Source organism: Aquipuribacter aurantiacus, assembly GCF_051216895.1.
Classification (GTDB): Bacteria; Actinomycetota; Actinomycetes; order Actinomycetales; family JBBAYJ01; genus Aquipuribacter.
The window spans coordinates 47335-105005 of sequence record NZ_JBPKAO010000009.1; the positions used below are offsets into that span (position 1 = coordinate 47335).

Here is a 57671-nt window from a genome sequence, read left to right on the forward strand (position 1 = left end):
CAGGGCCCTTCCACGTCCGGGCCGCTCGCTCCCGGCCGCTTGCTCAGGGTCGCTCGAAGCCGGGCAGCCAGTCCTCGAGCACGTCCAGCACGGGGACGGACCCGCCGACCTGGCACAGCACGCCGATCCCGCCGAGCCAGACGCGGTGGATGAGCAGGTACTCCGGCGGCAGGTTGAGCTTGAGCCCCACCGACCACGTCGGGCGGCGGGGGTCGTTGATGTGGGCGACCAGGTCGCGCAACCACTGCCGGCTGAACTGGAACGACTCCTCGCGCGCCGGGGCCAGGAACGGCTCGAGGTACTCCAGCAACGAGTCCGGCTCGATCTCGATCTCGTCCTTGATGAACCCCGCCCCGCGCAGCCCGGCGACCACGCCCTCGCCGTCGCCGCGCAGGGCCGCGTTGAGCAGCACCGGCACCTCCGCGGGCATGCCGTCCGGCAGCTGCTTGACCGCCCCGAAGTCCAGCACCCCGAACCGGCCGTCCGGCATGAGCAGGAAGTTGCCCGGGTGCGGGTCCGCGTGCAGCAGGCCGGCCAGGTGCGGCCCGGCCAGCAGCAGCTCCGCGTAGTGGCGGGCGGCGGTGTCCCGCTCCTCCTGCGTGCCCGAGGCGATGACGGTCGACAGCGCGACACCGTCCAGCCACTCGCTGACGATGACCTTCTCCCCGCCGGCCAGCACCTGCGGGACCGCGAACACCTCGTCCCCGTCGAACGCCTCGGCGAACGTCTGTTGCGAGGCCGCCTCCAGCGTGTAGTCGAGCTCCTCGGCCATCCGCGCGCGCAGCTCGGCCAGGATCGGGTTGATGTCCAGGCCGGGGATCCACGACGCGCCGAGCCGACCGGCCCGGGTGACCTGGTCCAGGTCGGAGATCAGCGCCTCGCCCGCGCCGGGGTACTGCACCTTCACCGCGACGGTGCGCCCGTCGTGCCACACGGCCTTGTGGACCTGCCCGATGGACGCCGCCGCGGTCGGTCGGTCGTCGAAGTCGGCGAAGCTCGAACGCCACTGCTCGCCGAGCTCGGCCGCCAGCACCTTGTGCACCGTGCTGGACGGCATCGGCGGCGCCGCGTTCTGCAGCTTGGTCAGGGTGGCCCGGTAGGGCGCGGCCAGCTCCTCCGGCAGCCCGGCCTCGAAGATGCTCATGGCCTGCCCGAACTTCATCGCCCCGCCCTTGAGCTCGCCCAGGGTGCGGAAGATCTGCTCGGCGGTCCGGGTCTGCATCTCGGCGGCGACCGCCTCGGCCGACCGACCACCGACTCTCTTGCCGATCCCGAGGGCGGCACGGCCGGCGATGCCCAGGGGCAGGGCGGCCAGACGAGCACTGCGGGCCACGGTCCGGCGGGGGAGGTCGCTCACGCCGCCATCGTCGCACCGGTGCCGCCGGGCGGCGCGGGAGGGTCCTCCGGACGCAGGTCCGACGGGTGGGCCGACCCGACCGGGTCCGGGTCCGGCCAGCCGACGCAGCCGCACCCGGGGTGGGCGGACCACCGCCGCCACCGGGTGGCCCCGGAGTCCTCGACGTGCACCTCCACCCCGGCCCTGCTCGAGGCCTGCGGGGCCCCGGCCACGACCAGCACCAGCCCGGCGACCACGGCCGTGGCCGCCGGCCCGGGCTGCCGCACCCGCCCGGAGTCCCGTCGCAGGAGCCGGACCGCCTCGGCCCACCCCGGGTCCAGGTCGCGGTGGTGCAGGTCCAGGCAGTGCAGGCAGGCGCCCCGTCCGGGCACCACGAGCGGGCCCACGACCACCTCGTCGGGACGGACGACCACGGGCAGGTGCACCGTCCCCCGCTGCACCAGCGGGATGCCGGCCGGGGCGTCGGGGACGTGCGGGCTGAGCAGCACCACCAGGTCGGGGTCGGTCGGGCACGCGGTCCGGACGTCGGGACGGAGCCGGTGCACCGCCTCGGCCGCGACGTGCGCGGCACGTCGCCCGACGTCGCCGTGCTGGGCCCCGCCCGGCAGGACGTCCGCCTGCCCCACGGACGCGTCGTCCACCAGGGCGCTGCGGGAGGCGCCGGCCGCGGCGAGGGCCACCGTCAGCACGATGCCCAGCCCGCCCCCACCCACCACCGCCACCTGGGCGCCGGCCAGCGACGGGCGCAGCTGCTCGCGAGCCCGCACCCCCACGGCGCCGCAGAGGGCGCCGACCCGGGCGAGCACGTCGAGCAGCCGTTCGCAGCGCGCGGCGGGGATGCCGAGGGCGGCCACGGCGTCGTCCAGCTCGGGTCGGGACCGGGCCCGGTCCAGCAGCGCCAGCAGCCGCCAGTCCGCCGCCGTCAGCCCCTCCAGGACCACCGCGTCCGACCCCGAGCCCAGCTGCAGGCTGCGCGGGCCCCGCACGGTGCGCGCCAGCCCGACCCGCCACCTGACCGGGACGTCGTCCTCGCCGCGACGCCGGCGGCCCTGCCGCTCGCCTCGCGCGGTTGACCGCGTCGGGTCCACCAGCCGCGTCGGGTCTGCCTGCCGCGTCTCGTCGTGATGCCCCGCCTGGTCCGACTGCTCCGTGTCCCCGGTCCTCACCGCGCGAGCGTGCCAGCGCGACGGGGACCGCCGCGGCGACGATCCACAGGCAGCTGCCGGTCGGTACCCCCGGGGGCACGCGCTGCGCCATCCTCGGGTCATGGACGTCATCGAGGACCTGTCGCCGCTGCCTCACCTGGACGTCCGCCGGGACGACGTGGACCCCGCCGTCCTGGTCGTCACCCTCGACGACCCGCAGCGGCGCAACGTCATGTCCGCGGGGATGACCGCGTCCTGGGTCCGGTTCACCGGGGCGCTCGCCCAGGTCAGCGACGTCCGGGCGGTCGTGCTCACCGGGGCGGGCACGGCGTTCAGCTCCGGCGGGGAGCTGTCCTGGCTGGACGACGGCACGGGGGAGGGGGCGCCGGTCGACGACCTGCGCCGACGGATGTCCCGCTACTACGAGGACTGGCTGTCGCTGCGCGCGGCCGGCGTGCCCGTGGTGGTGGCCGTCAACGGTCCCGCGGTCGGGGCCGGTCTCGGGCTGGCCCTGGCGGGCGACGTCAGGCTCGTGGCGGACACCGCCCACCTGTCGGTCCCCTTCACCGCGCTGGGGCTGCACCCCGGCATGGGGGTCACCCACACCCTCGTCGCGACCGTCGGGCGCGCGGTGGCGACCGAGCTGTTGCTGACCGGGCGTCGTGTCGGGGCCGAGGAGGCCGTCGCGCTGGGGCTGGCGTCTGCGGTCCACCCCGCGGCCGGGCTGCTCGAGGCCGCGCTCACCACGGCCCGGCAGATCGCCTCCCGGGCCCCGGTGGCGACCCGGCTCGTGCTGCAGGCCCTCGCCGCGGGCGGGCACCCGGACCTGGCCGCCGCGCTGCGCTGGGAGTCGCTGGCCCAGGCGGTCACGCTGGCCTCGTCGGACCTGGCCGAGGGCCTGGCTGCGCAGCGGGAGCGCCGCGCGCCGCGCTTCACCGGCCGGTGACGGACGGCTAGCGTCGGGTCATGGCTGGGACGGGGCCGTCGTCCGGGCAGGCAGCAGGTGCCGCCCGGACCTCGGACGAGCCCGTCGTCGAGGTCCGCCGCTCCGCGCGGCGACGTCGCACGGTCAGCGCCCACCGCGAGGGCGACCGGTTCGTCGTCCTGGTGCCGGCCCGCCTGAGCGCCTCCGAGGAGCGTCGCTGGGTGCAGCGGATGGTGGAGCGGCTGACCGAGTCCGAGGCCCGACGGCGGCCCTCCGACGACGAGCTGCTGCGGCGGGCGACCACGTTGTCGGAACGGCACCTGGGCGGGCGGGCCGTCCCGTCCGGCGTGCGCTGGTCGACGAACCAGCAGCACCGGTGGGGCTCGTGCACCCCGGCCGACGGGACGATCCGGATCTCCGACCGGGCCAAGGGCCTGCCCGGGTGGGTGCTGGACTACGTGGTGCTGCACGAGCTGGCGCACCTGCTCGAGCCGTCGCACGGGGACGAGTTCTGGGCCCTGCTCACCGACTACCCCCGCACCGAGCGGGCACGGGGGTTCCTCGAGGGCTTCGACACGGCCTCCCGCGCCCTGGGCGGTCCCACGACCGAGCAGGGCGACGAGGGCCACGTCGACTAGCGAGGGGCGTCCGGTCCGTCCGCCGGCCCGCTCCCCGGCCCGTCGCCGCCGGGCGTCCCGCCCCCGGGCTCGCTGCTGCCGTCCCCGCTGCCCTCGACGAGGCGGCGCAGCTCGTCGTCCAGGGAGTCGGTCGACCCCTCGCCGGCGCCGGCGCCCGGACCCGGCCCGTCCCCGGGCCCACCGGCCTCGACGTCGTCCAGGTCCGGCAGCAGGTCGGGGTGCTCCCACGCCTGGTCGCGGACCGTCACGTCGCCACCGCGCGAGACCCACCAGGCGGCGGCCTCCCGCATCCGGCGCGGCCTCAGCTCCAGGCCGACGAGGGCCGCGAAGGTCTGCTCGGCCGGCCCGCCCGCCGCCCGACGACGGCGGACCGCCTCGCGCAGCTGCTCGACCCGGCTCAGCCGTCCCGTGGCCGCCTGCGCCACGACCGTGTCCACCCAGCCCTCCACCAGGGCCAGCAGGTCCTCCAGCTGCGACTTGGCCGTCAGCTGGGCCGGCGTCTCCGCCGGCTGCAGCAGACCCGACCCCAGGGCGTCCTGCAGGGCGGCGGGGTTGCTGGGGTCGATCCCCGAGAGCATCTCCTGGATGCGCTCGACGTCGACGTCGATCCCCGCGGCGTAGGCCTCCACGGCCCCCAGCAGCCGCGGCGCGAGCCACGGCACGTGCGCGAACAGCCGGGCGTGGGCGGCCTCGCGCAGGAGCAGGAACAACCGGACCTCGTCGGGCTCGATGCCCAGCCCCTGCGACAGCACCGTGACGTTCGTCGGCACCAGGGCCATCCCGCCGGGGTGCAGCGGCAGCCCGACGTCGGTGGCGGAGACCGCCTCGGCGGCGAGCCGGCCGACGGCCTGGCCGATCTGCATGCCGAGCATGCCGCCCCCGAGCCGCTGCATCATCGGCCCCGCGTTGGCCAGCAGGCCGGCCATCTCCGGGGGCAGGCCGGGCGGGAGCTCCCCGGTGCCCCCGGTCAGCGCGCCGCCCATGCTCGCCGACATCTTCTCCGCGACCGGGGTGACCAGGGTGCGCCAGGTCGGCAGGGTCGCCTCGACCCACTGGGCCCGGGACCAGGCCTCGCACGAGGCGCCGGTGGGGGCCAGCGCCGTCACCGGGTCGAGCCACAGCTCGGCCAGGCGGCCGGCCTGCTCGACCGCGGACCGCTCGCCCCAGGACGGGCTGGGGTCGTCGCCCGCCACGGCCTGCCGCGCCGCGTCGCGGGCCAGGTCCCAGTTGACGGGTCCGTCACCGCCGGTGGTGAACATCTTCTGCAGCTGGCCGAGCACCGCCCCCATCGCCGCGGGGTCACCGAACATGGACGGGTCGAACCCGCCCGGGCCGAAACCCGAGCCACCCGAGCCGCCCGAGCCACCGGAACCGCCCGAGCCGCTCGAACCGCCCGAGCCACCGGGACCGCCCGAGCCTCCCGTGCCGTTGGGTCCGAACCCGATCCGTCGGTCGTCATCACCAGCCATGCCACCAGCCTCCTCGTCTGGACAGGGAACCACCACCGCCGCCGCACAGTTCCCTCCTGCGGGTCGACGTTCGCCCAGCGCGGAGCCGGACCCGCCGCAGCACCCGGTGTCCGGTGACCGACCAGCCGGGCCGCCGACCTACGCTGGTGGCACGGGGCGTCCGTCCCGATGCCGGACCACGAGCCGACCACGGAGCCACGGATGACCACCGCACCCCCCACCGCCGAGACCCTCGGCGGTCCTCGGCCGGACGCCGGCCGGCGGCCGTCCCCGCGGACCCTCGTGCTGCTGGTGGCCGGGACCACCGCCGTGGTGCTGGCCGCCGTGGTCGCCGCGCTGCCCGTCCCGTACGTCATCTTCTCGCCCGGCCCGGTGCGCGACACCCTGGGCGCGTCCGCGGACGGCGAGGCGCTGATCGTCATCGACGGCACGGAGACGTTCCCGACCGAGGGCCAGCTCGACCTCACCACCATCCGGGTGGCGGGCGGCCCGCTGGGGCGGGTGACGGTCCTGGACGCCGTGCAGGCCTACGTCGACAGCACGCGCTCGCTGCGGCCGGTCGAGACCGTGTACCCGCCGGAGGAGACCCGGGAGGAGGCCCGCGAGGCCTCCAGCGCCCAGATGACCTCGGCGCAGCAGAGCGCCGCGGTGTCCGCGCTCAAGGCGCTGGGCGAGGACGTCCCCTCGCGGCTGGTGGTGTCCGGGTTCGCCGGCAACCCGGCGTCGGAGGCCGTGCTGGCGGAGCAGGACGTCGTCACGGCGCTGGACGGGACCGCGCTGCGCAGCAGCACCCAGCTGGTCGAGGCGCTGCAGGCCTACAGCCCCGGCGACGTGGTCGACATCACCGTCGACCGGGCCGGGGCGCCCGTCACCGAGCCCGTCGAGCTGGCCGAGTCCGACGAGGGCGCCGTCATCCTGGGCGTCCTCATCTCCCCGGCCTACGACCTGCCGTTCGAGGTGAGCTACGACGTCGGGGGCATCGGCGGGCCGAGCGCGGGCCTGATGTTCTCCCTCGGCATCTACGACAAGCTGACGCCGGGCCCGCTGACCGGTGGGGAGCACGTGGCCGGCACCGGGACCATGGACGACGACGGCGGCGTCGGGCCGATCGACGGGATCCAGCAGAAGATGGTCGGCGCCCGGGACGTCGGCGCCTCCTGGTTCCTCGCCCCGGCCGACAACTGCACCGACGTGGTCGGCGCGGTCCCGGCGGACATCGAGGTCGCGGCCGTGGCCACCCTCGCCGAGGCCGTCACCGCCGTCGAGGCCATCGCGGACGGCACCGCGACCGGCTCGCTCCCGACCTGCGAGGACGTGCTCGCGGCCCGCTGACCGGTCGGGGGTCAGTCCTCCAGCGTGGCCGCGAGGGCGCGGGTGAGGCCCGGCACCAGGTCGGGCCCCGACACCACGGTCTCCTCGGGGTCCTCCTGCGTGCCGCGGGTCCGCAGGACGCATGCGCGGCCCCCGTCCCGCAGCACCGCGGCGGCGATGCGGACGTCACGGCGACGCGGGTGCTCCGCCAGCCACCGGACGGCCTCGGCCGGCTCGGGCGGGGCCTGCGCCTCGACCTCCGGCGGGACCACCAGCCGCTCGACCGTCAGCGCGACGCCCTGCACCTCGTCCGGCCAGGCGAGCCGCGCCAGCATCCGCTCCAGGGCGTCGGCGTCGCCGTGCTCCCCGCCCGACCCCGGAGCGTCGCTCCGGCCCGCGGGCCCGTCCGGTGACCCGTCCGGGGTCGCCGCCAGCTCGTCGAGCTCGTCCTGCTCGACCAGCAGCAGGTGGTCGGGGTCGGCGGCGGCCGCCTCGGCGTCCTCGGCGGGCAGCCGGTCCAGCAGGTCGGGCTCGCGCTGCAGGGCCTCGGCGGTGCGGACGAGGGCGAACAGGCGGACGGGGGAGTCCCAGCCGTAGGACGCGACGTGCTCCTCGACCTCTCGGACGGCGCGCTGCAGGGCGGTGTCGGTGCTCATGACGCCATCATCCTGCAGGCGGCGAGGGCAGCGGTCCCAGGTTGCTGAGTTACGGTGAGTGATGTGAGTGCCCCGTTCCCACCTGGTCCGCCATCCTCCGACGCCCAGGGTCCGGGTGGTCCGCGCGGCCCCCAGGGCCCCCGCCGTCCCGGCCGCCGTCCGGGGGCCCTGGCGCCCACGCTGGCGATCCTGGGTGCGCTGGTCTTCCTGCTGGTGCTGTTCGCCGAGCTGTGGACCGAGGTCCTCTGGTTCCAGCAGCTGGGCTTCGTCGAGGTCCTCCGCACCCGGATCGTGACGCAGGCGATCCTGTTCGTCTCCGCCGCCGTGATCATGGGCGCCGCCGTGTGGGCGAGCCTCACGCTGGCCTTCCGGGCCCGCCCGGTCTACGCGCCCTCGACCCCCGGCCAGGAGGCGCTGGACCGCTACCGCGAGCAGCTCGAGCCGCTGCGCCGGCTCGTCGGCATCGCCGTGCCCGTCGTGCTCGGCCTGTTCGCCGGCTCCGCCGCGTCCGGGCAGTGGCAGACGGTCCAGCTGTGGCTGAACCGCACGCCCTTCGGCGAGACGGACCCCGAGTTCGGCCTCGACATCGGCTTCTACGTCTTCACGCTGCCCCTGCTGCAGTTCGTGACCGGCTTCGCCACCGCGGTCGTGCTGCTGGCGGGCCTGGCCGCGCTGCTCACGCACTACCTGTACGGCGGCCTCCGCCTCAGCGGCCCCGGTGAGCGGACCACGCCGCAGGCGCGCGTCCACCTGGGCATCCTGGGTGCGGCGTTCCTGCTGCTGCGCGCCCTGAGCTACTGGCTCGAGCGGTACGCCCTCATGACGGTCGAGAACAACGCGATCACCGGCCCGCTGTACACCGAGGTCAACGCCGTCATCCCGGCCCGCACCCTGCTGGCCGTGGTGTCGGTGCTGGTCGCCCTGACGTTCCTGTGGACCGTGATCCGGGGCAACTGGCGCGTGCCGGCGCTCGGTGTCGGGCTGCTGGTCCTGGTGGCCGTCGCCGCCGGCGGGATCTGGCCGCAGGTCATCCAGCGCTTCCAGGTCCAGCCCAACGAGCTGACCCTGCAGTCGCCGTTCATCGACCGGAACATCGAGGCCACCCGCGCGGCGTACGGCCTGGACGGGATCGAGGTCCAGGACTACGACGCCGAGCTGGAGGCCGAGGCCGGCCAGCTGGCCGAGGACGCCCGCACCATCCCCGGCATCCGGCTCATCGACCCCAACCTGGTGTCGCCCACGTTCCGTCAGCTGCAGCAGATCCGGCCGTTCTACGCCTTCCCGGACCAGCTGGACGTCGCGCGCTACGACATCGACGGCGAGACCCGCGACACGGTGCTGTCCGCCCGGGAGCTCGACCTGAACGGCCTGCCCCAGGGGCAGCGCAACTGGGTCAACGACCACACGGTCTACACCCACGGCTACGGCGTCGTCGCGGCGTTCGGCAACCAGCGCACGCAGGGCGGCGAGCCGGTGTTCTTCCAGTCCGGCATCGTGGCCCCGGCGGTGGAGGAGGAGGAGGTCGAGACCGTCTCCGACCTCGGCAACTTCGAGCAGCGCATCTACTTCGGCGAGTCCAGCCCGGACTACAGCATCGTCGGCGCCCCCGAGGGCTCGGCCCCGCAGGAGCTCGACTACCCGGACTCCACCGAGCCCTCCAACCAGCGCAACACCACCTACGCAGGCGACGGCGGCGTGGCCATGGGCGACTTCTTCTCGCGGCTGCTGTTCGCCATCAAGTTCCGCGCCGAGGAGATCCTGCTCTCGGACACCGTCAACCCGGAGTCCCGCGTGATGTTCGACCGCGAGCCGCGCGAGCGGGTCGAGAAGGTCGCGCCCTGGCTCGAGCTGGACGGCGACCCGTACCCGTCGGTCGTCGACGAGCGCGTGGTGTGGGTGGTGGACGGCTACACGACCACCAACCAGTACCCGTACTCGTTCTCCACGAGCCTCGACGAGGCCACGGCGACGTCGGTCACGGTCGGCGGCGCCGACAACATCACCACCCTGCTGCCGCAGCGGGTCAACTACGTGCGCAACTCGGTCAAGGCCACCGTGGACGCCTACGACGGCGCCGTGACGCTGTACGCCTGGGACACCGAGGACCCGATCCTGCAGGCCTGGTCCGGGGTGTTCCCCGACTCGGTGCAGCCGCTGGAGGAGATCAGCGGCGAGCTGATGAGCCAGGTCCGCTACCCCCAGGACCAGTTCAAGGTCCAGCGCGAGGTGCTGGAGCGCTACCACGTCACCGACGCGGCCTCGTTCTTCAACGGCACCGACTTCTGGTCCGTCCCCGAGGACCCGACCACGCCGGACCTGGCCGCGCTGCAGCCGCCGTACTACCTGTCGCTGCGGATGCCCGACCAGGACGCCCCCTCGTTCAGCCTCACCTCGACGTTCATCCCGACCACGGAGGGTGAGTCCGACGACCGCAACGTCCTGACCGGGTTCCTCACCGCGGACGCGGACGCCGGGAACGAGGCGGGGGTCCCCTCGGAGGGCTACGGGCAGCTGCGGCTGCTGCAGATCCGCAACGACGAGACCGTGCCCGGACCGGGCCAGGTGCAGAACGACTTCAACGCCGACCCGGCCATCAACCAGGAGCTGAACGTCCTGCGCCTGGGCGAGTCGAGCACCATCAACGGCAACCTGCTCACGCTGCCGATCGGTGGCGGTCTGCTGTACGTGCAGCCGGTGTACATCCAGTCCACCGGGTCGACTCAGTTCCCGCTGCTGCAGCGGGTGCTGGTCGCGTTCGGCAACGACCTCGGCTTCGGGGAGACCCTGGACGAGGCGCTGGACGACCTGTTCGACGGTGACGCCGGGGCCGACGCCCCTGACGCCGACGCGGAGGTCGTCGAGGACACCGGTGACGGCGAGGGCACGCCGGCCCTGGACAGCCCGACCCCGGAGCAGAGCGTCGAGCCCAGCCCCGAGGCCACCGACGGCACCGAGCCCGCGGCACCGACCGTGTCGCCCGTGGACCCGGCCACCGCCCAGGCCCAGCTGGACGCGGCGCTGCAGGACGCCCGTCAGGCGATCGAGGACTCGCAGGCGGCCCTGGCCGACAACGACTTCGCCGCCTACGGCGAGGCGCAGGAGCGGCTGACGGCCGCCATCGAGCAGGCCATCGCGGCCGAGGAGTCGCTCGGCGGGTGACGCGCACGCCGGGGGCCTGACCAGCCGATTTGGCTCCCGGCGGCACCTCGCGTAACGTTGCAGACGCGACGCGGGGTGGAGCAGCTCGGTAGCTCGCTGGGCTCATAACCCAGAGGTCGTAGGTTCAAATCCTACCCCCGCTACACAGAACGAAGGCCCGGACCTGATGGTCCGGGCCTTCGTCGTGTGCGCGAGGGGCCTGAGCGGTGCTAACCCGACGGGATGTCCCTGGGAGGGCGGGCGCGCAGGTGCTGCGTCCTCAGGCCTTCACGAGGGAGTCGAGGTAGCGCTCCACCTCGTCGGCGGGCATCGGGCGACCGAGCAGGTAGCCCTGAACCTTGTCGCAGCCGAGGCGGCGGACCGCGGCGAGTTGCCCGTCGGTCTCGACGCCTTCGGCCACGGTGCTCATGCCGAGCTGGTGCGCCAGGCCAACGACAGAGGCGATGACGGTCGCGTCGCCGCGGCCGGGCAGACCTGCCACGAAAGCCCGGTCGATCTTCAGCTCGTGGATGTCGAGCTGGGTGAGGTAGGCGAGGGAGGAGAACCCGGTCCCGAAGTCGTCGATGGACAGCCTGACCCCGCGTTCGCGCATGCGTGACACGAAACCGCGGGTGACCAGGTCCGAGCCGAGCACGGCTCCCTCGGTGATCTCCAGGGTGAGCGCACCCGGCGGGATGCCGTGGCGGTGCAGGGCGTCGCCGACTGCTGTCTCCAGTCGGGCGTCGCCCACCTGCACCGGGGCGACGTTGAGGGACAGGCCCAGGTCGTCGGCGGGCGCGAGGCGACGCCAGCGGGCCAGTGCAGCCAGGCCGACGTCGAGCGCCCACTCGGTGAGGGGTGCGATGAGCCCTGTGAGCTCCGCGACCGGGATGAACTCCGAGGGCGGGATCATCCCCCGGCCGGTGAGGGGCCAGCGGCAGAGCGCCTCGAAGCCGCGCAGCGATCCGGAGGCGTCCTGGATGGGCTGGTAGTGCAGGACCAGCTCCCCGCGCTCGAGTGCTGGGCGGAGGCCGGTCTCCACCTCGATGCGGCGCAGGCTGAGGGCACGCATCTCCGCGGTGAAGGACGCCGCGGCGTTGCGACCGTCGTTCTTGACCCGGTACATCGCGGTGTCGGCATCCCGGAGCAGCTCCGCCGGCGTGGTCCCGGATTCGGCCCGGGCCACGGCGACGCCGACGCTCGCCGTCACCGTGACGGCGTGGTCGTCGAGGCGGAACGGGTGCTGGAACGCCGCCACCACACGATCGGCGAGCTGGTGCGCCTGGCCCGCGGTGACTCCCTCGCACAGGACGACGAACTCGTCGCCGCCCAGTCGGGCGACGGTGTCCTCGCTCCTGGTGGTACCGCGCAGACGTTCCGCTGCCTGCAGCAAGACGGTGTCGCCGCCCACGTGGCCGAGGGAGTCGTTGACGAGCTTGAACCGGTCGAGGTCGACGAACAGGAGTGCGATGTGGCGGTTCCCTCCGGGCGGGTGGGCCAGGCACTGCGCAAGCCGGTCCATGAGCAGGCCCCGGTTGGGCAGACCCGTCAGGGGGTCGTGCAGCGCGAGGTGGGCGAGCTGGTCCCGGGCGCGTGCGAGCAGGAGCTCCGGCACGGCGTCGGCGAGGCTGTGGACGGCGTCGATCTCGGCCCTCAGCCAAGGTCGGCTGCGTCCGCGCACCTCGTCCGCCCACGCGGCGAACGACTGCCGCGGCCCGAGCGCCGTCAGCTCCGGGGCGCCGGGTACGGCCATGGGGGCGTCCCGCTCGGCCTCGCCCGGTCGGCCGCCCCAGGTGATGGTGTGCCGGTGCTCGCCGCGGAACCACACGACGTAGTCGCCCCAGCCGGGAGACAGCGGGACCGCCAGGACACCCGAGGCCTCGGGCGCACGGCCCGCCTGGACCGGGAGGAACGAGAGCGCGTCATCGCTCACCCACGCCATCGTGTCCGGCTGCCCTCGCACGAAGGCGACGATCGCATCGAGGACGGTCGGTGAGGGCACCGAGCCCGTCGCCGCAGACCGGCCGCCGATGTGCGCCAGCACGCCGTCGGCCGAGGCCAGGTCGAGCGGCGACGGCTCGCCGTCGACGAGGGCCGTTGCCGGGTTCTCGCCGGTGGCCATCCGCGCGACGAGCTGCAGCCTGCACTCCGCCAGCCGCGTGCGCAGGGCGGCATCCTCACGGTCGTCCTCCGCCACGACGTGCAAGGAGAAGAGCTGCCCGAGCAGTCGGCACGCCACCTGCAGCTGCGCACCCAGCTGCTTCGGGGAACCGTGGTGACAGACGATCATGCCCCACAGCTCTGTCCCGCTGAGCAGCGAGATCGTGAGGGTCGCGCGCACGCCCATGTTGCGCAGGTACGCCAGATGGAACGGCGAGACGCTGCGCAGGGTCGCATGGCTCAAGTCGAGCTCGGTCTCGTCACCGACCATCGGCACCGGCTCGTACGTCGCGTCGGCCACCACCCTCAGGTGGTTCAGCAGGTACAGCCGGCGAGCTTGCGCAGGGATGTCGGAGGCTGGGTAGTGCTGGCCGAGGAGCGGCTCCAGCGCGGCGTCGCGGGACTCGGCGACGACCTCGCCGTGCCCGTCGGGGTGGAACCGGTAGACCATGACGCGGTCGAATGCCGTGAGGCGGCGGACCTCCTCGCTCGCCCCGTCGCACAGCGCCTGCACCCCGTCGCTGGCCCGTAGCGCGTCCATCGCGTGCCGGACGTCGCGGAACAGCCTCGACACCGACGGGTTCGACTGGCTGTCCGAGGACTGCAGCTCGATGACCAGCAGACCGTCGCAGCGGTGCCACGTCAGCTCGAGGGGCCCGGCGGGCAGCTGCGCCGACAAGGGGTCCCCACCCCAGGCGCGAGGATCGGACAGCGTCGCCCGGAGGCGGGCGACGAGGTCGTCACCGAGGGCCCGGACCAGTGGCGCCCCGACCAGCGAACCGGGAGCGACGCCGAGGTGGCTTGCGCTGTTGGCGCTCACCTGCCTGATCACGAGCGAAGGCTCGTCCACTGCGAGCAGCACCCCGTGGGGCTGGATCGCCCCGGGGCGGTGGATCGGCTCGCGCTCGCAGTTGCTCAGCGTCACGGCTGCTCCGGGCAGCAGCAGACCACTCTCGTCGTGCCCGGGCGAGTGCACGGCCGTCATCGGGTAGGGACGGGGATCAGCAGCCGCACCTCGAAGAGTCGGAAGGACTCCTCGGCGGCCCCGACCGCACGGTCGACGGCGTCGAGGTGGCCCTGCGGCTCCAGCTCGTCCAGCCTTCGCTGGAGCGACCGCCAGCGTGTGGTCAGGTCAGGTAGTCCTGCGCCGGTGAAGAAGGCCACCGGTACGTCGGGGCCGAGCGCGGCCCGTGCGTGGCGGGCCACGAGCCGGCCACCCAGCGCAGAGCCCTCGAGGACGTACAGCCGACCCAGCGCCTCCGGGAGGCCCATGAGCGGCGCCGCGCCCACGGCGGTCGACAACCGGTCAGGAACAGCCTCGCCCCACCGCCCGAGCTGCACGAGGTCGGCGCCGAGCAGGTGCGCCCGGGACCGTAGGTCCATCCCGAGGCTCGGCGTGGTCGCCCCGGCGTCCCACGAGGCCAAGGCGTCCTCCATCGGTGCGTAGTACCCGTGAAGGCGCACGAGGAGATCGGTGTACGTGGCGCGGGTGGCGAGTCGCCGGTCGACGTCGAACGCCGCCTCCGCCCGTGCGTGCGCCTCTCGCGTGCGCTGCCGCAGCAGCTCGGAGGCAGTGCTGGTGCGGGTGGCCCGCCGGGCGCTCCCGAGCGGGCGCCGATGTGGGGTCACGGGCGCCACGCGCTCCTCGTCGACGATCCTGTGCACGACACCACCTCGGGACTCGCGGAGCACTGCTCCTGCGGGTCCTGGCAGGTCACGCCGACGGCGTTGTCGTTCAAACGTACTCTCTCGCCGCCGCCGACAACCGCACTGCAGTCCGTCAGCCGTCAGGTGCACGTCGGTGACTCCGAGACCGTCGCAGAGAGCGGCACGGACCTGAGGGGCGGGATGGTGTCAGACCGTCGTGCTCCGGGCCTTCGTCGTCCCGGCGGCGCACGTCGAGCGGGGCCGCGCTGGGCCGTCAGGGCAGACCGCGACGACATCCCCTCGTCGGCGCCCCGGAGCGAGCACCATGGGTCGGTGGCCCAGGTGCTGGCGGGACTGCTGGTCGTGGCGGGCGTGCTGCTCGCCGGTCTCGCGCTGTCCGTGGCCAGGACCCGCGGCGCCCAGGCGGGGCGACCGCTGGCGCTGCTGCTCGTCGCCGCGGCCTGGTGGGGGCTGGCGGGTGCGGTGGAGCTGTCGGTGGCCGACCCGGACGCGCGGGTCGACTGGGGCGACCTCAAGTACGTCGGCATCGTGCTGGTGCCGCCGGCCTGGTTGGTGTTCGTTCTGCTGTTCACGGGCCGGCGGGCCTGGGTCACCCCGATGACGACGACCGTCCTCGCCGTCGAGCCGGCGCTGGTGCTGGCGGCCCTCGCCGTCCCCACCACCCACGACCTGTTCCGCTACCTCCCCGAGTCGCAGGTGGGGGAGCCGCTGCCGGTGGTGGCGGTCGGCCCGCTGTTCTGGGTGCACGCGGTCTACGCCTACGTCCTGGTGCTCGTCGCGACGGTGATGTTCGTCCGGGCGCTGCTACGGGCCAGCCGCGCCTACCGCGGGCTGTCCGTCGTCCTGGTGGTGGCGGCCGTGCTGCCCTGGACCGCCAACCTGCTCTTCAACCTGGGGGTCGGGCCCTTCGCCCTGGTGGACCTGACCCCGTTCCTGTTCGTCCTCAGCGGGGCGTTCCTGGTGCACGGGCTGCTGCACGGGCGGCTGATGACGCTGGCCGGGGTGGCGCGCGACGTCGTCGTGGACAGCATGGCCGACGGCGTGCTCGTGGTGGACGCCTTCGACCGCGTCGTCGAGGCCAACCCGGCCGCCCGGGCCCTGCTGGCGCCCGGACGCCCCCCGCTGGGCGTGCCGCTGCCGGAGCTGCTGCCGGGCTACCCGGCCGAGGAGGTGACGGTCGGCGAGGCGGCGGCCGCCCGGACCGTGGAGGTGCGGCGGCAGCCGCTGCCCGACCGGTCGGGCGCCGACGCCGGGCAGCTGGTCCTGCTGCGCGACGTGACGGCGCGCCGGGCCGCCGAGGACCAGGTGGCCGTCCTGCTGCGAGAGCGCACGAGGATCGCCCTGGCCCTGGAGACGGCCCTGCGGCCCGCGGCCCTGCCCGCGGTGCCGGGGCTGGTCACCGCGGCGCTCTACCGCCCCGCCGGCCGCGGCGAGGAGATCGGCGGCGACTTCTACGAGGTCTTCCCGCTCGGTGACGGTCGCTGGTGCGCCGTGCTGGGCGACGTGGCGGGCAAGGGCGCCCAGGCCGCGGCCGTGACGGCCCGGGTGCGCTTCACCGTCCGTGCGCTCGCCCCCGGGGCCGGGCGACCGCACCGGATCGTGCGCCAGGTCAACGCCGCCATGACCGCGGAGGGGGAGGACGACGAGGCCTTCTGCACGTTGGCCCTGGTCGTCCTGCGGCCCCACGCCGGTGGCGTGCACGCCGAGATCGCCCTGGCGGGGCACCACCAGCCGCTGCTGCGTCGCGCCGACGGGCGGGTGGAGACCGTGGGTGAGCCGGGTACCGCCCTGGGCCTGCTGCCGGACCCCGTGGTGGTGTCCACCGCGGTGGAGCTGGCCGCCGGGGACGCGCTCTGCCTGTTCACCGACGGACTCGTCGAGGCCCGGGACGCGTGCGGCGAGGAGCTGGGCGCGGACCGGGTCGCCGACGTCCTCGCCGCGGTGGACGTCGCGGCCCCCGCGGGCGCCGACACCGTGCTGGACCTGCTGGACAGCTCGGCCCGGTCGTGGCACGGCGGTGAGCTGACCGACGACGTGGCCGTGCTGCTGCTCAAGGCCGACCCGGGACGGGGGGCCCCGTCCTGACCAATTCGGTCGGACGCGGGAACAAACCCGCTGCGGCGCCGGTTGCCCCGCTTCGGCGAGGCAGTCCTCGACCCGACGGTCTCCCGAGGCCGCGCCCGGCACGCTCTTTCGACAGGACAGACGACGTGACTCCACCCGTCCGCAGCAGCACCGCCGCCCACCTGGGCCAGGACCGGCACGACCAGGAGCCCGGGCACGAGGCCCCGTCGGTCGGGGCCCGCGAGGTCCCGCCCATGGCCCGCACCGCGCTCGTGCTGGGCGCGTTCGTGGCCGTCGGCCCGCTCACCATCGACATGTACCTGCCGGCCCTGCCGACCATCGCCAACGAGCTGCAGACCACCGAGGCCGCCGTCCAGCTCACGCTCACCGGCACCCTGGTGGGCCTGGCCCTCGGGCAGCTCGTCATCGGCCCGCTGTCCGACGCGCTGGGCCGGCGCGGCCCGCTGCTGGCGGGGACGGCGCTGCACGTGCTGGCCTCGCTGCTGATCATGGTCGCGCCGACCATCGAGGTCCTCGGCGCGCTGCGGGTGCTGCAGGGCGTCGGGACCGCGGCCGGCGCCGTCGTCGCGCTCGCCGTCGTCCGTGACCTGTTCGACGGTCGCGCGGCGGCCACGATGCTGTCGCGGCTGTTCCTCGTCATGGGTGCGGCCCCGGTCCTGGCGCCGACCGTCGGCGGCGAGGTGCTGCGCTTCACGTCCTGGCGCGGCATCTTCGGCCTGCTCGCCGGCTACGGCGTCCTGCTGATCGTCCTCGGCTACGTGGCGCTGCGGGAGACCCTGCCGAAGGAGGCGCGGCGCCCGCTGCGCCTCGGCGCGACCATGAGCACCTACCGGGAGCTGCTGCGCGACCGCAGCTACGTCGGCCTGGTGCTGGTGGCCGGGCTCACGATGGCGGGGCTGTTCAGCTACGTCGCGGGGTCGACCTTCGTCTACCAGGGCGAGTTCGGTCTGGACGAGCAGCAGTTCGGGCTGCTGTTCGGGGCCGGGGCGTTCTGGCTGATCGCGGCGACCCAGCTCAACCCGCTCCTCCTGCGCCGGTACTCCCCGGCCCAGGTGCTGCTCACCGGCACCATCACCGGCACGGTCTCCGGCGCCGGTCTGCTGCTGCTCGCGCTCACCGGGGCGGGCGGGCTGATCGGTGTCGTCGTCCCGCTCTGGGCGGTCCTGTTCTCGACCGGGCTGGCGCTGCCCAACGCACCCGCGCTGGCGCTGTCCCGCCACGGCGAGGCGGCCGGCGCGGCGGCGGCGCTGCTCGGCGCGGTCCAGTTCGGCATCGGCGCCGTCGTGTCCCCGCTGGTCGGTGTGCTGGGCAACGACGCCGTCGCGATGGGGATCTCGATCCTCGGCGCGCTGGTGCTGGCCACCGTCGTGCTGGTGGTCGTGGTGCGGCCGTGGCAGCTGCCCGACCCCGAGGGGGCCGAGGCCGTCGCGGCGGCGCACTGACGCCGAGGAGGCGACCGTCGGGCTACTCCTCGGCGGAGGCGAAGGCCGACGGGGCGCCGCGCCCGACCCGGCGGGAGCGCTTGTCCTCGAGCATGGCCAGGTCCGCGCGGGTCCAGGTGTCCGCGAGGTCCTCGCCGAGGCGGCGGTGGGCGAGGCCCAGCGAGGCCGGTACGTCCGAGTGCTGCAGGTGCAGCCGCAACCGGTCGCCCAGGTGCAGCAGGTCGTTCAGCCCGACGTCCACGGCGAGGACGGTGAACTCGTCCCCGCCGGGGCGGGCGATCACGTCGTCCGGGCGGCAGCCGGCCACCAGGGCGTGGGCCGCCTGCTGCAGCCGGGTGTCCCCGACGGCATGACCGTGGGTGTCGTTGAGGTGCTTCAGGCCGTCCAGGTCGACGGCGATCACGCCGGAGCGCCCGCTGCGTCGGGTCGCGACCGCGAGGGCGTCGTCCCAGGCGCGGCGGTTGCCCAGCCCCGTCAGCGCGTCGGTCCACGAGTGGCGCGCGGCCTCGGTGAGGGCGTCGTCGTGCCGGTCCGCGGCCCGTCCGGCGTCGGCCACCACCGACAGCAGCCGCCCCAGGACGACCGCGTCCGACGCGGCGGCGGTGATCGTGGGGTCGTCGTGGACGTCGCTGACGCCGCTCAGGCACGCGAGCAGGTCGTCGCCGCCGTCCAGGCACGACCCGGCGACGGGGACCCCGACGTAGCCCCGTACGCCGGCCCGCGGCTCCGTCGTCGCCGTCAGGTACCTCGGCACCCGCGAGATGTCCGGCGCCGTCGTGGGTCCGCCGGCCGCCATGGCGAGCGCGAGCGAGCCCAGCCACGGCAGCGTCGCCCCGGTCGGGAACCGTCCCGACCACGGCCCGGCGGACGTCACGACCCGCTGGTGCCCGCCGTCGACCTCGGTGACCAGCCAGAGCGCGAGCGGGTGGACCTCGTGCAGGTGCGCCACGGCGATCCGGGCGGCCTGCTCCAGAGTCGTGCTCACACCCATGGCTCGCTCCCAGGATCACCCGACGTCATGACGTCACCGGGTCCGGGGCGACACGGGCCATCGCGTGGACCGTGCTCGCGAGCCTAGCGCGGCGGCTCGCCCGTGCCGGCGCATGACGCCTCACCCAGGGCGGGGTCGTCCGCGGCGATCCGGTCGCGGTGGTGACCCGTGGACCGTTGCCCTGTCCGGTTCGTCCTGTCTAGGGTCGTCCGCACCACCCCTCCAGCGTCGGAGCCCACCGTGAAGCGATCCCCCCGTCCGGTCGTCACCGTCCTGCTCGCCGCCGTGCCGCTCGTGGTCGGGACCGTCGTCCTGGCCCCCGCCGCCACGGGTGCGCCCCGGGAACGGGCCAAGGTGCCGGTGGCCGTCGGCACCGGCGGAGCGGTGTCCACGGTCGACGCCGAGGCCACCCGGGTCGGCATCGGCGTGCTCCGGGCCGGCGGCAACGCCGTCGACGCGGCGGTCGCGTCGGCGGCCGCGCTCGGCGTGACCGAGCCGTACTCCGCCGGTATCGGCGGGGGCGGGTTCTTCGTCTACTACGAGGCCGCCACCGGGGAGGTGCACACCATCGACGGTCGGGAGACCGCGCCCCAGGCGATGCGCCCGGACTCCTTCGTGGAGGACGGCGTGCCCGTCCCGTTCGGCGAGGCGGTGTCCTCCGGGCTGTCCGTCGGTGTCCCGGGCACGCCCGAGACGTGGGACGTCGCCCTGCAGCGGTGGGGCACCCTGGACCTGGGGCAGGCGCTGCGGCCGGCGTCCCGGCTGGCCCGCAGCGGCTTCTACGTCGACCAGACCTTCCGCGACCAGACCGCGGCCAACGCGTCCCGCTTCGACGACTTCACCTCCACCGCCGAGCTGTTCCTGCCCGGCGGCGCGCCGCACCCGGTCGGGTCCTGGTTCCGCAACCGCGACCTGGCCGACACCTACGACCTGATGGCCCGCGAGGGCGTCGACGTGCTCTACCGCGGCGAGGTCGCGCAGGACGTGGTCGCGACCGTGCAGGACCCGCCCGTCGCCCCGGGCGTGACACGCACCGTCCGCAGCGGGCTGATGGAGCTGTCCGACCTGGCGGACTACACCGCGCCGCTGCGCGAGCCGACCGTCGTCGGCTACCGCGGTCTCGACGTGTACGGCATGGCTCCGCCGTCCTCGGGCGGGTCCACCGTGGGCCAGGCGCTCAACATCATGGAGGCGCTGCCGGCGACCGCGTCGAGGACCCAGGTGGAGCACCACTACCTGGAGGCGTCCGCGCTGGCCTTCGCCGACCGCAACCGCTACGTCGGGGACAGCGACGTCGTCGACGTGCCCCTGGCCGAGCTGCTCTCCGAGGGGTTCGCCGCGGAGCGGGCCTGCCTGGTGCGGCCCGACGCGGCCCTGGTGAAGCCCGTCGCGCCGGGGGTCCCGGACGGGGACTACTCCGGCTGCGGCCAGCGCGGTGCGGTCGGTCTCGACCAGCCGACCGGGCAGTCCACGACGCACCTGACCACGGCCGACGCCGACGGCAACGTCGTGGCGTACACGCTGACCATCGAGCAGACCGGCGGCTCGGGGATCGTGGTGCCGGGACGCGGGTTCCTGCTCAACAACGAGCTGACCGACTTCAACTTCACCGACACCCAGGGCGGCGTCGACCCCAACCTGCCCGGCCCGGGCAAGCGGCCCCGCAGCTCGATGGCGCCGACCATCGTCCTGGCCGACGGCGAACCGCTGATGGCGCTGGGCTCGCCCGGGGGCGCGACCATCATCACCACGGTGCTGCAGACGGTCGTCAACCGGGTCGACCTGGGGATGTCGCTGCCGGACGCGCTGGCCGCGCCGCGCGCCTCCCAGCGCAACACCGCGAGCGTGCAGGCCGAGCCGGGCTTCGACCGCACGGCCCTGGCGGGGCTCGGGCACATATTCACCAGCACGGCCGAGATCGGGGCGGCCACGGGCATCGAGCTGCTGCCCGACGGCCGGTTCCAGGCGGTGGCCGAACCCGTCCGGCGCGGCGGCGGCAGCGCGATGGTGGTGCAGGCCCGGCCCTGAGTGCCCTCGGCGGTCCCGGCCCCCGGTCGGCACCCAGGTGGATGGGCCAGGGTGGGTGCATGACGCCGGACGCGCTGCTCGACGACCTCGACCCCGCCCCGCCCGAGCCCCCCGCCGCACCGCCGACGCTCGACGAGCTGGTGCAGCTACGGGCGGACTTCGCCCGCTTCATGCTGCAGTACCAGTTCGGCATCCGGGAGATGACGACCAAGATCGAGATCCTCCGCGAGGAGTTCCTGCACCTGCACGAGCACAACCCGATCGAGCACGTCAGCGCCCGGCTCAAGACCCCCGAGTCGATCATCGACAAGGTGGCGCGCAAGGGCTGCGACCCGTCGTTCGACGCGATCCGGGAGAGCATCACCGACATCGCCGGGATGCGGGTCACCTGTGCGTTCGTGTCCGACGTCTACCGGATGGCCGACATGCTCGCCCGGCAGGGCGACCTGACGGTGCTGACGGTCAAGGACTACGTGGCCCACCCCAAGCCCAACGGCTACCGCAGCCTGCACCTGCTGGTCCAGGTCCCGGTGTTCCTGTCGGACGCGACCATCCCCGTGACGGTCGAGCTGCAGCTGCGGACCATCGCGATGGACTTCTGGGCCAGCCTGGAGCACAAGATCCACTACAAGTACGACCGCGAGGTGCCGGCCGACGTGCTCGACGGGTTGCGCCGCTCCGCCGGGACGGCGGCCGAGCTGGACACGCTGATGGAGGACCTGCACCACCGGGTGCACGGCGACCGGCCGACCGGCCCCCGGCGCGGCGACCCGATCGTGCCCTCCGACGTCGCGCTGGAGCACCTGCGCCGGATCCGGGACGCCGACCGCTGGGCCGCAGGGACGACTCCGCGGGGCGAGGACACCTCCGGCGGTCCGACGCCGTATGGTTGACCCCGGTCGGGGTCGAGCACCCCGGTCGAGGGTCGGTCCGGTCCGCGTGACGCGGGTCCCGACCCAGAGCGTCGCGCCGATTGCCCGTGCGTCCGGCAGCGGTCACGACCGCCCAGGTCCTGCCTCACGGCCCGCGTCCGCGGGCCGGGGGCACGGTCGCTCGAGCACCGCCGCGCAGGACAGACGCGCGGCACGTGCCGGGGTGATGCGAGGAGGAGGAGTCAGTGGCTCGACGAAGCCAGCGCGGGTCCGGCGGCACCGCCACCCGCGACGCGCGAGGTGGACGGACCGAGTCCCAGGGGTTGATCCCCGCCCTGGCGCGCGCCGTGCGCGACGTCGAGACCCGGGTCCGCCGTGGACCGCTGACCTCCTCCGGGCGGACCACGTTCCAGGTCGTGGCGCTGCTGGTGCGCGACGAGCGGGCCCGGGCCAAGGCCGACGACACCCTGGGTGAGGCCCGACGCAACGAGCTGCTGAAGCGTCTGGACGGCGTGGCCACCGCGCTGGCCCGGACCGCCGCCCGCGACACCACGCTGCTGTCGCTGCTGGCCGACGACGCCGAGGTGACCTTCGAGGCCCGCGAGCTCAAGCGCGAGATGATGCTGGCCGCCGGGATGGAGGCCCCGCCCGAGGAGCGAGCCGCCCCGTCGGCGGCGCAGCCGGACCCCACCGCCGAGCGCCGGGTGGTGCCGCGGTCGGTCATCTCCCGCCAGCTGTCCAACCCGTTCCTCGTCCCGGACTTCTCGACCCCCGTGACGCGTGAGCCCCGCCCCAGCCACCTCAGCGACTGGGAGCTCCTCAGCCCGCTGTTCCGCGCGTTCGAGGAGGGTGGGGCGTCCTCGTGCATGGACCTGCCGGAGCCCACCTCGTTGCAGGCGCCGGGCGGCCACGTGCTGATGCGCCACCAGGCCCAGCTGGTGGCGGCCGCGGCGGCGGGGCACCGGACGTTCCTGCTCGCCGACGAGCCGGGCCTGGGCAAGACGGCCCAGGCCCTGCTGGCCGCGCAGGCGGCCAAGGCCTACCCGCTGCTGGTGGTCGTGCCCAACGTGGTCAAGACCAACTGGGCCCGCGAGACCGAGATGTGGACGCCGGGCCACCCGGTCACCGTGGTCCACGGCGACGGCGACACCGTGGACGGCTTCGCCGACGTCGTGGTGGTCAACTACGAGATCCTCGACCGGCACGTGGGGTGGCTCGGTGACCTGGGCTTCCGCGGCATGGTCGTCGACGAGGCGCACTTCATCAAGAACAAGTCGTCCCAGCGCTCCCGCCACGTGCTCCAGGTGGCCGACCGCATCCGCAGCCGCACCGTCAACCCGCTGATGATGGCCCTGACGGGCACCCCGCTGATCAACGACATCGAGGACTTCCGGGCCATCTGGCAGCTGCTCGGCTGGATCGACGACAAGAAGCCGCGGGCGGACCTGATGCACGCCCTGGTCGAGACCGGCCTGACCCCGGTCGACCCCGGCTTCCGGCCCGCCGCGCGGGCCAGCGTGATCGACCTCGGCATCGTCCGTCGCCGCAAGGTCGACGTCGCCGCCGACATCCCCGCCCGCCGCGTCGCCGACCTGCCGGTCGAGCTCGACGGCGAGGCCGGTCGCTCGATCCGGGCGGCCGAGCGCGAGCTGGCGCGGCGGATGGTGCAGCGCTACGACACCGCGCTCGCGACCCGCAGCTCGGGCCCGCTCGTGGGCGCGGGCGCGGACAGCAGCGACGTGGCCGACGGCATCGACCACGACCTCGTCCGCCTGGTGGCGCGCTGGGAGCGGGACGAGGCCGCCAAGGCCGAGTCCGGCGAGAACGTGTTCAGCATGATGCGCCGCATCGGCCAGGCCAAGGCCGGGCTGGCCGCGGACTACACGGCCCAGCTGGCCCACAGCGTCGGCAAGGTCGTCTTCTTCGCCAAGCACGTCGACGTCATGGACATCGCCGAGCAGACCTTCGCCCAGCGCGGCATCCGCTACACCTCGATCCGGGGCGACCAGACCCGGACGGTGCGCCAGCGCAACGTCGACGCGTTCGTCTCCGACCCGGAGGTCGCCGTGGCCGTGTGCTCGCTGACCGCGGCGGGCGTCGGGCTCAACCTGCAGGTGGCCTCCGACGTCGTGCTGGCCGAGCTGTCCTGGACCGACGCCGAGCAGACCCAGGCCATCGACCGGGTGCACCGGATCGGCCAGGACCGTCCGGTGACCGCCTGGCGCGTCATCGCCGCACAGACGGTGGACGCGCGTATCGCCACGCTGATCGACGGCAAGGCCGGGCTCGCCGCACGCGCCCTGGACGGGTCGGACGAGGCGGTGTCGTCCTCGGCCGACGTGCAGCTGGACGCGCTCGCGCTGCTGCTCAGCGACGCCCTGCGGGCCCGCTGAGGGGTTCGGGGAGCGGCCGCGAGGGGTGGGCGGGGTCGCGTTCCGTCCGGTCGTCCGGGTGCGCCTCGCGCGCCCGGGGCAGCCGGACGTCGGCGGCGACGTGGCGACCTCTCCCGGAGACGTCGGACACGTCGGACGCCGCGAGCAGGCCGGCGGGCAGCACGAGGACGGGGCAGCGTGCGCCGGCGACCACGACGGGGACGGTCCCGGCGCCCTCGCCGTCGAGCATGCGTCGCAGCCCGCCGCCGAGGAGGATCCGTGAGGCGTCCTCGGCCGCCTGGAGCACCAGCCGCGCCGGGTCGCCGTAGCCGGTCACCGTCTCCACGGCGAGCCGGCTGCCCAGCCGTGCCCCCACCGGGGGCAGGCGTCGGGTGAGGTCGCGCAGCGCGGCGACGGCGCCGCGGGGGTCGTCGGCGGCGCGGACGCACCGCAGACCGCAGCCGTGCCGGCGGGCGGTCTCCGTCGCGGTCCTCAGCAGCTCGTCGTCCGCCCCCGGCGGGAGCCCGACGACCACCGGTCCGCGACGGGACCCGGTCCCTGCGGTGGTGTGGCGCGGGACCAGCAGCGTCGGGACCTCGCCGGCGCGCACCAGGGCGGCCAGCGGGTCCGCACGGCGGCGGTCACCGGAGAACGAGCTGCGCGGCTCCAGCACGAGCAGCGAGGTGCCCGACAGCACCGCCCCCACCGACTCGGCCCGGGACCCGTCCAGCACGGTCGCGGACACCTCCAGCCGGGGCCAGCGGGCGACCAGGGCCCGACGGGCCGCGCCGACCTGCATGCTGCAGCGCCGCAGCGACAGCTCCCGGAGCCGGCCGTCGTCCCCGCGCATGTCGCTGCGCCGGCGGCCGCGGGCGCCGCGGGGCAGACCGCGGAAGACGCCCAGGACCGCCAGCTCGGCGTCGGCGGCGAGCGCTTCCTGGGCGGCGACGTCGAGGACCAGGCGGCCCTGCTGGTCACCGACGTGGACGACCACGACCTTGCCGGTCACCGGGCACCCCCCTGGTCGGTCGTGCCGGCGCGCGGCAGCAGGGGCAGGGGGGCAGGTCGGGTCATCGGGGCCTCCGGGGTGGCCCTCGGACGGGACCACTCCCAGGGTCCGGCAGACCTGCCCGGACCACGTCACCCGCCGAGGGTGACGTGAGGGGGCCGACCTAGGGTGAGCCGACCGGTCCGTCGACCCCAGGAGCCCGAGATGCCCACCCCGCACCCCGCTCCGGCCGGACCAGGCGAGGGTGGCGCGGGTCGGTCCGGGGCCGCCCGCACGGTCGGGCGGCTCGCGCTCGGGGCGGCCCTCCTGCTCGCGGGGGTGAGCCACCTGACGGGTGCCCGTGAGGAGTTCCAGGCCCAGGTCCCGCCGTGGCTGCCGGTGGACCCGGACGTCGTGGTGCTGGTCTCCGGCGTCGTCGAGATCGCCCTCGGGGTCTCGCTGGTCCTGGTGGGGCGTCGACGCCGGGCTCTGCTGGGCTGGGTCGTGGCGGGCTTCTTCGTGGTCGTCCTCCCCGGCAACGTGTCCCAGCTCGTCACCCGGACCGACGCGTTCGGCCTGGACTCCGACGCCGCCCGGGCCGTGCGGCTGCTGTTCCAACCCGGGCTGGTCGCCTGGGCGCTGTGGTCGACCGGTGCCTGGCAGCAGTGGCGGCAGCCGCGGTCGAGGGGCGACATCGGTCATCCCGGACAACTCGGGCGGCGCAGCCCGTAGTCGTCGGACCCTGGTCATCTTTTGCTTGACCCTTGGCAAAAGGGGTCCTAGGTTCAGCGTCATGGTCAGAGTTGTCCGTGGTGAGGCGCGTTGTCGGCTCACCACGGAGCAGCTTCCGGCCGTCACCTCCCGGTCGGTCACGACCGGCGCCCCGCGGCGCAGACGCCGCCGGGACGCCCGTCGACGCCGCCCCCTCGCGTCGGTCCCACCGGGCTCCTGCCGCCGGTCGACCGACGTCGCCTCCTGGTCCCGACCGCCCCACCGCACCTGAGCCCAGGAGGGCACGCACCACGGACCACCAGCTCGGAGAAGAACCCCGTCACCGAGGGGCCTGCCGTTGGCGCGGCAGGTCGATGACGGGGCCCCCAGGCACCACGCCCTGACGAGAGGTAGTACCACCCATGAACGCTAGACGCAGGAAGCTCGCCCTGCTCGGACTGGCGGCGACGCTCGTCGTCGCCGGTCCGTTGCCGGGCGCAGCCGCCCAGGACGACACGTCCCAGGTGAGCGCGGAGGACGCGCTCGACTGGGACAACTACGAGAAGGTCACCCTCACCAAGGAGGTCGGCGAGCCCATCGACATGGCCGTGATGCCCGACCTCACGGTCCTGCACACGGCCCGCAACGGCGCGATCCGTCACACCGACCCGGCCACGGGCGTCACGAAGGTCGTCAACACGCTCGACGTGTACGCCAACTCCGAGGACGGCATGCAGACCGTCACGCTCGACCCGGAGTTCGAGACCAACCAGTGGGTCTACCTCTTCTACGCCCCCCGGGTGATGGACGCGCCCTACCCGCAGACCACCCCCACGGGCTCGGCCCCCAACATGCTCCCCGCGGGCGAGGACGACTCCTACTGGGACCGCTGGAAGGGCTACAACCAGCTCACCCGCGTCAAGTGGGACGCCGAGGCGGGCAACCTCGACATGTCGACCGAGCAGGTCATCATCAAGGTCGAGGTCCAGCGCGGGCAGTGCTGCCACGTCGCCGGTGACGTGGCCTTCGACGCCGACGGCCTGCTCTACCTGTCCACGGGTGACAACACCCCGGCCGGCGCGCCCGGCGCCAACGGGTACGCGCCCAACAACGACGCCCCCCGGATGAACCCCGGCTTCGACGCGCGTCGCGGGCCGGGCAACACCAACGACCTGCGCGGCAAGATCCTGCGCATCGACGTCCAGGAGGACGGGTCGTACACGGTCCCCGAGGGCAACCTCTTCGAGCCCGGGACCGACCTGACCCGGCCCGAGATCTTCGCGATGGGCCTGCGCAACGCGTTCCGGATGGACGTGGACAAGGAGACGGGCGCGGTCGTGTGGGGCGAGTACGGCCCCGACGCGGGTACGGCGAACGCCCAGCGCGGCCCCATGGGCTACGTCGAGTGGCAGAGCACCACGGAGCCGCTCAACGGTGGCTGGCCGTTCTGCCACGGCCCCAACGCCAACTACAACGAGTGGGACTTCGAGACCGCCACGCCCGGGGAGTTCTTCGACTGCGACGCCGGTGCGGAGAACAACTCCCGCTGGAACACCGGTCTGACCGTGCTGCCGCCGGCCACGGCTCCCCAGCTCTGGTACGGCGACAACACGAACGACCAGCCCTGGCCCGAGCTCACGGACTTCGGCCCCGGCGGCCAGGGCCCGATGGGTGGCCCGGTCTACCGCTTCGACGACACCGTCACGTCGGCCGGGCAGTTCCCGGAGCACTGGGACGGCACGGCGTTCCTCTACGAGTTCAGCCAGGACTACATCGCCGCGCTGACCATCCCGGACTTCGACGGCCCGGTCACGGACATCACGCACTTCCTGCCCAACGCGGAGCTGCGCAGCAACGTGCAGCCGATCACCGACAGCCCGATCGACATCGAGTTCGGGCCCGACGGGTCGATGTACATCCTCGACTACGGCAACGGCTTCTTCCGGCAGAACCCCGAGGCCGGTCTGTACCGGGTCGACTGGGCGCCGGGCAACAAGTCGCCCAACGCCGTCATCGCGGCCGACCCCATCAGCTCCTCCGAGGCGCCGCTGACCGTCACCTTCGACGGCGCGGGGTCCACGGACCCCGAGGGCCAGGCCCTGACCTACGAGTGGGACTTCGACGGTGACGGGGTGTACGACGCCACGGGGGTCTCGGCCACCCACACGTTCACCGAGCTGGGCCAGTACCAGGTCCGGCTCCGCGTCACCGACCCCGAGGGCAAGATCGGGATCACCGCCTTCGCCATCACGGTGGGCAACGTCGCGCCCACCCTCACCGTGGACTACCCGGCCGACGGCTCGTTCTTCGCCTGGGGCGACCGGATCCCCTACAAGTTCTCGGTCTCCGACCCCGAGGACGGCGACACCCCGGTCTGCTCGCGGCTGCGCTGGACCCTGGGTCTGGGTCACGCCGACCACGCTCACCCCGAGGTCCTCGGCTCCGGCTGCCAGGGCGCCTGGAACACCTCGCCCGACGCCCCCGAGCACGGCGAGACCGAGAAGCTGTTCTCGGTGATCGTCGCCAGCTACACCGACGCCGGCAACGGCGACATCCCGCCCGCCCGTGGGGAGGTGTCGCTCATCCTCAAGCCGTTCACGCAGGAGGCCGAGCACGCCGACATCCAGTCCGGTGTCGAGGTCGTCGCCGACGAGACCGCCGGCGCGCTGTCGAAGATCACCGGCTTCGACGCGGGTGACCACATCGGCTACGAGCCGGTGAACTTCTTCGGCATCGACGCGGTCGAGGTCCGGGCCAGCGGCGAGGGCGAGCTCGCCTTCCGCTGGGACGCCCTGGACGCCGAGCCGTTCGCCACCTTCGACGTGGACTCCGAGTCGTGGGCCACGGTCGGTGGCGACGTCACCGCGTTCCCCGAGGGCACCGGCACGATCTACGTCACCAGCACCGGTGGCGTCGACGTCGACACCTTCGAGTTCATCGGCGACGGCGCCGCGGACGTCACGGCGCCCACGGTCAGCCTGACCACCACGCCCGCGGCGCCGCAGGGCGCCAACGGCTGGTTCACCACCAAGCCGGTCGCGGTGCGTCTGGCCGCGACGGACGACGGGGCCCTGGCCCGCGTCGAGTACTCCGTCAACAACGGCACGACGTGGACCAACGTCCGCGCCAACAACGGCAACATCAACCCGTTCAACATCACGGCCGAGGGCGTCACCACGGTCCTGTACCGGGCGATCGACACCGCCGGGAACATCTCCGAGGTCGGCAGCACGACGATCTCGATCGACACGGTCGACCCGGTCCTCACCGTCTCCGGTGTGACCGCGGGTCAGACCTACGGCAGCTCGGACAGCATCACGCTGGACGTCGAGGCCACGGACGCCACGTCCGGGATCGCCTCGGTCGTGACCCGGGTCGACGGCGACGTCGTCGACGGCGACACCATCGACCTGTGGGACCTGTCCCTGGGGCGTCACCAGGTCGTCGTCACCGCCACCGACGAGGCCGGCCGCAGCGAGACCTTCGCCGCGACCATCCTCGTCGAGACGTCGTACGCCGACGTCGCGGCCAACCTGGCGCGGCTCGCCGCCTCCGGTGAGGTGTCGAAGCGGGACCTAGCCCAGCTGAGGGCCTTCCTCGGCCAGGCCGAGCGTCACGAGGCCGCCGGCCGCGACACCCGCGCGGTGGAGCAGCTGGAGCGCTTCCTCGACCGGACGGACCACGAGCTGCTCGTCCGCGACGTCTCCGAGCTGGTCCGCACCCTCGAGTGCGAGTCGCGCTGCCTGTCGCCCGACCAGATCTCGATCCAGATGTTCAGCTACAACAGCTGGGTCCGTGAGGTCGGCATCGAGACGGTCCTCGGTGAGCTCGAGGACATCGGGTTCCAGAACGTGGAGCCCTTCGGCGGGACCTACGGCGGTCGTGACGCGCAGACCTGGTCCGCGCTGCTCGACTCCTACGGCCTGCAGCAGCCCAGCTCGCACGGCAACGTGTCGCCGACCGGGTTCGCGGCGAACCTGGCCTTCGCCAAGGAGGTGGGCCAGCAGTACGTCGGCTCGGGCGGGTTCCCGCCGCCCAGCATCGCTCGCGACGGGAGCAGCACCTACGCCGACGTCGTCGCGACGGCGCAGGCCATGAACACCCTCGGTGAGCAGTCCGTGGCCAACGGCACCGGCAAGATCTTCGGCCACAACCACGAGTGGGAGTTCACCACCCAGGTCACGAACCCGGAGACGGGCGAGACGACCTCGGCGTGGGAGGCGCTCGTGCCGCTCACGGACCCCGAGCTCGTCACGTTCCAGCTGGACATCCTCTGGGCCGAGGACGCGGGGGTCGACACGGCGGAGCTGATCGAGACCTACTCCGACCGCATCGAGCTGCTGCACATCAAGGACGGCACGCTCAACGGGGACGCTCGCGCGACCCCGACCGACGTCGGGGAGGGCGAGATCGACTGGGCGCCCATCCTCGCCGCGGCCGAGGGTCACGTGTCCTACTACGTCATCGAGCGGGACGGGGCTCCCGCGAGCCCCGAGTTCGCCCGGGACAGCTTCGAGTTCCTCACCAGCCTCTCGTTCTGAGCAGCTGATCCACCCCGCCGAGGCGGGTACGACCGGGTCGTCGGCATCCCTGCCGGCGGCCCGGTCGTCCGTTCGCGGGGCGCTCCGGAGGTCGACGAGGGTCCCGCCCCCCGGGGGGTGGTCCGTCGGCGTCGCCGCGATGCCTTACCGTTGGACCACCATCCAGAGCGGCCGAGAGACCTGGCTCGTCGACGCCGCAGCAACCGCGACCCCCGTGAGGGGAGTCGAAGGTGCTTCCGCCAGGACCGATGGAGGAATCCGTGGAACCGCACCGCTCGCACCACCGGACCTGCGCCTGCTCGGGCGAGGTCCTGACGCGCCGCCTGGTCGTCGACCTGTGCCGCGCCACCACCACCCGCTGCCGGGACTGACCCGACGGGCGTGACCCGCCCGTCCCGGTCGCAGCGACGACACCGGGCTCCCGGTAGCGCCCGCAGCGACGCACCACCCCACCCACCCCGCCACCGTCGGCGCGCCCGGGTCACCCCCGGGACGTGCTCCACGGTCGCGCTCGTCCGCGCCCCCGCCCACCCCGCGAGGACGTCACCGGAGGTCCACATGATCGTCTGCCGCGCCCTGCGCAAGGAGTTCCCGACCCGTCAGGGCACCGTCGTCGCGCTCGACGACGTCGACATCACGTTCGCCCGGGGCAGCGTCACGGGCGTGGTCGGGCCGAGCGGGTCCGGCAAGAGCACGCTCGTGCGCTGCCTCACCGCGCTGGAGCGGCCGACCTCGGGATCGGTCGTGGTCGACGGCGAGGACCTGTCCGCCCTCGACGACCGCCGTCTGCGCGAGGCGCGTCGTCGGGTCGGCATGGTGTTCCAGCACGCGAACCTGCTGGCCAACCGCACCGCCGCGGACAACGTGGCGCTGCCGCTGGAGGTGGCGGGGGTGCCGCGGGCCCGTCGCCGGGAGCGCTCGCGGGAGCTGCTGGGCCTGGTCGGGCTGGCCGGCCGCGAGGACGCCTACCCTGCCCAGCTGTCCGGCGGGCAGAAGCAGCGCGTCGGGATCGCCCGCGCGCTGGCCAACGACCCGTCCGTCCTGCTGTGCGACGAGCCGACGTCGGCGCTGGACCCGACGACCACCCGTGAGGTGCTGGGCGTCATCACCGACGTCGGGCAGCGGCTCGGGCTGACCGTCGTGGTCGTCACCCACGAGATGTCCGTGCTGCGGGAGGTCTGCGACTCCGTGGTGGTGCTCGCCGACGGCCGCGTGGTCGAGCAGGGCCGTCTGGACGAGCTGGTGCGCCTGGAGGGCTCGTCGCTGGCCGCGGAGCTCGTCCCCCTGCCCACGCCGGGGACGGGCAGCGGGCCCTGGGTCGACGTCGTCACCGTGGGCGAGCAGGCCGCCGCCACCGTGGTCTCCCGGTTGTCACGACGTCTCGAGGCCGACCTCGCCCTGGTGGCCGGCGGTGCGCAGACCATCGGGGGTACGCACCTGTCCCGGGTCCGGCTCGCCCCCGGGACGCTGGACGCCCACGACATCGTCACGGCCGCGCGCGAGCTCGGCTCCCGGGCAGAGGTCGTCGCGTGAACGAGCTGCTGGAGTCCCTGGCCCGCCCCGTCATCACCCAGGGCCTGACCGAGGCCACCCTGCAGACGCTGTGGATGGTGGGCCTGTCCGGGCTGGTCAGCGTGCTGCTGGGGCTGCCCCTGGGGGTCCTGCTGCACGCGAGCAGCCCCGGGGGGCTGCGCCCGATGCCCCGCACCAACCGCGTCGTCGGCGCCGTCGTCAACGTCACCCGCTCGCTGCCGTTCATCATCCTCATGGTCGCGCTCATCCCCGTGACCCGGCTGATCACCGGCACCAGCGTCGGGTCGACCGCGGCAGCCGTGCCGCTGGCGATCGGGGCGATCCCGTTCTTCGCCCGCCTGGTCGAGGCCGCCCTGCGAGACGTCGACCCCGGCACCGTCGAGGCGGCCGAGGTCATCGGCTCCACCCGGCGGCAGGTCGTCACCAAGGTGCTCCTGCCCGAGGCCACGCCCGGCCTCGTCGCGGCCACGACGACCACCCTCATCACGCTGGTCGCGTACTCCGCCATGGCCGGCGCCGTGGGTGGCGGGGGACTGGGGTTCCTGGCCATCAGCTACGGCTACCGCCGCTTCGACACCGTCGTGATGGTGCTCACCGTCGTCGTCCTCGTCGTCATGGTCCAGCTGCTGCAGGCCCTCGGCGACCACCTCGCCCGCCGTCTCGACCACCGCTGAGACGCGGCACCCACCAGACCGCACCACCCACCCGACCGCACCACCCCAGCCAGGCGCCGGCGACCGTCGACGCCACCACCACAGGAGGACCACCATGCGCACCACCCGACCGTCCCTGACCGCCGCCACCCGCCTGGGCGCCCTCGCCGCCGTGTCCGTCCTGGCGCTGGCCGCCTGCGGCTCGGACGACGGGGCGGACGCCGAGGCGACCGGCGCCGCGGCCGACGGCCCGCTGCGGGTCGCGGCCACCGCCGTCCCCCACGCGGACCTGCTCAGCTTCGTCGACACCGAGCTGGCCGCCGACGCCGGCCTCGACCTGGAGATCGTCGAGTTCGACGACTACGCCATCGGCAACCGGTGGCTGTCCGAGGACGAGGTCGACGCCAACTACTTCCAGCACCAGCCGTACCTGGACGCGCAGGAGGCGGACTTCGGCTACGAGCTGACCGCCTTCGACGGGGTCCACGTCGAGCCCTACGCCGCGTTCTCCGAGTCCGTCACCGACGTGGCCGACCTGCCCGACGGGGCCCTGGTCGGCATCACCGACGACGGCTCCAACCAGGCCCGCGCGCTGGACCTGCTGGCCGAGGCCGACCTCATCGAGCTGCCGGACGTCGAGGGCGACATCACCGTCTTCGACATCGAGGAGAACCCCAAGGACCTGCAGTTCGTCGAGACCGACCCCGCGCAGCTGCCCCGCTCGCTGGCCGACTTCGACCTCGCGATCCTCAACGGGAACTACTTCCTCGAGGCCGGCCTGAGCGTGCAGGACGCGCTGCTGGTGGAGGACGCCGCGGAGAGCCCGTACGCGAACTTCCTCACCAGCCGTGACGACAACGCCGACGACGAGCGGATCGTGCTGCTCGACGAGCTGCTCCGCTCCGACGAGGTCCGGGCCTACATCGAGGAGACCTGGTCCCAGGGCGACGTCCTGCCGGCCTTCTGAGCCGACCGGTCCGCGGTTCGCGTACCGACCAGCGACATGGGAGGCCGCGGGGGCCGGGTCGCGCCGTCGGACGCGCGTGCCGTGTCGCTGGTCGGTCCCCGTTCGGACCGCGACAGGCGCCCTGCCCCCCAGCAGCGGTGCAGGGCGCCTGTCGCGGTCCGAGCGGGTACCGACCAGCGACACGGCACGCGCGCCCGACGGCGCGACCCGGCCCCCGCGGCCTCCCGTGTCGCTGGTCGGTACCCGCTCGGACCGCGACAGGCGCCCTGCACCCCAGCAGCGGTGCAGGGCGCCTGTGCGTGCAGGTGGTGCCGCGGGCCTCAGTCGACGGTCGAGCTCCACAGCAGGGCGCGGGCGAGCTGCGCCTGCAGACCCTTGAGGTGGGTGCGGAACGTCGGGTCGGTGCCGATGAGCACGACGCCGTTGCCCGCGCCGGTCTCGGCGCTGACGATGCTGGCCTGCCCCGCCGCGGCCTCCTGGCCGTTGGTGCCCGCGTCGTTGGACGCCCACCAGCCGGCCAGCAGCGGGTCGCCCGCGTAGGACTGCTGCACCGTCACGCCCTCGGGCAGGTTCGTGAACCACACCGGCTGCGCGATGAACGAGTGCGGCAGGGCGCCGCCCACGACCGCGCCGGAGTGGTTGTCGACGGTCACGATGCCGCTGGCCAGGCTCGCCCCGCTGGTCGCGGTGACGCTGAGCAGCCCCGCGCGGTTCGCGAAGGCCGCGCCGGGCGTGCCCTGCCCGACGACGTCGCCGCCACGGGCCAGGAACGCGTCCAGGGCCGCCCGGTTCGCTGCGTCCAGGGTGTCGACGTTCAGGGTGCCGTTGACGTAGAGCACGTCGATCTCCGACGTGAGCGTGGTGGCCAGCGTCGCCGCCGTCACCGCGCGTGCGGTGAACCCGAGGTCGGACAGGGTGTCGCGCTCCTCGACCGTGCCGACGTAGCCGACGGTGACGGGCTCGAGCCGCTCACCGCTCCAGCCTGCGGGGGCGGCGTCGAAGCTGACGCCGAGCTCGCGGACCAGCGCACCGGCGCGCTGCCGGTTGGCGGTGGTGCGCGGCAGCACGACCGAGCCGTCGGCGATCTGGTGGACCTCGACGCCCTCGGCCAGCAGGGTGTTCAGGGCCAGCAGGTCGGAGCGGTCCTGCAGGTCCAGGCGCAGGTCGGCGGTGCCGCGCGGCAGGGTGCCGCGGGCGGTGCCGTCCCAGACCGGACGCAGCTGCGCGTCGGGCAGCTCGTCCCACAGCGTGTCGACCGTGGCGCCCCAGATCAGCCCCTGGCTCCAGGCGGCCGGCCCGGCGTACAGGTCGTCGACCCGGTCGGTGATGTCGGCGCCCGGTTCCAGCAGGGCGTTCACCAGGCCGCGCTTGCCCTGGTGCAGGTCGACGACGTACGAGCCGGCGGGGTAGCGGGTGCCGTCGGCGGTGAACTCTCTCCCGGCGACGTGGACCCGGCCGCCGGAGTCGACGAGCAGGTCGACGAGGCGGGCGGCGGCGGTCTGCGAACGCTGCGCCTCACCGACGGGGATGACGTAGGAGCGCGGGAACTCGGTGGAGTAGTTGTCCTCCGGGCCCCACCCGGGTACGAAGCCGTCCGGGATGTCGACCTGCGGCTCACCGGCCAGGCCGCGTCGGAACCCCTCGGCCTGGTCGTGGATCACCTGGCGGCGGTTGTCCTCGACGTACGCCAGCGACGTCGTGATGGCGACCTCGTGCACGTCGGTGTTGAGGGCGGTGCGGCGCTGCCGCTCGGCCTCGGTCAGGGTCGTCCCACGCGGGTTCAGCGGGGCCTCGATCGTGTAGGGGATGCTGTGCTGGAGCATGGCGAAGCTGGGCACGTAGATCGGCGGGAAGTCGTCCCACACGCCCGGGGCGTCGTCGCGGAACGGGATCCGGGCCCGCTGCGTCTCGGGGTACCCGAGCCCGGCGAGGTCGCGCTCGATGTTCTCCGCGTTGGGCAGCGCGTGCTTGATGTACAGGTCGTACTCGTTGTTGACGTTGTGCGGCGGCGTGCTCGGGTGCAGCAGCGTCGGGTTGACGTAGCCGTGCAGGTCGAGGGTGATGATGGGCTGGGTGTCGATGATCAGGTCGCGGACGACCTGCGTCTCCGGCTGCGACACGATGGTCAGGTCCCGGTTCAGGTCGTAGCCGGCGGCGTTCGCGCGGGTCGCGGCGACCCGGCCGTCGGGGTTGGCCGTCACGTTGAACACCAACCGGTTGCGCTCGAGCAGCTCGGCCACGGCGGGGTCGGTGCTGAGGGCCAGGTCCTCGATGACGCGCAGCGCGGCGTCGGTGCCCTCCCACTCGTTGCCGTGCAGGTTGCCGTTGACGAACAGCGGCGTCTTGTAGCCGGTGAGCAGCGCCTCGTCGGTCTGCGCGGCGGCGGGGTCGTCCTGGATCGTCCGCTTCCAGGCCTCCTGCCGGCGGGCCTGCTGCCGGGTCTCCGGCGCGGTGACGGTGACGGCGTAGATGTCGCGGCCCAGGGTGGACGTCCCGGCGACCTCGGCCGAGACCCGGTCGCTGGAGCGCTGCAGGTCGTTGAGCAGCGGCGCGATCTCGTCGTAGGGGACGACGGCCAGCGGGATCGAGGCGTCCGACGGGTCGTCGGCGGGCTCGGGGAGCACGGTCTGGCGCGGGTAGGCCTCCACCTGCGACAGCGGGGTCGGCTGGCGGTCCGGCTGCTCGGGCAGGGCGGGGTCGGCGGTGGCGGCGCTCGTGGGCACGAGCACCAGGGCGGTGCCCACCGCCAGGGCGGACAGGGTGGCGGTGAGTCGGGGGACGAGTGGTCGACGCATGGTGGAGCGGTCTCCTCATGGCATGGCGCCCGGCGGCGGGGCCGCGGGCACGCGGGAAGGGAGGTGCGCGGGGGTGGGGGCGCGCGCACCGGTCACCGGGCGCAGGTGGCCCGGACGGGTGGGGTGGCGGCGGTTCGGACGTCAGACGGACGGTCGACAGGCCGCGCTGATGGCGCGCAGGAGGTCGATGTGACGACGCGTCGTCAGGACCTCCGCGGGCATGACGTCGACCCTGGTGGTGGTCACGGTGGGTGTCAAGGGTTGCTCACCCTGTGGTCACCCTGGGTGCGGCAGCACCCCCCGGCCCTCTGGGATGCTGGGCCGATGCGCGAGATCAGCATCACCGGTGAGTCCATCCGCCTCGGACAGCTGCTCAAGCTCGCCGACGTCGTCGACGCCGGCTCCGACGTGAAGGACGTCCTGGCCTCGGGCACCGTGACGGTCAACGGGGACGTGGAGACCCGACGGGGTCGTCAGCTGGTGCGCGGCGACCAGGTCTCGACCCGCGCGGAGGACCTCGAGGTCGTCTGAGCCCGGCCCGCCCGGGCACCCGATCTCGTCCTCCGGTGACGACGCGCGCGTGCCGCGGCCCGCTCACGATGGGCGGGCGAGCGGGGCCCGCCCGCCGTCGCCGGAGGAGGAGACAGCATGGCTGTGGGACCAGTGGACGTCGTCATCATCGGTTTTCCCGGCAACAGGTTCACCGGGCGGATCGCGCCCGCGCTGATGGACCTGGTCGACCGGAAGGTCATCCGTGTCCTGGACCTGCTGTTCGTCCACAAGGACGCCGACGGGACCGTCACCACCGTGGCGGCGGCCGACCTCGCCCCCGACGTCGGGGCGGAGTACCTGGCCGTCGACGTGATGACGCCCGGAGCCCTCGGCGAGGAGGACGCCGACGAGGTGGGCGAGGACCTCCCGCCGGCCAGCTCGGCGCTGCTGATCGCGTTCGAGAACACCTGGGCGGCCACGTTCGTGGCGGCCTGCCGAGCCGCGGACGGCGTCGTCATCGACCAGATCCGCATCCCGTCCGACGTGGCCGAGGCCGTCCTGTCGGGCGAGCTGGCCCCGGCCTCCCTTACGAGCTGAAGGACACCGATCATGGGACTACTCCGCATGGCCACCCGGACCGCCGTCGTCGCCGGCACCGCGACGGCGGTCTCCGGGCGCGTCGCCCGCAGGCAGGCCGACCGCTACGCGCAGCCGGCGCCCCCGCCGCCGGCCGCCCCGCCGCAGGCCGCTGCACCGCCCCCGCAGTACGCGCCTCCCCCCTCGGCCCCGCCCGCAGCCGCGCCCGACGTCGACCCCGACGTGGCCCGGTTGCAGGACCTGGCCCGGCTGCACGGGCAGGGGGTGCTGTCGGACGAGGAGTTCACCGCGGCCAAGGCCCGCGTCCTGGGCATCTGAGCCGACCGCCCGCCGATGGGTGCGAGCCGGGAGGTCACGCCGTACTCGCGGTTGGCCGAGGTGTACGACGACGTGGTGGTCGACCCCTGCTACGGCCGGTGGGCCGACCACCTGGACCGGGTCTGGCGAGCGGACCGGCGTGCGGTCCGACGCGTCCTCGACGTCTGCTGCGGCACGGGGCTGCTGGCGGTCGAGCTGACCGCGCTCGGCTACGAGGTGGTCGGGGTGGACGCGTCGGCGCAGATGCTCGCCCGGGCCGGGCTGCGGCTCGGTGACGGGGTCCGCCTGCTGCACCGGCAGCTGCCCGACCTCGGCGACGACGACGAGTTCGACGCGGCGGTCTCGACCTTCGACAGCCTCAACTACCTGAGCCCGCCGCACCTGCGGGCCACGATGGTCGCGGTGGCACGCCTGCTGCGCCCGGGAGGCTGGTTCGTGTTCGACCTGCACACCAGCGCACTGGTCGACTTCACGCTGGCGACCCCCGTGGTGCAGGGGGAGTCGGCGGGGTACCGCTTCACCATCACCACCGCCGTCGACCTCACCGACCGCAGCTGCGACACCTGGATCGACCTGACCCCGGTGGCGGACGGGGACGGGTTCGTCGAGCACCACCACCAGTGGTTCCACCCCGACGAGCTGGTGAAGGAGTCCCTGGCCCGGGCCGGCTTCACCCTGCTGCGGGTGGCGGAGGAGTACGGCGAGGACCCGGTCGGCCCCGGCACGCTGCGCGCCACGTGGACGGCCCGGCTCGACGGACCGGTCGCGGTACCCGCGGGGCTCACCAGCCAGGGATGAGGTCGCGGCTCGGCGTGCTCTTCGCGGCGCGCGGCAGCGTGGAGGCGGCGCAGGCGGACACCTCGGCCGCCACCCTGCTCGCGGTCACGGCAACGGTCCGGGCCCTCGGCGCCACCGTCGACGCGCTGGTGGAGGACGTGGGCGACACCCGCTGAGCGCGGGGCGTGCCCGGCCTTCCTGCGGGTACGGGGGCCCGTGTGAGCACACACGACGCGACCACCCCCCTCGACTCGACCCCTGGGGGCAGCACGTCGGCGGCCCCGCAGGCCGGTGGGCCGCAGGGGGAGCAGGGGCTTCGACGCAGCATCGGGTTCAAGCTGCTGCTGCTGTTCATCCTCGGTGACGTCCTGGGCGCCGGCATCTACGCGCTCATCGGGACGATCTCGGCCGAGGCCGGGGGTGCCGTCTGGCTGCCGCTGCTCGTGGCGCTGGGCATGGCCCTGCTGACGGCGTTCAGCTACGCCGAGCTGGTCACCCGGTTCCCGCAGGCGGGCGGGGCGGCCGTGTTCGTCCAACGGGCGTTCGGCCGCCCGTTGCTGTCGTTCCTCGTGGGCTTCAGCATGCTGGCGGCGGGCGTCGTGTCCGCGGCGGCGCTGTCGTTGGCCTTCGCCGGGGACTACCTGGCCGAGATCGTGGCCCTGCCCGCGGTGCCGGTGGCCGTGGCCTTCCTGCTGGTCGTCATGGCGCTCAACCTGCGCGGCATCCGCGACTCGCTGCGGGCGAACGTCGTCATGACCGTGGTCGAGGTCAGCGGTCTGGTCCTCGTCGTCGTCCTGGCCGCGACGGTCCTGGGTGCCGGCGGCGGCGACCTGTCGCGCGCCGTGGACGTCGAGCCGGGGGCGGCCGGCGCGGGCGCCGTGCTGGGGGCCGCGGTCATCGCGTTCTACTCCTTCGTGGGGTTCGAGGTCTCGGCCAACGTCGCGGAGGAGGCCCGGAACCCGCGGCGGGACTACCCGCGGGCCCTCATCGGGGCCCTGCTGATCGCCGGTCTGCTGTACGTGCTCGTCGGGCTGGCGGTGTCCGTCGCGGCCCCCCAGGCCCCCGACGGGTCCGGCTCGGCGCCGCTGCTGGACGTCGTGGCGGCGTCGCCGGTGCCCGTGCCCGAGGCCGCGTTCGCCGTCATCGCCCTGGTCGCGGTGGCCAACGGGGCCCTGCTCACCATGATCATGGCCTCACGCCTGACCTACGGCATGGCGCGGGAGGGGCTGCTGCCGTCGGTCCTCGGACGCACCGCCTGGGTGGAGCGGGGGGAGGGGCGCGGCACGCCGGCCGTGGCCGTCGTGGTCACGACCGCGGTCGCCGTCGTGCTGGCCGCCACGGGCACCATCGCGACCCTCGCGGCGACCGTGGTGATGCTGCTGCTCGTGGTGTTCGGCGCCGTCAACGTGGCGGTGCTGGTGCTGCGCCGGCGCCCCGATGAGGGGGAGGCCGACCACTTCCGGACCTGGTGGCCCGTCCCGCTGCTGGCCCTGGTGTCCTGCGTCGTCCTGGCCGCCCAGCAGCCGGTGGACGTGTGGTTGCGCGCCGCGGTCATGCTGCTGGTCGGGCTGGCCTTCTACCTGCTGACCCGCGTGGTGCGGGCTCGGGCCGACGCCTGAGGGTCGGTCACCGCCCCGACGAGGTCGGGGCCGGTGCCGCCCTCAGCCCGGTACCGGCGCCTGCGCCTCGCTCCACCGGGCGTGCACGGCGCTGACCGTCAGGACGATGCGCGCCCACAGGACGAACGCGGTCGCGAGGGCGGCGACGCCGAGGGCCTCGACGACCGGCAGGGCCTGCACCAGGTCGGCGTCGACCACGCCCGTGAACCCGCCGATCAGCTGTCCGGCGACGTTCTGCAGGCCCAGGGCCACCAGGAACGCCGCCCACCAGCCGCCGTAGGCGAGGGCGCGTCGCGTGCTGGCCCGGCCGGCGTCGGCGACGACCTGGTACGGGAACCACAGGCTCACCACGGGGACCAGCCAGCCGAGCCAGGTCCACACCGCCCCTCGGCGCTGGCTGCCCGGCGCGACCTGCTCGACGTTGCGCCGGACCGCGGTCAGCCACAGCGCGGTCAGGACCAGGGCGACGAGCTGGGCCACCACGGCCAGCAGCACCACGCCGTCGTAGGCCAGGAAGGGCTGGGCGCCGCCGGTGAGCGCCGTCTGGGCGAACGCGTCCGAGGCGGGTACCGACAGGAACGCCCCCACGAGGGCGAGCAGCAGCCACACCGCCCCGACGCCGACCACGGCACGGCCCAGGGTGGTCACCGGACGGAAGGACGGCGCCGGCGCGGCCCACGCCTGCGCGTACCCGGGGGCGTTCGCGTACCCGGGGGCCTGGGGGTACCCGGGGGCCGGGGAGTGACCGGGGGGCAGGGCGTCGCCGGCGGGCGGTGCGTAGGGGTCCGACGGGGCGGGGCGCGGCCACGGGGCTGCACCGGGGGCCGGGGCCGGGGGCACTCCGGGCGGGGTCCACTGCTGGTCGCTCATCCGACGACGGTGACGCAGCCGGTGACCCGCGGTGGTCGGTTCGCCGCCGTCGGCACCCGTCCGGGTCAACCGGGGCGCAGGGACCCGGCCCGGAACACCTCCGGCGCTCCGCCGGTTGGCAACGGTGAGCAGCGCCCGAGCACCACGACCCCACCAGGAGGAACCAGCATGGCCACCGTCGCCCTCACCGAGGACACGTTCATGGACACCGTCCGCGACAGCGACATCGTCCTCGTCGACTTCTGGGCCGCCTGGTGCGGTCCGTGCCGTCAGTTCGCGCCCGTCTACGACGCCGCGGCGACCGCCCACCCCGACCTGGTGTTCGGCAAGGTGGACACCGAGGCCGAGCAGAACCTGGCCGCCCAGGCCGGCATCACGTCCATCCCGACCCTGATGGCCTTCCGTGAGGGCGTCATGGTGTTCGCCCAGCCCGGTGCCCTGCCGGCCACCGCCCTGGACCAGGTCATCCAGTCCGTGAAGGACCTCGACATGGCCGCGGTGCACGCGTCCGTGGCCGAGCAGCGGGCCGCGGCGGCTCAGTCGGAGCAGACCCGCTGAGGTCCTGGGCGTCCGCCCGCACCGTCAGGTGCTGATGTCGGGGTACGGCATCGAGTAGTGCGCCAGCCGGCGGGCGTACTCCAGCTGGAAGCCCAGGGGCTCGGCGTGGTCGCGCTCGAACATGGCGATGAACAGCGTGAGCGTGAGGAATGGGTGGGCCCCCATCCCGAACAGCGCCGGGTAGTCGTGCGTGGCCAGCGCCTGGCGCTCCGCCTCGGTGAACGCGAGCCACGTCGAGGCCTCGCCGAGGGTGGCCGACAGCAGCCGGTTGGCCTCCTCGGCCTCCCACCACGCCACGGTCCCGGCCGGGTCGTCCCGGTAGCGCTCGACCAGCTCCGGGTCGCGGTCGACGGTGAACAGGAACTTGTCCAGCAGGTAGACGCTCATCGAGGGCCCTCCGTCCCGGTCGGCGTGGCGAGGTCGGCCGGGACACCGTCCGGGTACCAGGTGAAGTAGGCCTCCCGGGTGTGGAACAGGTCGAGGGAGTCCACGTGCGCGGCCTGCTGGCCCTCGCCCGCGACGCCCATCATGAGCATGAAGTCCATGAACCCGTGGGTCGCGTTGCCCGGCAGGTGCAGGCTGTCCAGGGTGACCTCGGCCAGGGTCTTCTCGATGTCGCCGGTGGCGATCCAGTCGATGGCCCGCAGGTCGAACTCGGGGTCGGGCCCGTGCGGGCCGAACTGGCGCGGACCACCGAGCTCCAGGCTCAGGTGGCCGGTGCCGATGACGGCCACGCGCTTGTCCGACGGCCAGGACTCGACCATCTCGCGGATGGCCTGGCCCAGCTGCACGAACCGCTTGGGCTGCGGCAGGGGCGGGGCGAAGATGTTGGTGTAGACGGGCGCGATCGGCAGGTCGTTCTGCGGGCGCAGCGTGATGATCGGGCAGGTCACGGAGTGGTCGATCCGCAGCTCGTTGCTGAAGGCCAGGTCGAAGCCGGCGTCCAGGCCGCTGCGCAGCAGGTGCCCCGACAGGTCGCGGTCACCCATCATGTGCATCCGCGGCAGGCCGAACTCGCGCTCCTCGTTGTACCAGTTGGCGTCGTACTGCTCGGCGTGACCGACGAGGAACTGCGGCATGTTGTCCAGCCACAGCTGGTGGAAGTGGTCGCTGCCGACCATAACCAGCACGTCGGGCCGGGCCGCGGTGAGGGTCGCGCGGAACTGCTCGACCTTCGCCACCCACTCGTCGGCGAACGGCGGTCGGTCCTCACCGGTCGCGGTGCTGGCGCGGTAGTAGAACGGGTGGTGGGTCGAGGCGATGACGGCCACGAGCTCGGCCACGGCGACTCCTTCGTCGGACGGTGCGGAAAGGGTGCGGGGGTGGGGCGGGGTGGGTGCCGGTCGCCTCAGCCGGTGCCGGTGCCGGTGCCGGGCTCGGGGCTCGGGACGTAGACGGCGTTGCGGTCGACGGACAGGTACACGTCCATCCCGATCGGGTCGCGGTGCTCCTCGGCCAGCTGGCCCAGCAGGCCGGCGGCTCGGGCCAGCAGGGCGACCCCGCGCAGCATGGGCAGCGGGACGCCGAGGTCGGCCAGGGTGGCGCCGCAGACGCCGGCGCCGTTGAGCGGCAGCGTCCGTCCGAGCACCTCCGGGGCCACCCGGCCGATGGCCCGGAACAGCCGCAGGTGCGGGCCCAGGGTGCCGTTCTCGGTGGCGATGGCGATCAGGCGCGGGGTGCGGGGGTCGCCCTCCTTGTGGACCGGGTGGCCCAGGCCGGGCACGAACCGCTTGGCCGCCCGGGTCTCGGTGACGCAGCGTCGGGCCAGGTCGTCCCAGCCCGCGTCATCGTCGTCGGCCGGCAGTCCGTCGCCCTCGCGGGCGGTGTGCAGCGCCGCGGCCAGGTAGGTACCGGTGTCCTCGGTCACGCCGAGGAACCGCGACCCGCCACCGAGCAGGCCGGCGGCCATGGCGCCCTGCAGCGAGTCCGGCGCCGACAGGTAGGTGAGCCGCGCGGCGATGGCGGTGGGGGTGAAGCCGTGGTCGGCGAGCGCGACGAGGACGGACTCGAACACCGCCACCTGACCCGGCTCCGGGCGCGCTCCGGTGACCATCCACAGGGCGAGCTCGCCGAAGCCGACGTGGCCCATCAGGTCCTCGGCCAGGTCGTGGCCCAGCAGCGAGATGCTGCGGGTGTCGGACGTGCCGAGCGAGGTCCGGTACCGCGGGCCGGTGCTGGTCGGCTCGTCGCCGCTGGTCTCGTCGCTCATCCTCGTCCTCCGGGCAGGGGTGCGTCGTCGGGGCCGGCGAGCCACTCGCGCAGCTGCACGCCGTGCTCGTCCAGGGCGGGCGGGGGCAGGTCGTAGCCGGCCGGGGTGGCCGAGAACCGCACGGGGTTGCGCACGGTCGGCACGGCGCGCTCGCCCTCGCCGACGGTGACCACGGGTTCCAGGCCCAGCTCGTCGGCCAGGGCCACGCCCTCGTCGACGGTGTTGATGGGGGCGCAGGGCACCCCGGCGTCCAGCAGGGTGCGGAACCACTCGTCCCGGGTGCGCGTCATCAGCCGGTCGACCAGCAGGGGACGCAGCGCCTCGCGGTTGGCCGTCCGGTCCTGGTTGTGGGCGAAGCGGGGGTCCTCGAGCAGCTCCGGCACGCCGAGCACCTCGACGAGCGTGGCGAACTGGCCGTCGTTGCCGGCGATGACGATGAGCTCGCCGTCGGCCACGGGCAGCGGCTCGTAGGGGAACAGGCTCGGGTGGGCGTTGCCCATCCGGAACGGCACCGTGCCGCCGGCGACCCAGGCGCTGGTGTGGTTGACCAGGCCGGACAGGGCGGTGGACAGCAGGTTGACCTCGACGTGCTGGCCGACGCCGCTGCTCGCGCGATGGGTGAGCGCGGCCAGGATGCCGATGGTCGCCTGCATGCCCGACATCACGTCGAAGACGCTGATGCCGGCCCGGTAGGGGGACCCGTCGGGGTCGCCGGTCAGGCTCATCAGCCCGGACATCGCCTGCACCATCAGGTCGTACCCGGGCAGCGCGGCGCCGGCGCCGCCGCCGAAACCCGTGATGGAGGCGTAGACGACCCGGGGGTTGCGGGCGCTGACCGAGGCGTGGTCGAGGCCGTACTTGGCCAGCCCGCCCGGCTTGAAGTTCTCGATGACGACGTCGGCCCGGTCGGCGAGCTCCTGCGCCAGGGCGAGGTCGGTGGCGTCCTTGAGGTCCAGGCCGATCGACCGCTTGCCGCGGTTGACGGCCAGGTAGTACGTGGAGATGTCGTCGCGCACGGGCGGCATCCACGTCCGGGTGTCGTCCCCGCCGCGGCCCTCGACCTTGACGACCTGCGCGCCCATGTCCGACAGCAGCATCGACGCGTAGGGCCCGGCCAGGATGCGGGAGAAGTCCGCGACGAGCAGACCGTCCAGCGGTCCGCGCGGCCCGTCGTCCGTCGCCGCGGTCTCGTGCGTCGACCCGTCGGGTCCGGCAGCCATGGGGAACTCCTTCGTTCACTGTGCGGACATGTGTCCGCCGCAAGCATGCGAGCCCTGCGGCGAGGGTGTCAAGCCTGCGGGCCGGCCGTCGGCGCCGGCGTCAGGCCATCGCGCGGGGGAGGGCGTCGATGCGGGCGAAGTCGGCGCTGATGTCCGCGGCGGTCCGCAGGAGCAGGGGCAGGTGGTGCTCGGTCAGGGTGGCCAGGGTCGTCTCGGCGGCGTGGACGGTGACGTTGACCGCGGCGACGACGCGCCCGTCGCCGTCGCGCACGGGGGCGGCGACCGAGCGGATGCCGGGCGCGAGCTGCTCGTCGGTGAGCGCCCACCCCTGCGCCCGGACGCCGCGCAGCACCGCCGCCAGCTCGTCCGGCTCGGGCTGCCAGTGCGCGGTGACGCCGCTGCGGCTGGGCTGGGCCAGGACCGCCGCCAGCTCGTCCGGCTCCAGACCGGCGAGCAGCACCTTGCCCATGGAGGTCTGCGGTGCGGGGAAACGGGTGCCGATCGACACCTGCAGGGCGATGATCTTGGGGACGGCCACGCGGGCGACGTACACGATGTCCGAGCCGTCGAGCTGGGCGATCGAGCTGGACTCGCCCGTGCGGGCGACCAGGTCCTCCAGGTGGCTCCGGGCCACGTCCCACAGCCCGAGCGACTGCACGTAGCGCATCCCCAGGTCGAGCACCCGAGGGGTCAGCGACCAGGCCCCGTCGCGGCTGCGCACGTGGCCCAAGGACTCCAGCGTCAGCAGGATCCGCCGGGCGGTCGGCCGCGCCAGGCCGGTCGCGGTGGCCACCTCGCTCAACGACATCCGGGGTCGACCGGGCTCGAAGGCGGCGATGACGTCGAGGCCGCGGGCGACGGCCTCCACGAAGTTGGGGTCGTCGTCGCGGCGGGGCATGGGCACACCTTGACACGAGCGGCCCCCCCGGAGACAGTGTCAGCACCCAATGCCCGCCAGGCGGACGGTCGTCCGCTCATCCGCGCCAGCCGCGGTGCCGCGACGGAACGCCTGGCCGGGCCGCACCGGACGAAGGAGTCCCGATGAGCCAGCCGACCCCCACCGGCGCCGACCTGAGCCCGGGACGCCCCGTCGTCCTGCGCGGCGGCACCGTCCTGACCATGGACGACGCCCGCACCGTGCTGACCGACGCCGACGTGCTGGTCGTCGACGGCAGCATCGCCGCCGTCGGGCCCGCCCTGGACGTGCCGGAGGGCACCTTCGAGGTCGACGCCACCGGCGGCATCGTCATGCCCGGCATGGTCGACACCCACCGCCACATGTGGCAGACGGCCATGCGCGGCTACGGCGCCGACTGGACCCTCACGCAGTACTTCGTCTGGTACTACCTCGAGCACGGCCGTGCGTTCCGGCCCCAGGACGTCGCGGCGGGCAACCTGCTGTCGGCGATCGAGTCCCTTGACGCCGGCGTGACCACCACGGTCGACTGGTCGCACGGCCTGCAGAGCGTCGAGCACGCCGAGGCCGCCGTGGACGCGCTGCGCTCGGTGCCCGGCCGGTTCGTGCTGGCCTACGGCAACATCCAGGCCGGGCCGTGGGAGTGGTCCGACGCCGCCGACTTCCGCGCGTTCGTCGAGCGGTTCCCGCGCAGCGACATGCTCGGCCTGCAGATGGCGTTCGACGTCACGGGCGACCCGGCGTTCCCCGAGCGACGCGCCTTCGAGGTGGCCCGCGAGCTCGACCTGGCCGTCACCACGCACGCCGGGGTGTGGGGCGCGACCAACGACGACGGCATCCGGCTGATGCACGACAACGGGTTCATGGAGGAGCGGACCACCTACGTCCACGCCGCCACCCTCGACCACGACAGCTACCACCGGATCGCCGCGACCGGTGGGTCGGTGTCGGTGGCCACGGAGTCCGAGCAGAGCTGTGGGCAGGGCTACCCCCCCACCTGGGCCCTGCGCAGCCACGGCATCCCGGTGTCGATCTCCATGGACACCAGCGTGTGGATGAGCGGGGACCTGTTCAGCGCCATGCGCAGCACCGTCGGTGCCGACCGCTCGCGCGAGCACATGGAGGCCCACAAGCTCGGCGACACCGTCACGCACTGCCACCTGCGCGCGGAGGAGGTCGTCGGCTGGGCGACCCGCGGTGGCGCGCAGGGCCTCGGGATGGACTCGCTGATCGGCAGCCTCGAGGTCGGCAAGAGGGCCGACGTCGTGCTGATCAAGAACGACGCGTCGCCCGTGATGTTCCCCGTGCTCAACCCCTACGGCCACGTGGCCATGCAGGCCCAGCGCGGCGACGTCCACACCGTCATCGTCGACGGCCGCGTCGTCAAGCACGAGAACCGGCTGGTGGGCATCGACCTGGCCAAGGCGCGCGACGCGGTGGCCGACACCGTCGAGCACCTCAAGGCCGACATGGGCGAGGAGGCCTGGCAGCAGGGCATGAACCCGGACGTGCCCGAGACCAAGGTCCTCGACAACCCCTACACGTACACCGAGTTCCGGACCGCCGCGACGCACTCGCAGGCCTGAGACCACCCGCCGCGCCGTCGGTCCCTGCACCTCGGCGCGGCGGGTCAGTACGGTCGGGTGGTGCCTGCTCTCACGGGACCAGCCAGACGCCGTACGTCCCGGTGCCGTCGACGCCCACGAGCTCCAGCGGTGGTGCCCCGACCGGCCCGGTGGGTGGGTCTGCCGTGGGGCCGACGACCACCGACCCGGGGGTCGCCCCGGCCACCGCGGCCGGCAGGTCCGGGGGCTCGACCACGGTCGTCGCGCGGTCCGCCAGCCACCACTGCAGCCCGTTGCCCGACAGCAGCAGCGGTCGGTCGACGAGGAGCAGGACCTCGGCGCCGGGCCGTTGCTCGACGAGCTCGCGCACCCCGAACAGGCTCCGGATCCAGGCGTCGCGGGGCTCGATGTTGCGGTGCTCGGCGACCAGGGCGAGCCCGAGCAGCACGCCCCCGGCGAGCACCAGCGCCACGACCCTGCTGCGGCCGCGCGGGGACGCGCGGAGCACCGCGAGGCCCAGCAGACCTGCCACCACGGCTGCGGTCAGCGACGACTGCCACCAGGGCACCGCGAAGCCCCGCTCGTCGCGCCAGGCCCACGCCTGCACCCCCGGCACGTTCAGCTGGACGAACCCCGCCACCCGGTCGGCGTTGGCGCCGATCGCCAGGGCGGCCGTGACCGCCAGCACCAGCAGGCTGCCCCCGGTGAGGGCGAGCAGCCGCCTCGTGCCTGCCGCGGTCGTGCCCGCCCCGGTCGTGCCTGCCGCGGCCCCGGCTCGGGGGGCCGACAGCACGGTCGCGGCCCCCACCAGGGCGACCACGAACCACAGCGGGTCGCCGTAGCGGCCGTAGACCAGCTGGTCGACCCGGCCCCCCTCGTCCAGGCGCCCCGACAGGTAGGCCGCCCCGACCCCGACCTGCAGGACCACGCCGACGGCCAACCACGTCCACGGACCGACCACCCGGGCGCGCCAGTCCTGCGGCACGGCCACCACCGCGACCCACCAGCCCAGCAGGCTCAGCCCCAGCCACGCGACGGCGGCGTACCAGGCGTGACCCACGGCCAGCGCGAGCGCGTCGCCGACCTGGAGCCCGGCGACCTGCTCGGCGGCCACGGCCGTGCGGGCGACGTCGCCGTACAGGACGGCCTCGACGCGGCCGTTGAGCCACCAGCCGGCCGCGGCGCCGAGCAGTCCGACCACCAGGGCCGCGGCGCCGGCGGGGGACCGCCGCGACAGCGACCACGAGGCGAGGGAGACCGCGGCCAGCAACGTGACCGGCAGCATCCGGGCGTGGGTGGTGGGCAGCCAGGCCAGCAGCACGGCGAGCAGGCTCAGCACCGCCGGCACCATCGGCGCTGCCGGACCTGCGCGCATGCCCGGGGCGACCGGCCCCCGGTCGCGGGCCGACGACGACCCGGGTGGTGGCCCCCACAACCGCAGCAGCAGCCACAGCACGGTGGTGAGCTGCAGCGTCAGCAACGTCTCGGGCAGGGCGTACCCGGTGTAGCCGAGCCGACCCGCGCCCAGGCAGACCACCACGGCCGCCAGCACGGCGGCCGGGGTGGACAACCCGGTGCGCCGGGCCACGGTGGTGGCCGGGACCAGCAGGAGCACGGCGAGGCCGACGTTGACCGCGACCGACGCGGCGTAGACGGTCGGCGGGTGGGTGCTCAGCCACCACAGCGGCGCGGTCAGCAGGCCCCAGCCCACGGCGTAGCCGCCGGCGTGCTCGGGCGTCAGCAGGCCGGCGCCCTCACCGGTCGCGAACCAGCGCGCCGCGGCCAGGTACCCGATCTCGTCCTTGGTCTGCACGGGTGCGACGGCGTCCAGGGAGACCGACACGTGCGCCGCGGCGACGACGAGCAGGCCGACGAACCACGCGAGCCGGTCCTTCGGTCGGGGCGCGGCCGAGGCGGAGCGGCCACGGGCCGCCTGTGCCGCTGCCGTCGGGACCCCCACCGGAGGATCGTCGCAGACCCACGTCGGCGCACCGGCCCAGGTCGTCCCGTGGCCGAGGTGACGGCGCACCCGGCGCGGGCCTCGGCTCTCAGCCCGTGAGCGCGTCCAGGAGGTAGGTCTCGGCGTCGCTGGGCGTCATCCCGCCGCGGGGCGTCGTCCCGAAGGTCTCGACCACGCCACGCGCCACGACCGCGCGGTAGGCCGGTGAGGGTTCCCGGGTCGCCAGCGTGCCCGGGCGGGGGTGGGTGAAGGTCAGCAGCGGCTCGCCGTGCAGCAGCCCGGGCCGCAGCAGCCGGGAGTACCAGCCCTCGCCGACACGGGCCTCACCGGTGCGCAGCACGCCGGGCGGCCAGGGGGCCGCGCGCCGGTCCAGGCCGCCGTTCTCCATGTGGACGACCTCGAGGAACTGCTCCCGTCGCACCCGCCACGCCCGGGCCAGGACACCGGGGCCGCTGCCGGCGGGGTCCCAAAAGGCCACCCCGCCGCCGCCCCAGGACGGGGCCTGCAGGGCGAACCGCAGCCGGCCGGGGAGGACGACCGCGCGGTCGCCGGTGGCCGGGGCGGTGCCGGGCCCGCCCGGGTACTCCCGGTCCAGGCCCGCCACCCGCCCGCCCAGCAGGTAGACCTCGAAGCGCTCGCGCAGCAGGTTGGACCCGTAGGAGACGTACCAGACGTGCTCGGGGCGGGGCGGTCCGCCGACCGGGTGCAGGTCCTCCGGGCGCAGGGCCTCCGGGTGCAGGTCCGTCACGTCGGCGGCGCGCCGGGCGTCCAGCACGACGGCCCCGCCCGAGCGGGGGAAGCCGGGCCCCGTCACACGGGCAGCGTGCCCGGGCGGCCCTGCACGACCGCCCGCACCCGCTGCGCCACGACGCCCGGCTCCTGCCCCTCGGTGCCCGGCAGCAGGCGGCCGTCGACCAGGACGGCCCCCGGGGTCGTCGACCGGCTCGCCGCCCGCGCCGCCGCCCGGCGGGTGAGGCCCGAGGCACGCACGGCCCGGTAGGTGCTGGGCAGCAGCCACGCCCAGTTGCCCGCGTCCGCCACGGTCACGTCCACGTCGGGCAGGGCGGCCCGCAGCTCCAGGTACAGCTGGGCGGTCCGGTCGGCGGCCCGCGTGCCGGTGGCGGACGCCGCTGCGGCGTCGCACCCGGGCGCGGGGCTGCGGCCGGGTCCGGTCCGGTTCTCGCGGACCGCCGCCAGGGCCGCGGTGCCACCGCAGCAGCCGCCCCCGCCGCGGTGGTCGTGCCACTCGCGCACGAGCACGACCGCGGGCACGGGGCGGCCGGTGGTCACGGGGTGCCCGGTGGTCACGGGCGCCGGTCGCCGGTGCCGAGCGTGTCCGGCACCTCGACCCGCTCGTCGTCGGTGCCGCGACGCCGGTCCTCCAGCGCGCCCCGGATGGCCGCGGCCGCCTCGACGACCAGCCACAGCGCCAGCACGGCGATGACCGCGTCGAGCCCGGCCAGCACCCACTCCCCGGCGGCGACGAAGTTGCGGAGGTTGACCACCAGGGCCCACATGGTCATGACCAGCACGAACGCCAGCGGCACCAGCACCGCCAGCGGGTTGCGGCCGCGCCGCAGGACCCACATCGCGATGACCGTCAGGGCCAGGCCGGCAGTCAGCTGGTTGGTCGTGCCGAACAGCTGCCACAGGACGCCGAAGGTGTAGCCCGCGTCGCCCCCGCCGGGCAGCAGCGCCAGGAACAGCGGCACGCCCACGGCGATGAGGCCGGCGACCGTCAGGTTGCGGGCCACCACCCGGAACCCGGCCAGCTCGGCGATCTCCTGGACGACGTAGCGCTGCAGCCGGACCCCGGTGTCCATCGTGGTGGCCGCGAACGAGATGACGACGACCGCGCCGAAGATGACGGCCAGGTCCAGCGGGATGCCCAGGTTGTTGGCGAACACCGCGATGCCGTTGACGAAGTTGCCCGTGGCCCCGCCCGACGCGGTGGCGAAGTCCGGGTACAGCTCCTGCCACTCCACCTGGGTCGCCACGACCCCGGCCGTGACCGCGAGGACCGAGCCCAGGGCCAGGCTCCCCTCGCCGAGGGCGCCGAGGTAGCCGACGTGGCGGGCGTCGGACTCCTTGTCCAGCTGCTTGGACGTCGTGCCTGAGGACACCAGGCTGTGGAAGCCGGAGATCGCGCCGCAGGCGATGGTGATGAACAGGAACGGGACGACGCTGGGGGAGCCCTCGGGGACGTCGTTGACGAACGGGGCGACGATCTGGTTCCAGCCGACCGCGATGCCGACGAGGATGACGAAGAGCGCGATGAACAGCTGGTGGGAGTTGATGTAGTCCCGGGGCTGCAGCAGCATCCACACCGGGATCCGCGAGGCGATGAACGTGTAGACGAACATGATGACGACCCACAGGTTGCGGGTCTGCTCCATGCCGAGCGCCTCGGCGATCGGCGTGATGTCGACCGGGTAGGCCTGCCCGACGAGGATCAGCAGGTAGAGCCCGATGACGCCCAGGACGGACGGGACGAGCGCCGCGGTCCTCTTGCGGTAGATGTACTGCCCGATGCCGATGGCCAGGGGGATCTCGACGAAGATCGGGATCACCGCGCCGGGGTTGGCCGTCAGCAGGTTGCCGATGACGACGGCGAACACGGCGTTCACCAGGGTCAGCAGGAAGAAGATGATGACCAGGAACAGCGTCCGGCCGCGGCGGCTGATGACCTCGCCGGCCAGCGTGCCGATGTTCTTCGCGCGGTGACGCACGGACACCACGAGGGCGCCGAAGTCGTGGACCCCGGCGGCGAAGATGGTGCCGATGACGATCCACGCCAGCGCGGGGCCCCAGCCCCAGAACACCGCGATGGCCGGGCCGACGATCGGGGCCGCCCCGGCCACCGAGGTGAAGTGGTGGCCGAAGAGCACGTGCTTGTTCGTCGGCACGAAGTCGACGCCGTCGGTCATGGTGTGGGCCGGGGTGGGCCGGGAGTCGTCGAGGGCGAAGACCTTGGTCGCCAGGTACTTCGAGTACGTCAGGTAGGCGACGGCGAACAGCGCGAGCACCACGAGGGCGACGTAGATGGCGGGCACAGGGCCTCCTCGACAGGTCCGGACAACGGTGTCCGGTGCGTCGGTCAGGCTAGTGTCGTGACCCGGATGCACCAAACAACTGACAGCCCTGGCCGTGTCACCGTGCGGCCGTGACCAGCCCGGACGCGGGCGACCCGGACGCGGGTGACCCGGACGCGACCGAAGCAACCGCGACCGACCCGCCGTCGGGTCCCGGCGTCGACGCGGTCCGCGCCGCCGTGCGGGCGAGCGGGCGGGGCGAGCTGTGCTGGGTCGCCCCGGACGGGTCTCCCCGGGCCGCGGTGCTCACGCCGCTGCTGGAGGGCGGCGTCGTCGTCCTGGCGCTCAGCCACGCCGAGCGGGAGCTGGCCCTGGCCGTCGCCGCCGCGGGCCAGGTGGCGCTGGCCCTGCCCGGGCGGGGCGGGCCCGATGCCGGGGCCGGGGTCCTGCTCGTCGGTCGCGTGGTCCTCGAGGCCGACCCGGACGGCGCGCGGTTCGTCGACGGGCTCCTGGACCAGCACCTGGCCAAGCACCCGCCCAGCCGGGCGCTCGCCGACTCCGTCATCCTGAGGCGCGAGCACTGGTGGTACGTCCCGCGGCTGCTGCTGCGCGTCGAGGCCGACGCCCTGCTGCCGATGCCGCCACGGCCCGGCGCCCGCAGCCACCCGCTGCTGGTCGTCGCCCGGCCGGGGACGTCGCCGCAGGTCGTGGTGACCACGTCCGAGGGGCGACCCGTCGGGGAGGTCCCGGCGGACGGGGCCGCGCTGCTGGTGAGTCACGACGCCGCCGACGACCTCGAGCGCACGGTGCAGCTGCTGGTCCCGGGACGGGTGGCGGCCGGCCGGTTCGTGCCCGACGAGCCGCCGCTGCCGGGCCTGCCGCCGCTGCCGGGCCCGCCCGGTCTGCTGGAGCGCTGGTCGAGGCTGCGGGCGCTGCGCCGCGCCTGCATCGACGGCCTGCGCGCCGCCGGCCTGGCCTGAGGCAACCCGTCAGCACCGAGGCGCGCGTCAGGACCGAGGCAACCCGCCAGGACCGAGGCGCGCGTCAGGACCGAGGCACGCCCCGCGGAGGGCAGCCCGCGCCGACCGGTCAGCCGTGGCGGCCGTGGAGCACCGCCAGCGTCTCCTCGTGCAGGGCGCCGTTGGTGGCCACCGCGTCGGCGCCCCACGGGCCGTCGGTGCCGTCCAGGGCGGTGAACCGGCCACCGGCCTCGGCGACGATCGGCACCAGGGCGGCCATGTCGTGCAGGGCCAGCTCCGGCTCGCAGGCCAGGTCGACCGCGCCCTCGGCCAGCATCATGTAGGACCAGAAGTCGCCGTAGGCCCGGGTGCGCCAGCAGCGCCGGGTCAGGTCGAGGAAGCCGGGCAGGAGACCGCGCTCCTCCCAGCCGGACAGCGACGAGTACGACAGCGACGCGTCGGCCAGGTGGTCCACGGCGGACACCTCCAGCCGGCGCGCCGAGGCCAGGCTGCGCCCGGTGTAGGCACCCGTGCCCGCGGCCGCCCACCAGCGCCGGCCCAGCGCCGGGGCCGACACGACGCCGACGACGGGGGTCCGGTCGTCGACCAGCGCGATCAGGGTCGCCCACACCGGCACCCCGCGGACGAAGTTCTTGGTGCCGTCGATGGGGTCGACCACCCACTGCCGGCGGCCGTGGCCGGTGGGCTCCATCTCCTCGCCGATGACCATGTCCCGGGGACGGGTCCGCTGCAGCATCGACCGGACCGCCCGCTCGGCGTCGGTGTCGGCCTCGGTGACGGGGGTCAGGTCGGGCTTGGTGCGCACCTGCAGGTCCGCGTCCCCGAAGCGCTGCATGGTGAGGGCGTCCACCTGGTCGGCGATGGACAGGGCCAGGCGCAGGTCGTCGTCCCAGGTGTCCGTCATGGGGCGAGGGTAGGGCCGGGGCCGGGGTGCGCGGCGGGGGACGAGCGGGCGGCGGACCTACCCTGGACCGGTGAGCGACGGCAGCACCCGCAGGGGCACCGACCGGACCGACCCCGACGCCCAGCCGGCGCGGTGGGCGTCCCGGCTGGGTGACGCGGAGCGGGAGCAGGTCCTGCGGGCGTTCCTGGACGCCGACGGCCGCCTCGTCCGCATCCCGGCCAAGCACACCAAGCGGCTGGTCGTCCTCGACCTGCTCGCCCAGGAGTTCGTCCCGGGCGAGCGGTACGCCGAGACGGAGGTCAACAACCGGTTGCGCGCCTTCCACGACGACGTCGCGGCGCTGCGGCGCTACCTGGTGGAGAACCTGTTCCTGGCCCGTGAGGCCGGGGTCTACTGGCGCACGGGCGGCAGCGTCGCGCTGCAGGGCTGAGCCGGGGCGGCAGCGGCGTTCAGTCGCTCCGCTCGCGCTCGCCGGGCTCGAGCTCGCCGCGCACCGCGCGCAGCAGCCGCCGGAAGCTGTCGAGTCGTTCCCCCGAGGCGTGGCCGGCGTCGACCCAGCCCTGCAGACCGCACTCGTCCTCGTCGTGGGTGCAGCCGCGCGGGCAGTCCTCGGTCCCGCCGGTCAGCTCAGTGAACCCGCCGAGGAGGGTCTCGGCCTGGACGTGGGCCAGCCCGAAGGACCGGATGCCGGGGGTGTCGATGACCCACCCGCCCGCGGCCAGCGGGAGCAGCACCGACGCGGTCGACGTGTGCCGCCCCTTGCCCGTGGTGTCCGAGACGTGGCTGGTGGCCCGCCGGGCTCCCGGGGACAGCTCGTTGACCAGGGTCGACTTGCCCACGCCGGAGGGGCCGATGATCGCGGTCACCCGGCCGGCGAGCGCGTCGCGGACGGCGTCCAGGCCGCGCCAGCCCTGCGAGGTCACCGACACCGACGTGAGACCCAGGTCGGCGTAGGCGGCCAGCAGCTGCGACGGGTCCGCGAGGTCGGTCTTGGTGATGACCAGCAGCGGGTCGATGCCCGCGTCCCAGGCCGCCACCAGGGCCCGGTCGATGAGCCGGGGGTTGGGCTCGGGGTCCGCCGCGGCCACCACGAGGCAGACCTGGTCGGCGTTGGCCACGACGACGCGCTCGACGGGGTCGGTGTCGTCGGCGCTGCGGCGCAGCGCCGAGGTCCGCTCCGTGACCCTGACCAGGCGGGCCAAGGAGTCCGTGGTGCCGGAGACGTCGCCCACCAGCCCGACCACGTCGCCGACGGCGATGCCCTTGGGCTTGATCTCGCGGGCCCGCACGGCCGTGATGACCACGGCGTCGGGGTCGGCGGGGTCGCCGTGCGCGGGCGCAGGGACCAGGCAGGTGTAGCGGCCGCGGTCGATGGTGGTGACCCAGCCCAGCACCGCGTCGGTGTGGGTCGGCCGCTCCTTGGTGCGGGGGCGGGTGCCGCGACGCGGTGGGCGGGCCCGCGCGTCGGACTCGTCCCAGGACGCCGTGCTGCGGCGACGGACGGGCACTCAGCCGCCGACCATCGCCGACCACAGGCCGGTGAAGTCGGGCAGGGTCTTCGCGGTCGTCGCGACGTCCTCGACGACGACACCGGGGACCCGGAGCCCGATCACGGCGCCCGTCGTGGCCATCCGGTGGTCGGCGTAGCTGTGCCAGCGCCCGCCGTGCAGGGGCCGGGGGGTGATGCGCAGCCCGTCGGGCAGGACGTCGACCTCACCGCCCAGGCCGCGGATCTCGGCGGCCAGCGCCTCGAGCCGGTCGGTCTCGTGACCCCGCAGGTGACCGATGCCCCGCAACCGGCTGGGCGAGGTCGCCAGCGCCGCGAGACCCGCGACGGTGGGGGCGATCTCGCCGGAGTCGCCCAGGTCCAGGTCCACGCCGTAGACGTCGCCGTCGTGCGTGACCGTCAGCATGTCGCGGTCGAGCCGGACGTCGGCGCCCATGGCGTCGAGGATGTCGCGCAACGAGTCACCGGCCTGCGTGGTCTGCTGCGGCCAGCCCGGCACCCGGACCCGCCCGCCCGTGGCCAGCGCGGCCGCCAGGAACGGTCCCGCGTTGGACAGGTCGGGCTCGACGTCCACGTCCAGGCCGCCCACCGGGCCCGGTTCCACCCGCCAGAGCAGGTCGACCGAGTCGTCGACGACGACCCCGACGTCGCGCAGGTTCTCGACCGTCATCGCGATGTGGGGACGGGAGGGGACCGTGTCACCGACGTGGCGCACGGTCAGGCCGTCCGTCATCCGGGCCCCGGCCAGCAGCAACCCGGACAGGAACTGGCTGGAGGCGCCGGCGTCGAGGCTCACCTCGCCGCCCCGGGGTGGCGCGGTCGCCCGGATGGTCACCGGGAAGAACCCGTCGGTGTCCTCGATGTCCGCGCCGGCGTCGCGCAACGCCTGCAGCAGCGGGGCGATGGGCCGTTCGTGCAGCCGCGGGTCGCCGAACAGCCGGGCCGACCGACCGCTGACGGCCACCACGGCCGGCAGGAACCGCATCACGGTGCCGGCCAGGCCGCAGTCGATGTCGACCGGGTCCTGCGTCGTGGGAGCGCGGCGGGGGTCGGGTCGGGGGATGGGCGTGACCAGCCAGTCCGGCACCTCACCGTCGGGCGCCGGTCCGTCGACGACCACGGCGCCCAGCTGCCGCAGGGCCTGCGCCATGAGCAGGGTGTCCCGGGAGCGCAGCGGGGCACGCAGCCGGGACGGCTCGTCGGCCAGCGCCGCCAGCACGAGGTAGCGGTTGGTCAGGGACTTGGACCCGGGCAGGCGGACCGTGGCGTCCACGGGCCGGCCCGGGGTCGGCGCGGCCCAGCCGTCGGTCGCGCCGGGGACTTCAGACGTCATCCGGGTGGGCCGGTCCTAGTCCTCGTCCCGCTCGCGCTCGAGCCTGGTCCGGGCCTTCTCGGCCTTGGCCTGCACCTTGAGGGCGTGCGCCTCGGCCTTCGCGGCCTCCTTGGCGTCCTTCTTGGCCTGCTTGCGCAGCTGCTTGCTGGAACGCTCCCGCTCCTCGGCCGCGTGCTCCGCCTCGACCGCCTTGCGGGTCTTGCGGGCGGCGCGCTCCGCGGCGTACGGGGTGTCGATGGTCAGCAGCAGACCCGCCAGCAGCCCCAGGTTCTTGGTGAACTGGACGCGCTGCGCCGCCCGCTCCTCCTTCGGGTACTCCCAGAAGGCGTGCCCGGCCAGCGTGGTCGGGACCAGCGAGCCGGCCAGGGC

At 74.2% G+C, this 57671-nt stretch carries 47 protein-coding genes, 1 tRNA gene and 1 riboswitch (1 of these 49 running past the window's edge); of the genes, 25 read left to right on the forward strand and 23 right to left on the reverse strand.

What is annotated here, in order from left to right:
* Positions 1–43: 43 nt before the first annotated feature.
* Both ACR80Q_RS12895 and ACR80Q_RS12900 read right to left on the reverse strand, forming a co-directional pair.
* Positions 44–1357, reverse strand: coding sequence for an ABC1 kinase family protein (locus ACR80Q_RS12895; RefSeq protein WP_435378030.1), 1314 nt, complete (start codon positions 1355–1357; stop codon positions 44–46).
* A complete protein-coding gene (locus ACR80Q_RS12900) occupies positions 1354–2523 on the reverse strand; it encodes a TOMM precursor leader peptide-binding protein (protein ID WP_435378031.1) in 1170 nt (389 codons plus the stop codon). The genes ACR80Q_RS12895 and ACR80Q_RS12900 overlap by 4 nt, the downstream gene beginning before the upstream one ends.
* 100 nt (positions 2524–2623) lie before the next feature.
* On the opposite strand from ACR80Q_RS12900, the gene ACR80Q_RS12905 reads away from it, so the two are divergent.
* Together ACR80Q_RS12905 and ACR80Q_RS12910 are read left to right on the forward strand one after the other, a co-directional pair.
* The gene (locus ACR80Q_RS12905) at positions 2624–3448 is read left to right on the forward strand and encodes an enoyl-CoA hydratase/isomerase family protein (protein ID WP_435378032.1); all 825 of its coding nucleotides are present in this window, start codon (positions 2624–2626) and stop codon (positions 3446–3448) included.
* A gap of 20 nt (positions 3449–3468) precedes the next feature.
* The gene (locus tag ACR80Q_RS12910) at positions 3469–4065 is read left to right on the forward strand and encodes a M48 metallopeptidase family protein (RefSeq protein ID WP_435378033.1); all 597 of its coding nucleotides are present in this window, start codon (positions 3469–3471) and stop codon (positions 4063–4065) included.
* On the opposite strand, the gene ACR80Q_RS12915 is transcribed toward ACR80Q_RS12910, so the two are convergent.
* The gene (locus tag ACR80Q_RS12915) at positions 4062–5534 is read right to left on the reverse strand and encodes a zinc-dependent metalloprotease (protein ID WP_435378034.1); all 1473 of its coding nucleotides are present in this window, start codon (positions 5532–5534) and stop codon (positions 4062–4064) included. The two genes, ACR80Q_RS12910 and ACR80Q_RS12915, sit on opposite strands and share 4 nt — an antisense overlap.
* Positions 5535–5735: 201 nt before the next feature.
* Here ACR80Q_RS12915 and ACR80Q_RS12920 point away from each other — a divergent pair, with 201 nt between their 5' ends.
* The gene (locus ACR80Q_RS12920) at positions 5736–6866 is read left to right on the forward strand and encodes a YlbL family protein (RefSeq protein WP_435378035.1); all 1131 of its coding nucleotides are present in this window, start codon (positions 5736–5738) and stop codon (positions 6864–6866) included.
* 11 nt (positions 6867–6877) lie between these two features.
* Here ACR80Q_RS12920 and ACR80Q_RS12925 read toward each other — a convergent pair whose 3' ends face one another.
* Complete coding sequence (locus ACR80Q_RS12925) at positions 6878–7501, reverse strand: PPA1309 family protein (RefSeq protein WP_435378036.1); 624 nt, start codon at positions 7499–7501, stop codon at positions 6878–6880.
* 63 nt (positions 7502–7564) lie between these two features.
* Here ACR80Q_RS12925 and ACR80Q_RS12930 point away from each other — a divergent pair, with 63 nt between their 5' ends.
* Together ACR80Q_RS12930 and ACR80Q_RS12935 are read left to right on the forward strand one after the other, a co-directional pair.
* A complete protein-coding gene (locus ACR80Q_RS12930; RefSeq protein WP_435378037.1) occupies positions 7565–10660 on the forward strand; it encodes a UPF0182 family membrane protein in 3096 nt (1031 codons plus the stop codon).
* A gap of 69 nt (positions 10661–10729) precedes the next feature.
* Positions 10730–10803 (forward strand) — tRNA-Met (locus tag ACR80Q_RS12935).
* 116 nt (positions 10804–10919) lie between these two features.
* Here the strand turns inward: ACR80Q_RS12935 and ACR80Q_RS12940 are convergent.
* The gene (locus ACR80Q_RS12940) at positions 10920–13784 is read right to left on the reverse strand and encodes a bifunctional diguanylate cyclase/phosphodiesterase (RefSeq protein ID WP_435378038.1); all 2865 of its coding nucleotides are present in this window, start codon (positions 13782–13784) and stop codon (positions 10920–10922) included.
* Entirely contained in the window at positions 13781–14464 is a 684-nt protein-coding gene (locus tag ACR80Q_RS12945) for a biliverdin-producing heme oxygenase (RefSeq protein ID WP_435378039.1), read from the reverse strand. The genes ACR80Q_RS12940 and ACR80Q_RS12945 overlap by 4 nt, the downstream gene beginning before the upstream one ends.
* A 315-nt stretch (positions 14465–14779) precedes the next feature.
* Here ACR80Q_RS12945 and ACR80Q_RS12950 point away from each other — a divergent pair, with 315 nt between their 5' ends.
* Both ACR80Q_RS12950 and ACR80Q_RS12955 read left to right on the forward strand, forming a co-directional pair.
* Positions 14780–16552, forward strand: a complete 1773-nt coding sequence (locus ACR80Q_RS12950) for a histidine kinase N-terminal 7TM domain-containing protein (RefSeq protein WP_435378040.1) — start codon at positions 14780–14782, stop codon at positions 16550–16552.
* 125 nt (positions 16553–16677) lie between these two features.
* Positions 16678–17994: a multidrug effflux MFS transporter gene (locus tag ACR80Q_RS12955; protein WP_435378041.1), complete on the forward strand. Its 1317-nt coding sequence runs from the start codon at positions 16678–16680 to the stop codon at positions 17992–17994.
* A gap of 22 nt (positions 17995–18016) precedes the next feature.
* On the opposite strand, the gene ACR80Q_RS12960 is transcribed toward ACR80Q_RS12955, so the two are convergent.
* Positions 18017–18979, reverse strand: coding sequence for a GGDEF domain-containing protein (locus ACR80Q_RS12960; protein ID WP_435378042.1), 963 nt, complete (start codon positions 18977–18979; stop codon positions 18017–18019).
* Between the two features lie 246 nt (positions 18980–19225).
* Between ACR80Q_RS12960 and ggt the strand changes: the two genes are divergently transcribed.
* The 3 genes from ggt (at position 19226) to ACR80Q_RS12975 (ending at position 24278) form a co-directional block, all read left to right on the forward strand.
* Positions 19226–21013, forward strand: a complete 1788-nt coding sequence (ggt, locus tag ACR80Q_RS12965) for a gamma-glutamyltransferase (RefSeq protein ID WP_435378043.1) — start codon at positions 19226–19228, stop codon at positions 21011–21013.
* Positions 21014–21072: 59 nt separating this feature from the next.
* Positions 21073–21906: a GTP pyrophosphokinase gene (locus ACR80Q_RS12970; RefSeq protein WP_435378044.1), complete on the forward strand. Its 834-nt coding sequence runs from the start codon at positions 21073–21075 to the stop codon at positions 21904–21906.
* A gap of 224 nt (positions 21907–22130) precedes the next feature.
* A complete protein-coding gene (locus ACR80Q_RS12975; protein WP_435378045.1) occupies positions 22131–24278 on the forward strand; it encodes a DEAD/DEAH box helicase in 2148 nt (715 codons plus the stop codon).
* On the opposite strand, the gene ACR80Q_RS12980 is transcribed toward ACR80Q_RS12975, so the two are convergent.
* Positions 24253–25266 carry a putative universal stress family protein gene (locus ACR80Q_RS12980; RefSeq protein ID WP_435378046.1) on the reverse strand — a complete coding sequence of 338 codons (1014 nt, stop codon included), beginning with the start codon at positions 25264–25266 and terminating at the stop codon, positions 24253–24255. The genes ACR80Q_RS12975 and ACR80Q_RS12980 overlap by 26 nt on opposite strands.
* 204 nt (positions 25267–25470) lie before the next feature.
* Between ACR80Q_RS12980 and ACR80Q_RS12985 the strand changes: the two genes are divergently transcribed.
* The 5 genes from ACR80Q_RS12985 to ACR80Q_RS13005 all read left to right on the forward strand — a co-directional run bounded on the left by ACR80Q_RS12985 (position 25471) and on the right by ACR80Q_RS13005 (position 33650).
* Positions 25471–25977, forward strand: a complete 507-nt coding sequence (locus tag ACR80Q_RS12985; protein WP_435378047.1) for a DoxX family protein — start codon at positions 25471–25473, stop codon at positions 25975–25977.
* A gap of 401 nt (positions 25978–26378) precedes the next feature.
* The gene (locus tag ACR80Q_RS12990; protein WP_435378048.1) at positions 26379–30497 is read left to right on the forward strand and encodes a PQQ-dependent sugar dehydrogenase; all 4119 of its coding nucleotides are present in this window, start codon (positions 26379–26381) and stop codon (positions 30495–30497) included.
* A 155-nt stretch (positions 30498–30652) separates the two neighbouring features.
* A riboswitch (SAM riboswitch) is annotated at positions 30653–30752 on the forward strand.
* A 303-nt stretch (positions 30753–31055) separates the two neighbouring features.
* Positions 31056–32030 (forward strand): methionine ABC transporter ATP-binding protein, encoded by a 975-nt coding sequence (locus tag ACR80Q_RS12995; protein WP_435378049.1) that lies wholly within the window; start codon positions 31056–31058, stop codon positions 32028–32030.
* Complete coding sequence (locus ACR80Q_RS13000) at positions 32027–32704, forward strand: methionine ABC transporter permease (protein ID WP_435378050.1); 678 nt, start codon at positions 32027–32029, stop codon at positions 32702–32704. The genes ACR80Q_RS12995 and ACR80Q_RS13000 overlap by 4 nt, the downstream gene beginning before the upstream one ends.
* 94 nt (positions 32705–32798) lie before the next feature.
* Positions 32799–33650 (forward strand): MetQ/NlpA family ABC transporter substrate-binding protein, encoded by an 852-nt coding sequence (locus ACR80Q_RS13005; protein ID WP_435378051.1) that lies wholly within the window; start codon positions 32799–32801, stop codon positions 33648–33650.
* Between the two features lie 320 nt (positions 33651–33970).
* Here ACR80Q_RS13005 and ACR80Q_RS13010 read toward each other — a convergent pair whose 3' ends face one another.
* Positions 33971–36445 (reverse strand): M14 family zinc carboxypeptidase, encoded by a 2475-nt coding sequence (locus tag ACR80Q_RS13010; protein ID WP_435378052.1) that lies wholly within the window; start codon positions 36443–36445, stop codon positions 33971–33973.
* A 324-nt stretch (positions 36446–36769) separates the two neighbouring features.
* On the opposite strand from ACR80Q_RS13010, the gene ACR80Q_RS13015 reads away from it, so the two are divergent.
* From ACR80Q_RS13015 to ACR80Q_RS13040, 6 genes are all read left to right on the forward strand, one after another.
* Positions 36770–36976 carry an RNA-binding S4 domain-containing protein gene (locus ACR80Q_RS13015; protein WP_435378053.1) on the forward strand — a complete coding sequence of 69 codons (207 nt, stop codon included), beginning with the start codon at positions 36770–36772 and terminating at the stop codon, positions 36974–36976.
* Between the two features lie 117 nt (positions 36977–37093).
* On the forward strand, positions 37094–37534 hold the full coding sequence (locus ACR80Q_RS13020; RefSeq protein WP_435378054.1) for a DUF6325 family protein: 441 nt from the start codon (positions 37094–37096) through the stop codon (positions 37532–37534).
* A gap of 12 nt (positions 37535–37546) precedes the next feature.
* The gene (locus ACR80Q_RS13025) at positions 37547–37852 is read left to right on the forward strand and encodes an SHOCT domain-containing protein (RefSeq protein ID WP_435378055.1); all 306 of its coding nucleotides are present in this window, start codon (positions 37547–37549) and stop codon (positions 37850–37852) included.
* Positions 37853–37867: 15 nt separating this feature from the next.
* On the forward strand, positions 37868–38650 hold the full coding sequence (locus tag ACR80Q_RS13030) for a class I SAM-dependent DNA methyltransferase (protein WP_435378056.1): 783 nt from the start codon (positions 37868–37870) through the stop codon (positions 38648–38650).
* Positions 38647–38805: a hypothetical protein gene (locus tag ACR80Q_RS13035; RefSeq protein ID WP_435378057.1), complete on the forward strand. Its 159-nt coding sequence runs from the start codon at positions 38647–38649 to the stop codon at positions 38803–38805. The genes ACR80Q_RS13030 and ACR80Q_RS13035 overlap by 4 nt, the downstream gene beginning before the upstream one ends.
* Positions 38806–38847: 42 nt before the next feature.
* Complete coding sequence (locus ACR80Q_RS13040) at positions 38848–40248, forward strand: APC family permease (RefSeq protein ID WP_435378058.1); 1401 nt, start codon at positions 38848–38850, stop codon at positions 40246–40248.
* A 42-nt stretch (positions 40249–40290) separates the two neighbouring features.
* Here the strand turns inward: ACR80Q_RS13040 and ACR80Q_RS13045 are convergent, their stop codons facing one another.
* Positions 40291–41118 (reverse strand): DUF4328 domain-containing protein, encoded by an 828-nt coding sequence (locus ACR80Q_RS13045; RefSeq protein ID WP_435378059.1) that lies wholly within the window; start codon positions 41116–41118, stop codon positions 40291–40293.
* Between the two features lie 168 nt (positions 41119–41286).
* Here ACR80Q_RS13045 and trxA point away from each other — a divergent pair, with 168 nt between their 5' ends.
* Complete coding sequence (trxA, locus tag ACR80Q_RS13050; RefSeq protein WP_435378060.1) at positions 41287–41676, forward strand: thioredoxin; 390 nt, start codon at positions 41287–41289, stop codon at positions 41674–41676.
* Positions 41677–41700: 24 nt separating this feature from the next.
* Here the strand turns inward: trxA and ACR80Q_RS13055 are convergent, their stop codons facing one another.
* From ACR80Q_RS13055 to ACR80Q_RS13075, 5 genes are all read right to left on the reverse strand, one after another.
* The gene (locus ACR80Q_RS13055) at positions 41701–42063 is read right to left on the reverse strand and encodes a hypothetical protein (protein WP_435378061.1); all 363 of its coding nucleotides are present in this window, start codon (positions 42061–42063) and stop codon (positions 41701–41703) included.
* Complete coding sequence (locus tag ACR80Q_RS13060; protein ID WP_435378062.1) at positions 42060–42959, reverse strand: DODA-type extradiol aromatic ring-opening family dioxygenase; 900 nt, start codon at positions 42957–42959, stop codon at positions 42060–42062. Before ACR80Q_RS13060 ends, ACR80Q_RS13055 begins: the two co-directional genes overlap by 4 nt.
* Before the next feature lie 65 nt (positions 42960–43024).
* A complete protein-coding gene (locus tag ACR80Q_RS13065) occupies positions 43025–43885 on the reverse strand; it encodes a citryl-CoA lyase (RefSeq protein ID WP_435378063.1) in 861 nt (286 codons plus the stop codon).
* Positions 43882–45105: a CaiB/BaiF CoA transferase family protein gene (locus tag ACR80Q_RS13070; protein ID WP_435378064.1), complete on the reverse strand. Its 1224-nt coding sequence runs from the start codon at positions 45103–45105 to the stop codon at positions 43882–43884. The genes ACR80Q_RS13065 and ACR80Q_RS13070 overlap by 4 nt, the downstream gene beginning before the upstream one ends.
* A gap of 100 nt (positions 45106–45205) precedes the next feature.
* Positions 45206–46003 carry an IclR family transcriptional regulator domain-containing protein gene (locus tag ACR80Q_RS13075; protein WP_435378065.1) on the reverse strand — a complete coding sequence of 266 codons (798 nt, stop codon included), beginning with the start codon at positions 46001–46003 and terminating at the stop codon, positions 45206–45208.
* Positions 46004–46146: 143 nt separating this feature from the next.
* Between ACR80Q_RS13075 and ACR80Q_RS13080 the strand changes: the two genes are divergently transcribed.
* Positions 46147–47607, forward strand: a complete 1461-nt coding sequence (locus ACR80Q_RS13080; RefSeq protein WP_435378066.1) for an amidohydrolase family protein — start codon at positions 46147–46149, stop codon at positions 47605–47607.
* A 70-nt stretch (positions 47608–47677) separates the two neighbouring features.
* Here the strand turns inward: ACR80Q_RS13080 and ACR80Q_RS13085 are convergent, their stop codons facing one another.
* The 4 genes from ACR80Q_RS13085 to ACR80Q_RS13100 all read right to left on the reverse strand — a co-directional run bounded on the left by ACR80Q_RS13085 (position 47678) and on the right by ACR80Q_RS13100 (position 52599).
* Positions 47678–49546 (reverse strand): hypothetical protein, encoded by a 1869-nt coding sequence (locus tag ACR80Q_RS13085; RefSeq protein ID WP_435378067.1) that lies wholly within the window; start codon positions 49544–49546, stop codon positions 47678–47680.
* An 88-nt stretch (positions 49547–49634) separates the two neighbouring features.
* Positions 49635–50360 (reverse strand): hypothetical protein, encoded by a 726-nt coding sequence (locus tag ACR80Q_RS13090; RefSeq protein WP_435378068.1) that lies wholly within the window; start codon positions 50358–50360, stop codon positions 49635–49637.
* Complete coding sequence (locus ACR80Q_RS13095; protein ID WP_435378069.1) at positions 50357–50836, reverse strand: hypothetical protein; 480 nt, start codon at positions 50834–50836, stop codon at positions 50357–50359. The genes ACR80Q_RS13090 and ACR80Q_RS13095 overlap by 4 nt, the downstream gene beginning before the upstream one ends.
* A 14-nt stretch (positions 50837–50850) precedes the next feature.
* Positions 50851–52599, reverse strand: coding sequence for a carbon starvation CstA family protein (locus ACR80Q_RS13100; RefSeq protein ID WP_435378070.1), 1749 nt, complete (start codon positions 52597–52599; stop codon positions 50851–50853).
* Between the two features lie 110 nt (positions 52600–52709).
* Between ACR80Q_RS13100 and ACR80Q_RS13105 the strand changes: the two genes are divergently transcribed.
* Positions 52710–53558: a hypothetical protein gene (locus ACR80Q_RS13105; protein WP_435378071.1), complete on the forward strand. Its 849-nt coding sequence runs from the start codon at positions 52710–52712 to the stop codon at positions 53556–53558.
* 109 nt (positions 53559–53667) lie between these two features.
* On the opposite strand, the gene hisN is transcribed toward ACR80Q_RS13105, so the two are convergent.
* Positions 53668–54462 carry a histidinol-phosphatase gene (gene hisN, locus ACR80Q_RS13110; RefSeq protein WP_435378072.1) on the reverse strand — a complete coding sequence of 265 codons (795 nt, stop codon included), beginning with the start codon at positions 54460–54462 and terminating at the stop codon, positions 53668–53670.
* A gap of 70 nt (positions 54463–54532) precedes the next feature.
* On the opposite strand from hisN, the gene ACR80Q_RS13115 reads away from it, so the two are divergent.
* Positions 54533–54892 (forward strand): DUF2087 domain-containing protein, encoded by a 360-nt coding sequence (locus ACR80Q_RS13115; protein ID WP_435378073.1) that lies wholly within the window; start codon positions 54533–54535, stop codon positions 54890–54892.
* A gap of 19 nt (positions 54893–54911) precedes the next feature.
* Here ACR80Q_RS13115 and rsgA read toward each other — a convergent pair whose 3' ends face one another.
* The 3 genes in view from rsgA to ACR80Q_RS13130 are tightly spaced (at most 15 nt apart) and all read right to left on the reverse strand, a layout consistent with a single transcriptional unit that may run on beyond the window.
* Positions 54912–55970: a ribosome small subunit-dependent GTPase A gene (gene rsgA / locus ACR80Q_RS13120; RefSeq protein WP_435378074.1), complete on the reverse strand. Its 1059-nt coding sequence runs from the start codon at positions 55968–55970 to the stop codon at positions 54912–54914.
* Positions 55971–57302, reverse strand: coding sequence for a 3-phosphoshikimate 1-carboxyvinyltransferase (gene aroA, locus ACR80Q_RS13125; protein WP_435378075.1), 1332 nt, complete (start codon positions 57300–57302; stop codon positions 55971–55973).
* A 15-nt stretch (positions 57303–57317) separates the two neighbouring features.
* Positions 57318–57671, reverse strand: partial view of a DoxX family membrane protein gene (locus tag ACR80Q_RS13130; RefSeq protein WP_435378076.1) — the 3' portion only. The gene runs 234 nt beyond the window's last position; only the last 354 of its 588 coding nucleotides appear in the window; its start codon lies off the right edge, out of view; it ends in the stop codon at positions 57318–57320.

Bases quoted from the DNA above. Each gene is read 5' to 3' on its own strand.
- ACR80Q_RS12995 (WP_435378049.1), top strand. From the start codon at position 31,056: ATGATCGTCTGCCGCGCCCTGCGCAAGGAGTTCCCGACCCGTCAGGGC.
- ACR80Q_RS13070 (WP_435378064.1), bottom strand. From the start codon at position 45,105: ATGGCTGCCGGACCCGACGGGTCGACGCACGAGACCGCGGCGACGGAC.
- ACR80Q_RS13065 (WP_435378063.1), bottom strand. From the start codon at position 43,885: ATGAGCGACGAGACCAGCGGCGACGAGCCGACCAGCACCGGCCCGCGG.
- trxA (WP_435378060.1), top strand. From the start codon at position 41,287: ATGGCCACCGTCGCCCTCACCGAGGACACGTTCATGGACACCGTCCGC.
- ACR80Q_RS12905 (WP_435378032.1), top strand. From the start codon at position 2,624: ATGGACGTCATCGAGGACCTGTCGCCGCTGCCTCACCTGGACGTCCGC.
- ACR80Q_RS13035 (WP_435378057.1), top strand. From the start codon at position 38,647: ATGAGGTCGCGGCTCGGCGTGCTCTTCGCGGCGCGCGGCAGCGTGGAG.
- ACR80Q_RS12920 (WP_435378035.1), top strand. From the start codon at position 5,736: ATGACCACCGCACCCCCCACCGCCGAGACCCTCGGCGGTCCTCGGCCG.
- ACR80Q_RS12985 (WP_435378047.1), top strand. From the start codon at position 25,471: ATGCCCACCCCGCACCCCGCTCCGGCCGGACCAGGCGAGGGTGGCGCG.
- ACR80Q_RS13020 (WP_435378054.1), top strand. From the start codon at position 37,094: ATGGCTGTGGGACCAGTGGACGTCGTCATCATCGGTTTTCCCGGCAAC.
- ACR80Q_RS13080 (WP_435378066.1), top strand. From the start codon at position 46,147: ATGAGCCAGCCGACCCCCACCGGCGCCGACCTGAGCCCGGGACGCCCC.
- aroA (WP_435378075.1), bottom strand. From the start codon at position 57,302: ATGACGTCTGAAGTCCCCGGCGCGACCGACGGCTGGGCCGCGCCGACC.
- ACR80Q_RS12970 (WP_435378044.1), top strand. From the start codon at position 21,073: ATGACGCCGGACGCGCTGCTCGACGACCTCGACCCCGCCCCGCCCGAG.
- ACR80Q_RS13010 (WP_435378052.1), bottom strand. From the start codon at position 36,445: ATGCGTCGACCACTCGTCCCCCGACTCACCGCCACCCTGTCCGCCCTG.
- ACR80Q_RS13030 (WP_435378056.1), top strand. From the start codon at position 37,868: ATGGGTGCGAGCCGGGAGGTCACGCCGTACTCGCGGTTGGCCGAGGTG.
- ACR80Q_RS12940 (WP_435378038.1), bottom strand. From the start codon at position 13,784: ATGACGGCCGTGCACTCGCCCGGGCACGACGAGAGTGGTCTGCTGCTG.
- ACR80Q_RS12925 (WP_435378036.1), bottom strand. From the start codon at position 7,501: ATGAGCACCGACACCGCCCTGCAGCGCGCCGTCCGAGAGGTCGAGGAG.
- ACR80Q_RS12990 (WP_435378048.1), top strand. From the start codon at position 26,379: ATGAACGCTAGACGCAGGAAGCTCGCCCTGCTCGGACTGGCGGCGACG.
- ACR80Q_RS13005 (WP_435378051.1), top strand. From the start codon at position 32,799: ATGCGCACCACCCGACCGTCCCTGACCGCCGCCACCCGCCTGGGCGCC.
- ACR80Q_RS13045 (WP_435378059.1), bottom strand. From the start codon at position 41,118: ATGAGCGACCAGCAGTGGACCCCGCCCGGAGTGCCCCCGGCCCCGGCC.
- ACR80Q_RS13075 (WP_435378065.1), bottom strand. From the start codon at position 46,003: ATGCCCCGCCGCGACGACGACCCCAACTTCGTGGAGGCCGTCGCCCGC.
- ACR80Q_RS13025 (WP_435378055.1), top strand. From the start codon at position 37,547: ATGGGACTACTCCGCATGGCCACCCGGACCGCCGTCGTCGCCGGCACC.
- ACR80Q_RS12910 (WP_435378033.1), top strand. From the start codon at position 3,469: ATGGCTGGGACGGGGCCGTCGTCCGGGCAGGCAGCAGGTGCCGCCCGG.
- ACR80Q_RS13055 (WP_435378061.1), bottom strand. From the start codon at position 42,063: ATGAGCGTCTACCTGCTGGACAAGTTCCTGTTCACCGTCGACCGCGAC.
- hisN (WP_435378072.1), bottom strand. From the start codon at position 54,462: ATGACGGACACCTGGGACGACGACCTGCGCCTGGCCCTGTCCATCGCC.
- ACR80Q_RS12915 (WP_435378034.1), bottom strand. From the start codon at position 5,534: ATGGCTGGTGATGACGACCGACGGATCGGGTTCGGACCCAACGGCACG.
- ACR80Q_RS13015 (WP_435378053.1), top strand. From the start codon at position 36,770: ATGCGCGAGATCAGCATCACCGGTGAGTCCATCCGCCTCGGACAGCTG.